General features: G+C 55.8%; 57 protein-coding genes and 1 other RNA gene (2 of these 58 only partly in view). 15 read left to right on the top strand and 43 right to left on the bottom strand.

The annotated features are described in order from the left end of the window. On the top strand, positions 1-18 hold the 3' end of the coding sequence (idi, locus tag BH714_RS21330) for an isopentenyl-diphosphate Delta-isomerase (protein WP_040018866.1). Its footprint begins 525 nt before the window's first position; 18 of the gene's 543 nt are visible here — the last part of the coding sequence; its start codon lies off the left edge, out of view; the stop codon is at positions 16-18. A gap of 39 nt (positions 19-57) precedes the next feature. Here idi and lysS read toward each other — a convergent pair whose 3' ends face one another. The 5 genes from lysS to xerD form a co-directional block, all read right to left on the bottom strand. Next, on the bottom strand, positions 58-1575 hold the full coding sequence (gene lysS, locus BH714_RS21325; protein WP_025203283.1) for a lysine--tRNA ligase: 1518 nt from the start codon (positions 1573-1575) through the stop codon (positions 58-60). Between the two features lie 9 nt (positions 1576-1584). Beyond that, positions 1585-2683 (bottom strand): peptide chain release factor 2 gene (prfB, locus tag BH714_RS21320; RefSeq protein WP_104440355.1). Its coding sequence is split into 2 segments (ribosomal slippage): positions 1585-2607 and positions 2609-2683, totalling 1098 coding nucleotides; the frame shifts between segments, so codons are not numbered across the junction. A 90-nt stretch (positions 2684-2773) separates the two neighbouring features. Then, positions 2774-4507, bottom strand: a complete 1734-nt coding sequence (gene recJ, locus BH714_RS21315) for a single-stranded-DNA-specific exonuclease RecJ (RefSeq protein ID WP_040018865.1) — start codon at positions 4505-4507, stop codon at positions 2774-2776. A 5-nt stretch (positions 4508-4512) separates the two neighbouring features. Next, positions 4513-5226, bottom strand: a complete 714-nt coding sequence (gene dsbC, locus BH714_RS21310) for a bifunctional protein-disulfide isomerase/oxidoreductase DsbC (protein ID WP_020883731.1) — start codon at positions 5224-5226, stop codon at positions 4513-4515. A gap of 23 nt (positions 5227-5249) precedes the next feature. Continuing rightward, entirely contained in the window at positions 5250-6146 is an 897-nt protein-coding gene (gene xerD, locus BH714_RS21305; RefSeq protein ID WP_014171511.1) for a site-specific tyrosine recombinase XerD, read from the bottom strand. A gap of 101 nt (positions 6147-6247) precedes the next feature. Here xerD and fldB point away from each other — a divergent pair, with 101 nt between their 5' ends. Then, positions 6248-6769 (top strand): flavodoxin FldB, encoded by a 522-nt coding sequence (fldB, locus tag BH714_RS21300; RefSeq protein ID WP_014171513.1) that lies wholly within the window; start codon positions 6248-6250, stop codon positions 6767-6769. Positions 6770-6775: 6 nt separating this feature from the next. On the opposite strand, the gene BH714_RS21295 is transcribed toward fldB, so the two are convergent. Both BH714_RS21295 and sdhE read right to left on the bottom strand, forming a co-directional pair. Then, complete coding sequence (locus BH714_RS21295) at positions 6776-7186, bottom strand: protein YgfX (RefSeq protein ID WP_014171514.1); 411 nt, start codon at positions 7184-7186, stop codon at positions 6776-6778. After that, a complete protein-coding gene (gene sdhE / locus BH714_RS21290; RefSeq protein ID WP_003863437.1) occupies positions 7167-7433 on the bottom strand; it encodes an FAD assembly factor SdhE in 267 nt (88 codons plus the stop codon). The genes BH714_RS21295 and sdhE overlap by 20 nt, the downstream gene beginning before the upstream one ends. A 294-nt stretch (positions 7434-7727) precedes the next feature. On the opposite strand from sdhE, the gene ygfZ reads away from it, so the two are divergent. Further along, positions 7728-8708, top strand: coding sequence for a tRNA-modifying protein YgfZ (ygfZ, locus tag BH714_RS21285; RefSeq protein WP_040018864.1), 981 nt, complete (start codon positions 7728-7730; stop codon positions 8706-8708). 110 nt (positions 8709-8818) lie between these two features. On the opposite strand, the gene trhA is transcribed toward ygfZ, so the two are convergent. Then, positions 8819-9478 (bottom strand): PAQR family membrane homeostasis protein TrhA, encoded by a 660-nt coding sequence (gene trhA, locus BH714_RS21280; protein ID WP_014171517.1) that lies wholly within the window; start codon positions 9476-9478, stop codon positions 8819-8821. 266 nt (positions 9479-9744) lie between these two features. Here trhA and BH714_RS21275 point away from each other — a divergent pair, with 266 nt between their 5' ends. Next, on the top strand, positions 9745-10476 hold the full coding sequence (locus BH714_RS21275) for a MurR/RpiR family transcriptional regulator (RefSeq protein WP_040018863.1): 732 nt from the start codon (positions 9745-9747) through the stop codon (positions 10474-10476). A 116-nt stretch (positions 10477-10592) separates the two neighbouring features. Further along, on the top strand, positions 10593-12026 hold the full coding sequence (gene bglA, locus BH714_RS21270) for a 6-phospho-beta-glucosidase BglA (RefSeq protein ID WP_020883728.1): 1434 nt from the start codon (positions 10593-10595) through the stop codon (positions 12024-12026). Between the two features lie 36 nt (positions 12027-12062). Here bglA and BH714_RS21265 read toward each other — a convergent pair whose 3' ends face one another. The 8 genes from BH714_RS21265 to BH714_RS21230 form a co-directional block, all read right to left on the bottom strand. Further along, complete coding sequence (locus BH714_RS21265; RefSeq protein ID WP_025203278.1) at positions 12063-12806, bottom strand: SDR family oxidoreductase; 744 nt, start codon at positions 12804-12806, stop codon at positions 12063-12065. A 74-nt stretch (positions 12807-12880) separates the two neighbouring features. After that, entirely contained in the window at positions 12881-15754 is a 2874-nt protein-coding gene (gene gcvP, locus BH714_RS21260; protein WP_014171521.1) for an aminomethyl-transferring glycine dehydrogenase, read from the bottom strand. A gap of 124 nt (positions 15755-15878) precedes the next feature. Beyond that, entirely contained in the window at positions 15879-16268 is a 390-nt protein-coding gene (gcvH, locus tag BH714_RS21255) for a glycine cleavage system protein GcvH (protein WP_014171522.1), read from the bottom strand. Positions 16269-16291: 23 nt separating this feature from the next. Further along, on the bottom strand, positions 16292-17386 hold the full coding sequence (gene gcvT / locus BH714_RS21250) for a glycine cleavage system aminomethyltransferase GcvT (RefSeq protein WP_040018862.1): 1095 nt from the start codon (positions 17384-17386) through the stop codon (positions 16292-16294). A gap of 430 nt (positions 17387-17816) precedes the next feature. Further along, a complete protein-coding gene (ubiI, locus tag BH714_RS21245) occupies positions 17817-19019 on the bottom strand; it encodes an FAD-dependent 2-octaprenylphenol hydroxylase (RefSeq protein ID WP_040018861.1) in 1203 nt (400 codons plus the stop codon). Between the two features lie 12 nt (positions 19020-19031). Then, a complete protein-coding gene (gene ubiH / locus BH714_RS21240) occupies positions 19032-20210 on the bottom strand; it encodes a 2-octaprenyl-6-methoxyphenyl hydroxylase (protein WP_032680330.1) in 1179 nt (392 codons plus the stop codon). Next, the gene (pepP, locus tag BH714_RS21235; protein WP_088202979.1) at positions 20207-21520 is read right to left on the bottom strand and encodes a Xaa-Pro aminopeptidase; all 1314 of its coding nucleotides are present in this window, start codon (positions 21518-21520) and stop codon (positions 20207-20209) included. Before pepP ends, ubiH begins: the two co-directional genes overlap by 4 nt. A gap of 31 nt (positions 21521-21551) precedes the next feature. Next, positions 21552-22130, bottom strand: a complete 579-nt coding sequence (locus tag BH714_RS21230; RefSeq protein ID WP_025203274.1) for a YecA/YgfB family protein — start codon at positions 22128-22130, stop codon at positions 21552-21554. Between the two features lie 168 nt (positions 22131-22298). Between BH714_RS21230 and zapA the strand changes: the two genes are divergently transcribed. From zapA to BH714_RS21215, 3 genes are all read left to right on the top strand, one after another. Continuing rightward, positions 22299-22628, top strand: a complete 330-nt coding sequence (gene zapA, locus BH714_RS21225) for a cell division protein ZapA (protein ID WP_006811891.1) — start codon at positions 22299-22301, stop codon at positions 22626-22628. A 41-nt stretch (positions 22629-22669) separates the two neighbouring features. Beyond that, a non-coding RNA gene (ssrS, locus tag BH714_RS21220) (6S RNA) lies at positions 22670-22853 on the top strand. A gap of 25 nt (positions 22854-22878) precedes the next feature. Continuing rightward, positions 22879-23475 (top strand): 5-formyltetrahydrofolate cyclo-ligase, encoded by a 597-nt coding sequence (locus BH714_RS21215; RefSeq protein WP_032670177.1) that lies wholly within the window; start codon positions 22879-22881, stop codon positions 23473-23475. A gap of 45 nt (positions 23476-23520) precedes the next feature. On the opposite strand, the gene serA is transcribed toward BH714_RS21215, so the two are convergent. Further along, a complete protein-coding gene (gene serA, locus BH714_RS21210; RefSeq protein WP_014171529.1) occupies positions 23521-24753 on the bottom strand; it encodes a phosphoglycerate dehydrogenase in 1233 nt (410 codons plus the stop codon). A 272-nt stretch (positions 24754-25025) separates the two neighbouring features. Continuing rightward, entirely contained in the window at positions 25026-25685 is a 660-nt protein-coding gene (gene rpiA, locus BH714_RS21205) for a ribose-5-phosphate isomerase RpiA (protein WP_040018859.1), read from the bottom strand. A gap of 127 nt (positions 25686-25812) precedes the next feature. Between rpiA and argP the strand changes: the two genes are divergently transcribed. Next, positions 25813-26706, top strand: a complete 894-nt coding sequence (gene argP / locus BH714_RS21200; protein ID WP_008499727.1) for a DNA-binding transcriptional regulator ArgP — start codon at positions 25813-25815, stop codon at positions 26704-26706. A 47-nt stretch (positions 26707-26753) separates the two neighbouring features. Here argP and BH714_RS21195 read toward each other — a convergent pair whose 3' ends face one another. From BH714_RS21195 to tkt, 7 genes are all read right to left on the bottom strand, one after another. Then, the gene (locus tag BH714_RS21195; RefSeq protein WP_025203272.1) at positions 26754-27494 is read right to left on the bottom strand and encodes an oxidative stress defense protein; all 741 of its coding nucleotides are present in this window, start codon (positions 27492-27494) and stop codon (positions 26754-26756) included. Positions 27495-27585: 91 nt separating this feature from the next. Beyond that, the gene (argO, locus tag BH714_RS21190) at positions 27586-28221 is read right to left on the bottom strand and encodes an arginine exporter ArgO (RefSeq protein ID WP_014171533.1); all 636 of its coding nucleotides are present in this window, start codon (positions 28219-28221) and stop codon (positions 27586-27588) included. A 146-nt stretch (positions 28222-28367) separates the two neighbouring features. Then, positions 28368-29222 carry a small-conductance mechanosensitive channel MscS gene (gene mscS / locus BH714_RS21185; protein WP_014171534.1) on the bottom strand — a complete coding sequence of 285 codons (855 nt, stop codon included), beginning with the start codon at positions 29220-29222 and terminating at the stop codon, positions 28368-28370. Positions 29223-29409: 187 nt separating this feature from the next. Beyond that, the gene (gene fbaA, locus BH714_RS21180) at positions 29410-30489 is read right to left on the bottom strand and encodes a class II fructose-bisphosphate aldolase (RefSeq protein WP_014171535.1); all 1080 of its coding nucleotides are present in this window, start codon (positions 30487-30489) and stop codon (positions 29410-29412) included. Between the two features lie 91 nt (positions 30490-30580). After that, positions 30581-31744 carry a phosphoglycerate kinase gene (gene pgk, locus BH714_RS21175; RefSeq protein ID WP_020883716.1) on the bottom strand — a complete coding sequence of 388 codons (1164 nt, stop codon included), beginning with the start codon at positions 31742-31744 and terminating at the stop codon, positions 30581-30583. Positions 31745-31793: 49 nt separating this feature from the next. Further along, positions 31794-32813: an erythrose-4-phosphate dehydrogenase gene (gene epd / locus BH714_RS21170; RefSeq protein ID WP_014171537.1), complete on the bottom strand. Its 1020-nt coding sequence runs from the start codon at positions 32811-32813 to the stop codon at positions 31794-31796. A gap of 382 nt (positions 32814-33195) precedes the next feature. Next, the gene (tkt, locus tag BH714_RS21165; protein ID WP_020883715.1) at positions 33196-35187 is read right to left on the bottom strand and encodes a transketolase; all 1992 of its coding nucleotides are present in this window, start codon (positions 35185-35187) and stop codon (positions 33196-33198) included. Positions 35188-35459: 272 nt separating this feature from the next. On the opposite strand from tkt, the gene loiP reads away from it, so the two are divergent. Both loiP and BH714_RS21155 read left to right on the top strand, forming a co-directional pair. Beyond that, positions 35460-36218 (top strand): metalloprotease LoiP, encoded by a 759-nt coding sequence (loiP, locus tag BH714_RS21160; protein WP_020883714.1) that lies wholly within the window; start codon positions 35460-35462, stop codon positions 36216-36218. A gap of 220 nt (positions 36219-36438) precedes the next feature. Beyond that, positions 36439-37707, top strand: a complete 1269-nt coding sequence (locus BH714_RS21155) for an OprD family outer membrane porin (RefSeq protein WP_040018858.1) — start codon at positions 36439-36441, stop codon at positions 37705-37707. A 59-nt stretch (positions 37708-37766) separates the two neighbouring features. Here BH714_RS21155 and BH714_RS21150 read toward each other — a convergent pair whose 3' ends face one another. The 14 genes from BH714_RS21150 to BH714_RS21085 all read right to left on the bottom strand — a co-directional run bounded on the left by BH714_RS21150 (position 37767) and on the right by BH714_RS21085 (position 50461). Continuing rightward, positions 37767-39407 (bottom strand): thiamine pyrophosphate-binding protein, encoded by a 1641-nt coding sequence (locus BH714_RS21150; RefSeq protein WP_040018857.1) that lies wholly within the window; start codon positions 39405-39407, stop codon positions 37767-37769. 13 nt (positions 39408-39420) lie between these two features. Next, the gene (locus BH714_RS21145) at positions 39421-40890 is read right to left on the bottom strand and encodes an aldehyde dehydrogenase (protein ID WP_040018856.1); all 1470 of its coding nucleotides are present in this window, start codon (positions 40888-40890) and stop codon (positions 39421-39423) included. Between the two features lie 9 nt (positions 40891-40899). Beyond that, positions 40900-41670, bottom strand: coding sequence for an aspartate dehydrogenase (locus tag BH714_RS21140; RefSeq protein ID WP_020883712.1), 771 nt, complete (start codon positions 41668-41670; stop codon positions 40900-40902). Positions 41671-41679: 9 nt separating this feature from the next. Further along, positions 41680-42474, bottom strand: a complete 795-nt coding sequence (locus BH714_RS21135; RefSeq protein ID WP_014171544.1) for an SDR family oxidoreductase — start codon at positions 42472-42474, stop codon at positions 41680-41682. Further along, positions 42458-43228: an alpha/beta fold hydrolase gene (locus BH714_RS21130; RefSeq protein WP_025203266.1), complete on the bottom strand. Its 771-nt coding sequence runs from the start codon at positions 43226-43228 to the stop codon at positions 42458-42460. The genes BH714_RS21135 and BH714_RS21130 overlap by 17 nt, the downstream gene beginning before the upstream one ends. A 9-nt stretch (positions 43229-43237) precedes the next feature. Next, positions 43238-43768, bottom strand: coding sequence for a cupin domain-containing protein (locus tag BH714_RS21125; protein WP_014171547.1), 531 nt, complete (start codon positions 43766-43768; stop codon positions 43238-43240). Positions 43769-43778: 10 nt separating this feature from the next. Continuing rightward, complete coding sequence (locus tag BH714_RS21120; RefSeq protein WP_040018855.1) at positions 43779-45035, bottom strand: MFS transporter; 1257 nt, start codon at positions 45033-45035, stop codon at positions 43779-43781. Positions 45036-45060: 25 nt separating this feature from the next. Further along, positions 45061-46248 (bottom strand): NAD(P)/FAD-dependent oxidoreductase, encoded by a 1188-nt coding sequence (locus tag BH714_RS21115; protein ID WP_040018854.1) that lies wholly within the window; start codon positions 46246-46248, stop codon positions 45061-45063. Next, positions 46245-47171, bottom strand: a complete 927-nt coding sequence (locus BH714_RS21110; protein ID WP_040018853.1) for a VOC family protein — start codon at positions 47169-47171, stop codon at positions 46245-46247. The genes BH714_RS21115 and BH714_RS21110 overlap by 4 nt, the downstream gene beginning before the upstream one ends. A 78-nt stretch (positions 47172-47249) precedes the next feature. Then, positions 47250-48038 carry an IclR family transcriptional regulator gene (locus BH714_RS21105; RefSeq protein WP_020883705.1) on the bottom strand — a complete coding sequence of 263 codons (789 nt, stop codon included), beginning with the start codon at positions 48036-48038 and terminating at the stop codon, positions 47250-47252. Positions 48039-48050: 12 nt separating this feature from the next. Next, entirely contained in the window at positions 48051-48800 is a 750-nt protein-coding gene (locus tag BH714_RS21100) for an SDR family oxidoreductase (RefSeq protein ID WP_020883704.1), read from the bottom strand. After that, complete coding sequence (locus BH714_RS21095) at positions 48800-49822, bottom strand: aromatic ring-hydroxylating oxygenase subunit alpha (RefSeq protein ID WP_040018852.1); 1023 nt, start codon at positions 49820-49822, stop codon at positions 48800-48802. The genes BH714_RS21100 and BH714_RS21095 overlap by 1 nt, the downstream gene beginning before the upstream one ends. Before the next feature lie 10 nt (positions 49823-49832). Next, positions 49833-50141, bottom strand: coding sequence for a recombinase-like helix-turn-helix domain-containing protein (locus tag BH714_RS21090; RefSeq protein ID WP_014171555.1), 309 nt, complete (start codon positions 50139-50141; stop codon positions 49833-49835). Continuing rightward, positions 50138-50461 (bottom strand): Rieske (2Fe-2S) protein, encoded by a 324-nt coding sequence (locus tag BH714_RS21085; RefSeq protein ID WP_013098654.1) that lies wholly within the window; start codon positions 50459-50461, stop codon positions 50138-50140. The genes BH714_RS21090 and BH714_RS21085 overlap by 4 nt, the downstream gene beginning before the upstream one ends. Positions 50462-50878: 417 nt before the next feature. On the opposite strand from BH714_RS21085, the gene BH714_RS21080 reads away from it, so the two are divergent. Next, positions 50879-52090 carry an MFS transporter gene (locus tag BH714_RS21080; RefSeq protein WP_040018851.1) on the top strand — a complete coding sequence of 404 codons (1212 nt, stop codon included), beginning with the start codon at positions 50879-50881 and terminating at the stop codon, positions 52088-52090. A gap of 3 nt (positions 52091-52093) precedes the next feature. Here BH714_RS21080 and speB read toward each other — a convergent pair whose 3' ends face one another. The 4 genes from speB to BH714_RS24535 form a co-directional block, all read right to left on the bottom strand. Continuing rightward, a complete protein-coding gene (speB, locus tag BH714_RS21075; RefSeq protein WP_014071686.1) occupies positions 52094-53014 on the bottom strand; it encodes an agmatinase in 921 nt (306 codons plus the stop codon). Positions 53015-53222: 208 nt separating this feature from the next. Then, a complete protein-coding gene (speA, locus tag BH714_RS21070; RefSeq protein WP_020883700.1) occupies positions 53223-55199 on the bottom strand; it encodes a biosynthetic arginine decarboxylase in 1977 nt (658 codons plus the stop codon). A gap of 8 nt (positions 55200-55207) precedes the next feature. Next, complete coding sequence (yqgB, locus tag BH714_RS23910; RefSeq protein WP_071605459.1) at positions 55208-55339, bottom strand: acid stress response protein YqgB; 132 nt, start codon at positions 55337-55339, stop codon at positions 55208-55210. A gap of 94 nt (positions 55340-55433) precedes the next feature. After that, positions 55434-55577, bottom strand: a complete 144-nt coding sequence (locus BH714_RS24535) for a hypothetical protein (RefSeq protein ID WP_418251688.1) — start codon at positions 55575-55577, stop codon at positions 55434-55436. 94 nt (positions 55578-55671) lie between these two features. On the opposite strand from BH714_RS24535, the gene BH714_RS24155 reads away from it, so the two are divergent. From BH714_RS24155 to galP, 3 genes are all read left to right on the top strand, one after another. Further along, a complete protein-coding gene (locus tag BH714_RS24155; protein WP_025203262.1) occupies positions 55672-55854 on the top strand; it encodes a hypothetical protein in 183 nt (60 codons plus the stop codon). A 147-nt stretch (positions 55855-56001) separates the two neighbouring features. Then, the gene (gene metK, locus BH714_RS21060; RefSeq protein WP_014171559.1) at positions 56002-57156 is read left to right on the top strand and encodes a methionine adenosyltransferase; all 1155 of its coding nucleotides are present in this window, start codon (positions 56002-56004) and stop codon (positions 57154-57156) included. A gap of 367 nt (positions 57157-57523) precedes the next feature. Continuing rightward, positions 57524-57671, top strand: the 5' end (the start) of a protein-coding gene (gene galP / locus BH714_RS21055) for a galactose/proton symporter (protein ID WP_014171560.1). 1250 nt of this gene lie beyond the right edge of the window; the window shows 148 of its 1398 coding nt (coding positions 1-148); it begins with the start codon at positions 57524-57526; its stop codon lies off the right edge, out of view.

Below are 57671 nucleotides of genomic sequence, written 5' to 3'. Positions count from 1 at the left end.
GCCTTCGCGGCGCAATAAAAAAGCCCCTTTCGGGGCTTTTTTTACTGTCTTAACGGCTTACTTCACCGGGCGCATCGCCGGGAACAGGATCACATCACGGATGGTGTGGCTGTTAGTGAACAGCATAACCATACGGTCGATACCAATCCCCAGACCTGCGGTTGGTGGCAGACCGTGCTCCAGCGCAGTCACATAGTCTTCGTCGAAGAACATCGCTTCGTCATCGCCCGCCGCTTTCGCGTTAACCTGATCCTGGAAGCGCTGAGCCTGATCTTCTGCATCGTTCAGCTCGCTAAAGCCGTTGCCGATTTCGCGGCCACCGATGAAGAACTCAAAGCGGTCAGTGATTTCCGGGTTCACATCATTACGACGTGCCAGCGGAGAAACTTCTGCCGGGTATTCGGTGATAAAGGTCGGCTGAATCAGGTGCGCTTCGGCCACTTCTTCGAAGATCTCGGTCACGATACGGCCCAGACCCCAGCTCTTCTCAACGTTGATACCGATGCTTTCCGCGATCGCTTTCGCAGAGTCGAAGTTATCCAGATCGGCCATGTTGGTTTCTGGACGGTATTTCATGATCGCTTCGCGCATGGTCAGTTTTTCGAACGGCTTGCCGAAGTCGAAGACTTCTTCACCGTAAGGCACTTTAGTGGTGCCCAGAATGTCCTGCGCCAGGGTACGGAACAGTGATTCGGTCAGCTCGATCAGATCTTTATAATCCGCATACGCCATATAGAGTTCCATCATGGTGAACTCTGGGTTATGACGCACGGAGATGCCTTCGTTACGGAAGTTACGGTTGATTTCGAACACGCGGTCAAAACCACCGACGACCAGACGTTTCAGGTACAGTTCCGGCGCGATACGCAGGTACATGTCCAGATCGAGGGCGTTGTGATGGGTGATGAACGGACGTGCAGACGCGCCGCCCGGGATCACCTGCATCATTGGGGTTTCCACTTCCATAAAGTCGCGGTTAACCATGAACTGGCGGATACCGGCCATGATCTGAGAGCGAATCTTGAAGGTCTTACGGGATTCATCGTTGGAGATGAGATCCAGGTAACGCTGACGGTAGCGCGCTTCCTGATCCTGCAGGCCATGGAATTTGTCCGGCAACGGCCGCAGGGCTTTGGTCAGCAGACGCAGTTCGGTGCAGTGGATAGACAGCTCACCGGTCTTGGTTTTGAACAGCTTACCTTTCGCCCCCAGGATATCGCCCAGGTCCCACTTCTTGAACTGCTCGTTGTAGATGCCTTCCGGCAGGTCGTCACGGGAGACGTACAGTTGAATACGGCCGCCAACGTCCTGCAGCGTCACGAAGGAGGCTTTACCCATGATACGACGGGTCATCATGCGGCCAGCAACGGCCACTTCGATGTTCAGCGCTTCCAGCTCTTCGTTCTCTTTACCGTCGAAGTCAGCGTGCAGTTGGTCTGAGGTATGGTCACGACGAAAATCGTTCGGGAACGGCACGCCCTGCTCGCGCAGTGCTGCCAGCTTCTCGCGGCGGGTTTTCAGTTCGTTATTAAGATCGACTACCGCGTCAGCGCCCTGTGCTTGTTGTTCAGACATGTTGGTTCCTCATAACCCTGCTTTCAAACTTGCTTCGATAAATTGGTCCAGGCTGCCATCCAGCACCGCCTGCGTGTTACGGGTTTCAACCCCGGTACGCAGGTCTTTGATGCGGGAGTCATCAAGGACGTAAGAACGGATCTGGCTGCCCCAACCGATGTCAGATTTGTTATCTTCCATCGCCTGTTTCTCAGCATTTTTCTTCTGCATCTCCAGCTCATAAAGCTTCGCTTTCATCTGCTTCATGGCCTGGTCTTTGTTCTTATGCTGGGAACGGTCGTTCTGGCATTGCGTCACCAGCCCGGTTGGAATGTGGGTGATACGCACCGCAGATTCCGTACGGTTAACGTGCTGACCACCCGCGCCGGATGCGCGATAAACGTCGATACGCAGATCCGCCGGGTTGATGTCGATATCGATATCTTCGTCAACTTCCGGATAGACAAACGCGGAGCTGAAGGAGGTGTGACGACGGCCGCCGGAGTCGAACGGGCTCTTACGCACCAGGCGGTGAACCCCCGTCTCGGTACGCAGCCAGCCGTAGGCGTAATCGCCAATAATCTTGATGGTGACAGATTTAATACCGGCCACTTCACCTTCAGACTCTTCGATGATTTCGGTTTTGAAGCCGCGGGCTTCCGCCCAGCGCAGATACATGCGCATCAGCATGCTGGCCCAGTCCTGGGCTTCGGTACCGCCAGAACCTGCCTGAATATCGAGATAGCAGTCAGCGTTATCGTATTCACCGGAGAACATGCGACGGAATTCAAGCTGCGCCAGCTTCTCTTCGAGCACGTCGAGTTCAGCCACGGCTTCGTTAAAGGTTTCTTCGTCGTCAGCTTCGACGGCCAGCTCCAGTAAACCGGAAACATCTTCCAGCCCCTGAGCCATTTGATCCAGCGTATCTACGATAGCTTCGAGAGAGGAACGCTCTTTACCCAGCGCCTGCGCGCGTTCAGGTTCGTTCCAGACGTCCGGCTGTTCCAGCTCGGCGTTTACTTCTTCAAGACGCTCTTTCTTGGCATCGTAGTCAAAGATACCCCCTAAGAACGTCAGAGCGCTCCGTGAGGTCCTGAATACGGTTTTTTACCGGATTAATTTCAAACATGGTCTGTTTTCTTTTATGGACTTGTCAAAATGCGGTGATAAGAGCGGGATTGTACCGAATCCACGCCCTTTTTTATAGAGATTACTGCCGCTAAATTGGCCAGATATTGTCGATGATGATCTGAAGGGTGCGGTTACCGCGGAACTCGTTTATATCCAGTTTGTAAGCCAGCTCAACTTCGCGCACGCCGTTGTCCGGCCAGACAGCGGTATCGACGTTAAAGGCAATACCGTCCAGCAGCGGGCCACCGCCTACAGGCTCGACCATCACTTTAAGATGGCGCTCACCAACAATGCGCTGTTGCAGCAGACGGAAGCGGCCATCGAACAGGGGTTCCGGGAACATCTGCCCCCACGGCCCTGCATCCCGGAGCATCTGTGCCACTTCCATCGTCATCTCAACCGGCGTGAGTTCGCCGTCGGAAACCACTTCGCCCTGCAGCAGGGCCGGGTCAATCCAGTCGGTGACCAGCTCGCCGAACAGACGCTGGAACTCGTCGAACTTCGCCTCTTCCAGCGACAAACCTGCCGCCATGGCATGGCCGCCGAACTTGAGCATCAAACCCGGGTAGAGGGTATCCAGACGCTCCAGCGCATCGCGCATGTGCAGCCCCTGAATCGAACGCCCGGAGCCTTTGAGGGTGCCATCACCAGCCGGTGCAAACGCAATGACCGGGCGGTGGAAACGCTCTTTAATACGCGAAGCCAGAATGCCCACCACGCCCTGATGCCACTCAGGGTGATACATCGCCAGGCCGCCCGGCAGCGTATCGCCGCTGCGTTCCAGTTTTTCGCACAGTGTCAGCGCTTCAACCTGCATTCCCTGTTCAATTTCTTTACGGGTCTGGTTCAGGGCGTCCAGTTCATTAGCCAGCACGCGCGCTTCACCAATGTTGTCGCACAGCAGCAACGCGACGCCAACGGACATGTCGTCCAGTCTGCCGGCCGCGTTCAGGCGAGGCCCCAGAGCGAAGCCCAGATCGCTTGCCGCCAGCTTGAGCGGATCGCGGTTAGCAATCTCAAGCAGCGCTTTGATACCGGGACGGCATTTGCCCGCCCGGATGCGGCTTAAGCCCTGCCAGGTCAGAATACGGTTATTGGTATCGAGCGGCACCACGTCTGCGACGGTCCCCAGTGCGACCAGGTCGAGATACTCGGCCAGGTTCGGCACGGCAATACCGCGGGCGTCGAACCAGCCCTTATCACGCAGCAGCGTGCGTAACGCCAGCATCAGATAAAATGCCACGCCGACGCCTGCGAGTGATTTCGACGGGAAATCGCAGTCGCGCAGGTTCGGGTTGATGATCGCTTCCGCGGCAGGCAGCGTTTCACCCGGCAGGTGGTGATCGGTAACCAGCACCGGGATCCCCAGTTGATGCGCATGATCGACGCCCGCATGGGAAGAGATCCCGTTATCTACGGTCAGGATCAGCTGTGCGCCGCGGGCATGGGCCTGATCGACCACTTCCGGGCTGAGGCCGTAACCATCTTCAAACCGGTTCGGCACCAGATATGTCACGTTGTCGCAGCCCAGCGCGCGCAGGCTCAGCACGCTCAGCGCGGTACTGGTTGCGCCATCAGCATCAAAATCCCCCACCACCACAATACGCGTACCTTCACACAGCGCGTTGTAAAGTATTTCTGTGGCTTTTTCGATGCCGTTTAACTGCTGCCATGGCAACATCCCTCTAACGCTGCGCTCAAGGTCGGCGGCGGTACGCACGCCACGGCTGGCGTATAGCCGCTTTAGCAGCGGCGGGAGGTCGTCAGGCAAATCAGCATGTTCAACCGCCTCGCGGCGGCGCAGTTTTATTGGGGCTTTCACGCGAATTATTTACCACCAAACTGTTTCTGGTGCGCGTCGAGGAACTCTTTCATCTCTTTAGGTCCCTGATAACCCGGAACAACATAGCCATTGCTCAGGACAATCGCTGGCGTACCGTTCACGCCAAACTGCACACCCAGCGCGTAGTGGTTAGCGATATCAATGTCGCAGGATGCAGGCTGCACGCCTTTGCCATTCATCGCGTCATCAAAGGCTTTGTTGCGGTCTTTCGCACACCAGATAGCTTTCATATCCTGCTCTGGCTTGCTCTCAACGCCCGCGCGCGGGAAGGCCAGATAACGCACGGTGATCCCCAGCGCGTTGTAATCTTTCATCTCTTCATGCAGCTTATGGCAGTAGCCACAGGTGATGTCGGTGAAGACGGTAATGACGTGTTTTTCCTGCGCCGCTTTATAAACGATCATCTCTTTTTCGAGCGCATTCAGGTTTTTCATCAGCAGCTGGTTGGTTACGTTGACCGGCTGTGCACCGCTCACGTCGTACATTGGGCCCTGAATAATGTGTTTTCCGTCCTCGGTCACGTACAGCACGCCGCTGTTCGTCAGAACCGTTTTCATGCCGGCAACCGGTGCAGACTGGATATCACTGCTGGTGACGCCAAGCTTCGCCAGAGACTGTTTGATAGCGGCGTCATCCGCATGGGCAAAACCGGTAAATGAGGCTGCCAGCAGGGTGAACAGCGCGAAAGACTTTTTCATATAAGATCCTAATTCGTCGGCACTCACGCTCGTGGGTGGTGCTGTTGGTGTAGCTGCCGCAGCCGTTCCGTCGCGACATGGGTATAAATTTGGGTCGTGGAAAGATCGCTGTGTCCCAGCAGCATCTGCACCACGCGCAGGTCGGCGCCGTGGTTCAGCAGATGCGTCGCAAAGGCATGACGCAAAACGTGTGGCGAAAGCTTTTCACTGTCGATACCCGCCAGTGTGGCGTAATGTTTGATGCGATGCCAGAACGTTTGCCGCGTCATCTGTTGTGCGCGCTGGCTGGGGAACAAGACGTCGATTGAAGCGCCATTAAGCAACCATGGACGACCGTGCTCCAGATACGTTTCCAGCCAGTACACCGCCTCTTCACCCAGCGGCACCAGCCTTTCCTTGTTTCCTTTACCGATTACGCGAACCACGCCCTGACGAAGGCTAATGTCGCTCATCGTCAGGCCGACCAGTTCAGAAACACGCAAACCGGTAGCATACAATAGCTCAAGCATGGCTTTATCGCGTAACTCCAGCGGCAGGTCAACTGCGGGTGACTGTAATAATCTCTCAACTTGTGCTTCGCTGAGATCTTTCGGCAGCCGCTGCGGGAGTTTCGGGGAGGCCAGGAGCGCGCTGGGATCGTCTTCGCGAATTTTTTCACGGTTGAGGTGCTGGAACAGCCGACGCATTGCGCTGAGCAAACGTGCGGAACTGGTGGCCTTGTAGCCCCCTTCCATCCGCTCGCCCAGCAGCGCCTGCAGGTCGTCGCTTTGGGCGTTCGCCAGCGACAGCCCACGGTGCGCCAGCCACTCCACCAGCATGGTGAGATCGCGCCGGTAGGCACTGAGCGTATTCTCGGCCAGGTTCTTCTCCAGCCACAGTGCATCGAGAAACTGTTCGATGAGTGCGAGATCCTTTTCCACATCAGCCCCTTTGATTCTGCAGTCAGGCCATTATGCCTGATTGCGATCGGTTTCTGGTACACTACGCGCAAAGTCAAAGCAAGAATTGAGATAGTCACGCGATGAATATTGGTCTGTTCTATGGTTCCAGCACCTGCTACACCGAAATGGCGGCAGAGAAAATTCGGGACATCATTGGCCCGGAACTGGTGACGTTGCATAACCTGAAAGATGACGCGCTTACGCTGATGGAGCAGTACGACGTGCTGATCCTCGGCATCCCGACCTGGGATTTTGGCGAAATACAGGAAGACTGGGAAGCCATCTGGGACCAGCTTGATACGCTTAACCTCGACGGCAAAATCATTGCCATGTACGGCATGGGAGATCAGCTGGGTTACGGTGAGTGGTTCCTGGACGCACTCGGCATGCTGCACGACAAACTGGCACCGAAGGGCGTCACGTTTATCGGTTACTGGCCAACCGAAGGGTACGAGTTCACCAGTAAGAAACCGATTATTGCCGATGGGCAGCTGTTTGTCGGGCTGGCACTGGATGAAACCAACCAGTACGATCTCAGCGATGAGCGCCTGCAAAGCTGGTGTGAGCAGATTCTGGGCGAAATGGCAGAACAGTTCAGCTAACGCGAATTACTCCTGCGTCAGCTGTTGTAATAACATCCGACGCAGGTCCCGCCACTCAGCGCTATCCATACTGTCCGCGGCCAGCCACAGATGCTGGCGACGCCCGCTGTCCACGCTACGTAGCCGCAGCATCATGCCGGAAGCGATCATCCAGGGCATACCGAGAATTTCCCACTCTTTTCCCTGCCAGCGCAGGCGGGAATCCATCAGTAATTTGATCTCCCCCTGACGGGCATGAATGCGGCGCTGGCTGCGCACGCTGTCAAACACCACAAACGACAGCAACAGCAGCCACAGAGGCGTATAGCTAAGCGGCCACGGCATCAGTAACACAAAGGCCGCGACCAGGCCGTGGAGCAACAACGACATCCACTGCGAGCGCCACGAGACGCGAAGGTCAGATTGCCACAGGACCACGTTCCTGATTCCGTGTTTGAATTAATTGCACCATCCGTTGCAACTCGGTGTCGGCGGGTTTGCCGTGATTCATCAGCCAGTTAAATAAATCAGGATCGTCAGACTCAAGCAGGCGAACAAACAGACGCTTATCATCATCGCTTAAGCTGTCATACTCATATTCGAAGAAAGGCATGATGGAAATATCAAGTTCACGCATGCCGCGACGGCACGCCCAGTGAATACGGGCCTTGTTGTTAATATCCATGTTCTGTTTCCTGCATTACGTTTGGCACAGTCGGCACCCCGTCCAGTGTTCTTGATTTCTCTGCGGGGACACCAGCTAGTGTAACGTGTTTTTGACCGTTTCTTTACTGGAATATTGCGAACCACGAGCGCGCTTCCACAATAAACCCTATAAAGACAGCGGATTACACTATTTTGCGTGGCGCTACGCATAACCGGGTTATGGCACAAATGGCCTGTTGAAAGCGCTTGCAATGCCAGCAGGCTCTTTTACCATTAGGCATTATCAAAGCGTTAAGCAATTAAGGATATCGTTATGGCCTTTACACCATTTTCTCCTCGCCAGCCCGCCGCCTCTGCGCGTCTGCCGCTGACGCTTATTACTCTTGATGACTGGGCGCTGGCGACACTCACCGGTGCAGACAGCGAAAAATACCTGCAGGGCCAGGTAACCGCCGACGTCAGCCAGATGGACGAACATCAGCATCTGCTGGTCGCACACTGCGATCCAAAAGGGAAGATGTGGAGCAACCTGCGCCTGTTCCGTCGTCAGGAGGGTTTTGCCTTCATTGAGCGCCGCAGCCTGCGGGACGCGCAGCTCACCGAGCTGAAAAAATACGCGGTCTTCTCAAAAGTCACTATCGCCGCGGATGATGAACACGTTCTGCTGGGCGTGGCAGGCTTCCAGGCCCGTGCGGCGCTGAAAAATCTGTTCAGTGAACTCCCGGATGCCCAGAAACAGGTCGTCAGCGAAGGCGCAACGTCTATCCTGTGGTTTGAACACCCGGCGGAACGCTTTCTGTTAGTCACGGATACCGCGACCGCCGAACGCGTCACCGAGGCGCTGCGTGGTGAAGCCCAGTTTAATAACAGCCAACAGTGGCTGGCGCTGAACATTGAAGCCGGTCTGCCGGTGATTGACGCCGCAAACAGCGGGCAGTTCATTCCTCAGGCCACCAACCTGCAGGCGCTGGGTGGCATTAGCTTTAAGAAAGGGTGCTATACCGGCCAGGAGATGGTGGCACGCGCCAAATTCCGCGGAGCCAACAAACGCGCACTGTGGACCCTGACGGGCCACGCCAGCCGCGTGCCTGACGCTGGTGAAGATTTAGAGCTGAAGATGGGCGAGAACTGGCGCCGTACCGGCACGGTGTTAGCCGCAGTTCAACTGGATGATGGCCGCCTTCTGGTTCAGGCCGTCATGAACAACGATATGGAAGCCGACAGCGTGTTCCGCGTGCGTGACGATGCCAATACGCTGAGCATTGAGCCACTGCCGTATTCGCTGGAAGAGTAAGGCGTCATTGCCCGGCGACGAGATAAAAAAACGGTAACCTGACGGTTACCGTTTTTTTTTGCTTACTCTCACAAAGAGAGGGCTGAGGCAAGAAGATCAACGTTCTGAAATTAAACCTGCCCCACATAGAGATAAATCGCTAAAAAGTGGCACACGCTACCGCCCAGCACAAACCCATGCCAGATAGCATGATTGTACGGGATACGCTTGCAGACATAGAAAATGACGCCCAGCGAGTAGACGATGCCCCCAACGGCCAGAAGCGTCACGCCCCCTACCGCCAGCTTGATCGCCAGTTGATAAACCACAATCAGCGAAAGCCAGCCCATCGTGAGATAGGTCACCAGCGACAGCACCTTAAACCGGTGCGCAATGGTCAGCTTAAACAGGATCCCCAGCAGCGCCAGGCTCCAGATAACAATCATCAGGCCACGCGACAGCGGCGAGTTAAGACCCACCAGCAGGAAAGGCGTGTAGGTACCTGCAATAAGAAGATAGATAGCGCAGTGGTCGAATTTCTTGAGCCAGATCTTGGCCCGTTGATGCGGGATAGCGTGGTACAGCGTCGACGCCAGGAACAGCAGGATCATACTCCCGCCATACAGACTGTAGCTGGTAATGGCCATTGCGCTGGCATTCGTATCCACCGCCTGCACCAGCAATAACACTAAACCGACAATCCCAAAAACCAGGCCAATACCGTGGCTAATACTGTTGGCTATTTCCTCAGCCAGCGAATATCCCTGTGCAATTAATGGTCTGCTCACCATACAAAACTCCGGGAAAACTAACGATGAATATTCATCACCTGTCTATGCTAACTGAGAATGATTCCAGTGAACACCTGTTAGCTAAAATAATTTCACAAACATAATTTTTATCTATAAATCATGAACATAAACAAATTATTCACCTAACATTTGTTCACATTAAAATTTAATCATTAAGAATCAAGGGCATAAAATTGGATCCTGCCGACTCGCTGCATGTTATGATGGATAAATGATGTCTGAATGAGAGTTTCGCCATTGTGAGTATGTTCACCCACGCCGCCATTGCCAGTCTCAATAATCTGGAAATGATGGTCTACAACTATGTCATTAAAAATCGTGACAAAGTCATGTACATGACCATCCGCGAGCTGGCGGATGCGGCCGGCGTCTCAACGACCACTATCCTGCGCTTTTGCCGCAAACTCAACTGCGAAGGCTACTCTGAATTCCGCGTGCGCTTTAAGCTCTATTTAGAGCAGAACGAACCTCAGCAGGCAAATTTTGGTGCCAGTGAAATTATCAGCTTCTTTAAAGGCGTTAATAACGAAGAGTTCGATGCTTTATTAGATGAGGCGGTCGATATTATTTTATCTTCCGAACGTATTATATTTGTCGGCGCGGGCACGTCTGGCTCGCTGGCAAAATATGGCGCACGCTTCTTTTCGAATATCGGTAAATTCAGCAACCACATCGACGATCCTTATTTCCCGGTCACCAATGATATGGCTAAAAACGCGCTGGCGATTGTGCTGTCGGTATCCGGTGAAACGGAAGAGATCCTGCGCTTTGCCAGCCAGTTTAGCCTGCATCGCTGCAAAGTGCTCTCCATTACCAGCCACGAGCACTCGCGCCTGGCAAAGCTCGCGGACTTTAACCTCTCCTGGCATGTCCCTCAGACACGGATAGGCGGCGTGTACGATATCACCACACAAATACCCGTCATCTATATTCTCGAATCGCTTGGCCGGAAACTGGCGAAGAAACTGACAGAATAAAACACCCTGTTTTTTCGATGTGACAAATTACATTTTCAGCGAATTGTTATATCGTGACATTTAATTCCGCTTTGCTAGACTCGAACGCAATATGTCATTTACTGAGAATAGCAGCGATGAAAAAACTTACCCTACCAAAAGACTTTTTATGGGGCGGCGCAGTGGCCGCTCACCAGGTTGAAGGCGGCTGGAACAAAGGCGGTAAAGGGCCGAGCATCTGCGATGTCTTAACGGGCGGTGCGCACGGCGTGCCGCGCGAAATCACGCAGGAAGTCGTGCCGGGGAAATACTATCCGAACCACGAAGCTATCGACTTCCATGGCCATTACAAAGAAGACATCAAACTGTTTGCTGAGATGGGCTTCAAATGTTTCCGCACCTCTATCGCCTGGACGCGTATCTTCCCGAAAGGGGATGAAACACAGCCGAATGAAGAAGGCCTGAAGTTCTACGACGACATGTTCGATGAGCTGCTGAAATACAATATTGAACCGGTCATCACCCTCTCCCACTTCGAAATGCCGCTGCACCTGGTGCAGGAGTACGGCGGCTGGACCAACCGTAAAGTGGTGGATTTCTTTGTGCGCTTCGCGGAAGTGGTGTTTGAGCGCTACAAAAATAAGGTCAAATACTGGATGACCTTTAACGAGATCAACAACCAGCGTAACTGGCGTGCGCCGCTGTTTGGCTACTGCTGCTCAGGCGTGGTTTATACCGAGCATGACAATCCGGAAGAGACCATGTACCAGGTGCTGCACCACCAGTTCGTTGCCAGCGCGCTGGCGGTGAAAGCGGCGCGTCGCATTAACCCGGAAATGAAAGTCGGCTGTATGCTGGCAATGGTGGCGCTCTATCCGTTCTCCTGTAAACCAGAGGACGTGATGTTTGCACAGGAATCCATGCGTGAACGCTATGTCTTTACCGATGTCCAGCTGCGCGGTTACTACCCATCCTATGTGCTTAATGAATGGGAACGCCGTGGCTTCACCATCCATATGGAAGCGGGTGACGAGGAGATCCTGCGTGAAGGCACCTGTGACTATCTGGGCTTCAGCTATTACATGACCAACGCCGTGAAAGCGGAAGGCGGTACTGGCGATGCTATCTCAGGCTTTGAAGGCAGCGTACCGAACCCGCATGTGAAAGCCTCTGACTGGGGCTGGCAGATTGACCCGGTGGGTCTGCGCTATTCCCTGTGCGAACTGTACGAGCGTTATCAGAAACCGCTGTTTATCGTGGAAAACGGCTTTGGCGCCTATGACAAAGTAGAAGAAGACGGCAGCATCAACGATGACTACCGCATCGACTACCTGCGTGCGCACGTGGAAGAGATGATGAAAGCCGTCACGTATGATGGCGTGGATCTGATGGGTTATACCCCGTGGGGCTGCATCGACTGCGTGTCGTTCACTACCGGCCAGTACAGCAAGCGCTACGGCTTTATTTATGTGAACAAGCACGACGACGGTACCGGCGATATGTCACGCTCGCGGAAAAAGAGCTTTAACTGGTACAAAGACGTGATTGCCAGCAACGGCGAGACGCTTTAACGCTTTTCTCCTCTCCCCGATGGGGAGAGGAGATGTTTATTTCCCACCCGCCAGTTCAATAAAACTTCCCGTCACATACGAGGCTTTCTCGCTCAGCAGCCAGACAATCGCCTGCGCCACCTCTTCCGGCTGACCGCCACGCTGCATAGGCAGCATGGATTTGACCCTATCCACCCGGCCCGGCTCACCGCCAGATGCATGGATCTCGGTGTAAATCAGCCCGGGACGCACGCAGTTTACGCGGATCCCTTGCGCTGCCACTTCCAGCGATAATCCCGTCGTCAACGAATCAACAGCACCTTTGGACGCGGCGTAATCCACATATTCACCCGGAGCACCGAGGCGCGATGCCGCGGATGACACGTTCACGATCGCGCCGCCTTTGCCACCATGTCTGAACGACATGCGTTTTACCGCTTCACGGCAGCAGAGGAAATAACCGGTCACGTTCGTGGCTAACACGCGGTTGATCCGTTCAGCGGAGAGGTGTTCAATCGTGGATTGTTCAAACAGGATCCCGGCGTTGTTCACCAGTGCGGTAAGCGGTCCGGCTTCACGATCGATACTGTCGAACATCGCCAGCACCTGAGCTTCATCACTGATATCTGCACGCACGGCAAACGCGGTGCCCCCCGCGTCGGTAATCATCGTGATCACATCCGTCGCGGCTTTAATGTTGTGGTGATAGTTCACCGCCACGGTGTAGCCTTCGCGCGCCAGCTGCAGCGCGGTGGCTTTACCAATACCGCGGCTGGCGCCGGTGACCAGTGCAATTGCCATCTATGTCTCCTTATAAAAAAAGCCGGGTAGCGTTAACGCTGACCCGGCCTGTACACATTATAACCGCGGAACGATTACTGGTATTCGCTCATTGGCACACAAGAGCAGAACAGATTACGGTCACCGTAAACGTCATCGAGACGTTTCACGGTCGGCCAGTATTTGTTTGCTATGCCAGCCGGGAACACCGCCTGCTCACGGGTATAACCGTGCTCCCACCCGGAGACCAGCTCATTCTGGGTGTGCGGTGCGTTAACCAGCGGGTTATCAGCCAGCGTCCACTCACCGGCTTTCACGCGGTCGATTTCAGCGCGGATAGCCAGCATCGCGTCAATAAAGCGGTCCAGCTCAACTTTGCTTTCAGACTCGGTGGGTTCAACCATCAGCGTACCCGCCACCGGGAACGACATGGTTGGCGCATGGAATCCGTAGTCAATCAGACGCTTAGCAATGTCCAGCTCGCTGATACCTGTCTCTTCTTTCAATGGACGGATATCGAGGATGCACTCGTGCGCCACGCGACCATCACGGCCCGTGTAGAGCACCGGATACGCTTCTTTCAGACGCGTTGCGATGTAGTTAGCATTGAGAATAGCCACCTGGCTTGCCTGCTTCAGCCCTTCCGCGCCCATCATGCGGATGTACATCCAGCTGATGGGCAGGATTGAGGCGCTACCGAACGGTGCCGCAGAGACCGCGCCCTGACGGGTCAACATGCCTTCAATCTGCACTACGCTGTGGCCTGGGACAAACGGCGCCAGGTGTGCTTTCACACCGATTGGGCCCATACCCGGACCACCACCGCCGTGTGGAATACAGAAGGTTTTATGCAGGTTCAGGTGCGACACATCCGCGCCGATAAAGCCCGGAGAGGTAATGCCAACCTGTGCGTTCATGTTCGCACCGTCGAGATAAACCTGACCGCCGAACTGATGGACCACTTCACACACTTCACGGATGGTCTCTTCGTACACACCGTGGGTGGACGGGTAGGTCACCATGATGCAGGAGAGTTTTTCGCCCGCCTGCTCGGCTTTCGCACGCAGATCGGCCAGGTCAATGTTGCCATTCTTGTCGCAAGCCACCACCACCACTTCCATACCCGCCATCTGGGCAGACGCCGGGTTGGTGCCGTGCGCAGAACTTGGGATCAGGCAGATATCGCGATGCCCTTCATTGCGGCTTTCGTGATAGTGACGAATTGCCAGCAGGCCCGCGTATTCCCCCTGCGCCCCGGAGTTTGGCTGCATGCAGAGTGCATCGTAACCGGTCAGCTTCACCAGCCAGTCGGAGAGCTGGTTGATCATCAGATGGTAACCTTCCGCCTGCTCTGGTGGGCAGAACGGGTGCAGCTCGGAAAATTCAGGCCAGGTGATTGGGATCATCTCTGCCGCAGCGTTCAGCTTCATGGTGCAGGAGCCCAGCGGGATCATCGCCTGGTTCAGCGCCAGGTCTTTGCGCTCCAGAGAGTGCATATAGCGCATCATCTCGGTTTCGCTGTGGTAGCGATTGAACACCGGGTGAGTCAGGATCGCATCATCACGCAGCATGCTTTCCTGGATAGAGCGGCTGTCGAGCGCGACATCTTTATCGAGCGTATCAATATCCAGGCCGTGCGCATCGCCCAGCAAGACGTTAAACAGGTTTACGATATCTTCGCGGGTAGTGCTTTCATCCAGGGTAATGCCTACCGCGTTATGGATGTCGCTACGCAGGTTGATCTCTGCCGCGTCAGCACGAGCCAGCACCGCGGCTTTGTCAGCCACTTCAACGCACAGCGTGTCAAAGTAATGGGCGTGGCGCAGTTTCAGGCCTTTCTGCTGCAGACCACAGGCCAGAATATCCGCCAGACGGTGAATACGGCTGGCAATGCGTTTCAGGCCAACCGGACCGTGGAAGACAGCGTACAGGCTGGCGATATTGGCCAGCAGGACCTGCGAGGTACAGATGTTGGAGTTCGCTTTCTCGCGACGAATATGCTGCTCGCGAGTCTGCATTGCCATGCGCAGCGCGGTATTACCGGCAGCATCTTTTGAAACGCCGATGATACGGCCAGGCATGGAGCGTTTGAATTCATCTTTTGCGGCAAAGAACGCCGCATGTGGGCCACCGTAGCCCATCGGGACACCAAAGCGTTGTGCAGAACCGAAAACAATATCCGCGCCCTGTTTACCTGGAGCCGTCAGCAGGACCAGCGCCATAAAATCAGCCGCGACGCTGACAACCACTTTGCGGGCCTTCAGCTCAGCAATCAGTGCGCTGTAGTCGTGAACGTCGCCGGTGGTGCCGACCTGTTGCAGCAGCACGCCAAACACATCCTGATGATCGAGGACTTTGTCGGCGTCGTCGACAATCACGTCAAAACCAAAGGTTTCGGCACGGGTACGAACCACATCAAGCGTTTGCGGATGCACGTCCGCTGCCACGAAGAAGCGGTTGGCATTTTTCAGTTTGCTCACGCGCTTCGCCATTGCCATTGCTTCGGCGGCGGCGGTGGCTTCATCCAGCAGTGAAGCGGACGCGATATCCAGGCCGGTCAAATCCAGCGTAACCTGCTGGAAGTTCAGCAGCGCTTCCAGACGGCCCTGAGAAACTTCTGGCTGATACGGGGTGTAGGCGGTGTACCAGCCCGGGTTTTCCAGCATATTACGCAGAATAACCGGAGGTAACTGCACGTTGGTGTAGCCCATGCCAATGTAAGACTTATAGCGCTTGTTCAGGCCGGCAATCGCCTTCAGCTCCGCCAGAGCGGCGAATTCAGTGGTGGCTTCACCCACCTGAGGCGGCGTGGCAAGCTGGATGTCTTTTGGCACAATTTGGCCGATCAGTGCATTTAATGAATCCGCGCCAACTGTCTTCAGCATCTCCTGCTGTTGCTGAGCATCCGGCCCAATGTGACGTTCAATGAAGGCGCCACGGTTTTCAAGCTGGCTTAAAGTCTGTGTCATGAGCGATGGTTCCTGAAACGTGCAGTGAATGTGTTTTCTCCCTCTCCCGGAGGGAAAGGGCTGGGGTGAGGGTGTCGTCTGTTCCCCTCACCCTACCCTCCCCCAAAGAGGAGAGGGTTAAGGCTTACTCGTTTTCTAACAGCGCTTCGTACGCGGTGGCATCCAGCAGCGCGGCGACCTGCGATTCGTCGCTGGCTTTGATCTTGAAGATCCAGCCGCCTTCATAAGGCTCGCTGTTCACCAGCTCCGGGGAGTCGCTCAGGGCGTCGTTCACGGCAACAATTTCACCGCTTACCGGAGCGTAGATATCAGAAGCCGCTTTTACGGACTCGGCCACGGCGCAGTCATCGCCTGCTTCCACGGATGCGCCGACTTCAGGCAGGTCAACAAACACCATGTCGCCCAGCAGCTCCTGCGCATGCTCGGTGATCCCTACGGTGTAAGTGCCGTCCGCCTCTTTGCGCAGCCACTCGTGTTCTTTGCTGTATTTCAGTTCTGCTGGCACATTGCTCATTGAAGTTCTCCTGATAAAAATGATTAGGCGACCGGCTTACCGGCGCGAACAAAAATCGGTTTGGTCACGTTGACCGGCATTTCACGGTTGCGGATTTGCACCACTGCCGTTTCGCCAATGCCCGCCGGAACACGCGCCAGTGCAATACTGTAGCCCAGCGTCGGGGAGAAGGTACCGCTGGTGATCACGCCCTCACGCGGGTTGCCGTCAGCATCTGTAAAACGCACCGGCAGCTCGCCGCGCAGCACGCCTTTCTCGGTCATCACCAGGCCTACCAGTTGTTCAGTGCCCTTTTCACGCTGCATTTCCAGCGCTTCACGGCCAATAAACTCACGGTCAGCCGGTTCCCAGGCGATGGTCCAGCCCATGTTGGCCGCCAGCGGTGACACGCCTTCATCCATCTCTTGCCCGTAGAGGTTCATACCGGCTTCCAGACGCAGCGTATCGCGCGCGCCCAGACCTGCCGGCTTAACGCCGGCTTCCACCAGCGCACGCCAGAAATCGGCGGCTTTCTCATTCGGCATGGCAATTTCATAGCCCGCTTCACCGGTGTAGCCGGTGGTCGCGATAAACAGATCGCCTGCCTGTACGCCGAAGAACGGCTTCATGCCGTCGGTGGCTTTACGCTGCTCATCGGTGAACAGAGAGGCGGCTTTAGACTGCGCGTTCGGCCCCTGCACGGCGATCAGCGACAGATCATCGCGGACGGTGATGTCGATGGCGTAAGGTTCAGCGTGTTGGGTAATCCAGGAGAGGTCTTTTTCGCGGGTGGCGGAGTTTACAACGAGGCGGAAGAAATCTTCAGAGAAGTAATAGACGATGAGGTCATCAATTACGCCGCCGGAGGCATTCAGCATGCCGGTGTAGAGCGCTTTGCCTGGCGTCTTCAGTTTGGCGACGTCGTTTGCCAGCAGATAACGTAAAAACTCCCGGGTGCGGCTGCCATGCAGGTCGACAATCGTCATGTGTGACACGTCGAACATACCGGCATCGGTGCGCACCGCGTGGTGCTCATCAATCTGCGAGCCGTAGTGCAGCGGCATCATCCAGCCATGGAAGTCCACCATGCGTGCGCCGCATAACACGTGTTGTTCGTACAAAGGAGTCTGTTGAGCCATCTTTTCCTCGTTGAATAAGCAGGGCTGTCTTGCGTTTCGCACACCTGAACAGTGCCACGAAACCCGGCGCCGCGATCGCTTTCTGGACCCCGACGCAAACGTTCTCTTTTACCTGAACTTACCACCGAAACCGGCGATTAACCATAAGGTAAAACGGGTCATCACATTAGCTTATGACCTAAAAACACGAAAAAGCTTACAGAGTTATTCACTGGCAAACTGCGATTAAACCCGCATAAAATTAACATTGCTCTAACAGGATTTAGCAGATGGTGATATTTCATGCGGAAAAACGGGCGGAATTTCCGTAACATAAAAATAGTAAGATTAGATTTTCTAATGCGAAAAATGCGGTGAAATTAGATTATTTCAAACGAGCGAATTTCCCCGGCGCAGAGGCCGGGAAAACAAAGTGTGACGGGGGTCTAGATTAGCGCAGCCAGTCCGGCAGGTCGTTAAGACCCATCGCCTGGCGAAGGAGTTGAGGTTTTACGCCTGGAAGGGTATCGGCAAGTTTAAGGCCGAGGTCGCGCAGCAGTTTTTTCGCTGGATTCGCGCCGGCAAACAGCTCACGGAAACCCTGCATGCCTGCCAGCATCACCGCTGCACTGTGCTTACGGCTGCGTTCGTAGCGACGCAGATAGAGATGCTGGCCGATATCTTTGCCTTCGCGATGCAGGCGACGCAACTCTTCAACCAGCTCTGCCGCGTCCATAAAGCCAAGGTTCACGCCCTGCCCGGCCAGCGGATGGATCGTATGCGCCGCGTCACCCACCAGCGCCAGACGGTGCGCCGCAAACTGACGCGCATAGCGTCCGGTTAACGGGAACACCAGCCGCTCGCTCTCAAGGGTGCATAGCCCAAGACGGTTATCAAACGCGACGCACAGCGCCTGGTTAAACGCCTCGGGAGTCGCCTCCTGCATCTGTTGCGCTTTATCAGGAACCAGAGACCAGACAATCGAACACAGGTGCGGATCGCTCAACGGCAGGAATGCCAGAATGCCGTCATTGTGGAAGATTTGGCGCGCCACCCCACCGTGCGGCTCTTCAGTGCGAATCGTTGCCACCAGAGCATGATGGCGATAGTCCCAGAACGTCAGCGGAATATCCGCCTTGTTACGCAGCCAGGAGTTGGCACCGTCAGCGCCCACAACCAGTCGCGCGGTCAGCATGTCACCGCTTTGCAGGGTGATAAAGGCGTCGTTTTCTCCCCAGGCGACCTGCTGGATTTGCGCCGGTGCCAACAGCGTGATATCGCTGCAGGACTGCGCTTTTTGCCACAGAGCATGGTGGATAACGGCATTTTCGATGATGTGTCCCAGATGGCTGTAGCCCATGCTTTCATCATCAAACGCGATATGACCAAAGCTGTCTTTGTCCCACACTTCCATGCCGTGATAACAGCTGGCACGCTGCGCCACGATCTCTGACCAGACGCCAAGGTGCGTCAGCAACTTTTCACTGGCCGCATTGATTGCCGAGACGCGCAGTTCCGGCGGCGCGTCCTGCGCGACAGGCTGAGGTACGTTTTGCTCCAGTACCGCAACGCGCAGGCCGCTGCCCTGTAAACCACAGGCCAGCGCCAGTCCTACCATTCCGCCGCCAACGATGGCGACATCAACATTTTGCACGGTGATAACTCCTTAACGCGCGACCCAACCAAGAGTCCGCTGCGCCAGCACGTCACGTGCCGGAATGAATAATTCCATCGCCATCAGCCCAAGATTGCGGCCTGCAACCAGGGGTGCCCAGCGATTGGCAAACAGGTGCACCAGACCATCCGTCACACCAATCGTCGCCTCTTTATCTGCCCGGCGTCGCTTCTGGTAATGGCTGAGCACCGACCAGGCACCACAGTCTTTTTGCTCGCTCCACGCCTGCGAAAGCGTTTCTGCCAGGCTCATCACGTCGCGAAGCCCGAGGTTAAACCCCTGCCCGGCGATGGGATGCAATGTCTGCGCGGCATTGCCGACCAGCGCCATGCGATGGGAGATAGACTGCGAGGCGGTGGTCAGCGACAACGGGTATACGCTCCGCTTTCCCGCGTGGGTAATACGTCCCAGCCGCCAGCCAAAGGCTTTTTGCAGCTCGGTACAAAAACGTTCGTCAGACCAGGTCTGTATCTCAGCCGCGTTGTCCTGCGGATGGCACCACACCAGCGAACTGCGATCGTGGGACATGGGCAGCATCGCCAGCGGGCCATGCTGGGTAAAACGCTCAAAAGCGCGGCCGTTGTGAGCGCCCGCTGTCGAAACGTTAGCAATGACGGCCACCTGCCCGTAGGGCTGTTGTCGCCACTCCACGCCGCACTGCGTGCCGAGCGAAGAGCGCGAACCGTTTGCCGCTACCAGAAGCTGACCTTCAAGGACGGTACCGTTATCCAGCACCACGTTGACCGACGCGTCACTGCGGCTAAAGCTGGCCACACGCGCCGGGCAATGCAGGGTCACGCCTGGCGCATCCTTAAGCAGGCGGAACAGGCGTAACCCGACGTCGTGCAGCTCCACGACCCGGCCCAGCGCATCTATACGGTAATCATGCGCATCCAGAGTAACGAAACCGGCATGACCGCGATCGCTGACGTGAACGGTTTTAATCGCCGTCGCGCAGTCGGCTATCGCCTGCCAGATGCCAATGCGTGAGAGTTGCTGACAGGTACCCTGCGCCAGTGCAATGGCGCGGGCATCAAAACCGGGGTGATCAGAGGCCTCTGGCGCAACGGCCTCCACCAGATGCACCGGCAGTTTTCCCTGCGTAAAATGCGAGATGGCCAGTGCCAGCGTGGCTCCGGTCATCCCGCCGCCAACGATAATCACGCTCATACGCGTGCCGCTGCCATCAGCGCCTCGATATCGTCAGCATTTTTCACGACGCTGGCGGTCAGGTTTTCGTTGCCGGTTTCGGTAATGACGATGTCGTCTTCGATACGAATGCCAATCCCACGGTATGCTACCGGCACGTCGGCATCCGGCGCGATATACAGCCCCGGCTCAACGGTTAATACCATGCCTGGCTCCAGCACGCGGGAACGATCGGCACCGTACGCTCCCACGTCATGCACATCCAGCCCCAGCCAGTGGCTCAGGCCGTGCATAAAGTACGGACGATGCGCGTTCTCGGTAATCAGGGTATCCACGTCGCCTTTCAGGATACCGAGCTTCACCAGACCGGTGATCATGATGCGCACCACTTCGCCGGTCACTTCCTGAATGGACGTGCCTGGACGGTACAGCCTGAGCGCCGTCTCGAGCGATTCGAGGACGATGTCATACACCGCGCGCTGTGCGGGGGTGAATTTACCGTTCACCGGGAACGTACGGGTGATATCGCCCGCATACCCCTGGAATTCGCATCCGGCGTCAATCAGCACCAGATCGCCGTCGCGCAGCGCACTTTCGTTTTCGGTGTAGTGCAGAATGCAGCCGTTTTCACCGCCGCCGACAATGGTGTTGTAAGAAGGATAACGCGCGCCGTGGCGGTTAAATTCGTGATGTATTTCCCCTTCCAGCTGGTATTCAAACATTCCCGGGCGGCATTTCTCCATGGCACGGGTGTGTGCCAGCGCACTGATTTCACCCGCGCGGCGCATCACGTCCAGCTCTTCCGGCGATTTGAACAGACGCATCTCATGCACCACCGGACGCCAGTCCGTCAGGGTGGCCGGCGCGGACAGATTCTGCCTCGAACCTTTGCGCAGTTTATCCAGAGCGGTAAAGACAATCTCATCGGCATACGCATACTCGCCCTGCGCGTGGTAAAGCACATCCAGGCCATTGAGCAGTTGATAGAGCTGCTGGTTGATTTCACTGAATGCCAGCGCCCGATCCACCCCCAGCTTCTCTGGCGCAGCCTCTTGCCCTAAGCGGCGGCCAAACCAGATTTCCGCAGTGAGATCGCGTACGCGGTTAAAAATCACGCTGTGGTTGTGGGTGTCATTACTCTTAATCAGCACCAGTACCGCTTCCGGCTCGTTGAAGCCGGTGAAGTACCAGAAATCGCTGCTCTGGCGATAGGGGTATTCGCTGTCGGCGCTGCGCGTCACTTCTGGCGCAGCAAAAATCAGCGCAGCGCTGCCCGGCTGCATATTGGCCAGCAGCGCCTGACGACGGCGCGAATACTCTTGATTTGAGATAACCATGACACCCTCCTGTGCGTTATTTTTCTTAATGTAAGGTTGGCTTGCGGACTTCCGGCGCGGTCGGCTGCGAACGCGTAAAGTGGTCGTGGCACAGCAACGCTGCAACGCGAACGTATTCGATGATCTCTTCGAGAGACATTTCCAGCTCTTCCTGGTCTTCGTCTTCATCGTAGCCCAACTGCGCAATGTTACGCAGATCGTCGATCGCCTCACCCGCTTCGCCGGTCACTTTATCGAGTTTCGGCTGCGTGACGCCCAGCCCCAACAGGTAGTGGTTAACCCAACCTGCGAGCGCATCGGCACGATCGAAGACGCTGACGTCATCGCCTTCAGGCAGATAAAGCTGAAAAAGGAAGCCATCGTCTTCCAGCGAATCGCTGATCGCGGAGTGCATTTTACGCACGGCTTCCGCCAGCTCGTGACCAAACGCCAGCCCTTCGTTCGTCAGGTCGTGGATCAGCGGCTGCCATGAGCTGTCGCTGTTTCCGCCGCACAGCATGCCACTGATCAGACCGTGCATTTCCGCAGAGGTTAAACCGACTCCCTGCTGGTTCAGTAACTGGTTTAAATCCTTGTAACCAGGCATTTCGTTCTGTATAGACATGCGCATTCGTCATCGTTGGGAGGAATATTCATGATATGCTACCACTTTGGACCCTGGTGATACCAGAAAAGGGCTTGTATCTTCACATCAGGGTAGCTATAGTGTCGCCCCTTCGCAGCCCCCGGGGCAGTAAGCGAAGGCAGCGCAGTCAATCAGCAGGAAGGTGGCATGTCTGCACAACCCGTCGATCTCCAGATTTTTGGCCGTTCACTGCGAGTGAATTGTCCGCCTGAACAAAGGGATGCCTTGAATCAGGCTGCGGACGATTTGAATCAGCGGTTGCAAGATCTCAAAGAACGCACTAGAGTCACAAATACTGAGCAGCTGGTTTTCATCGCCGCGTTGAACATCAGTTATGAACTGACTCAGGAAAAAGCGAAGACCCGCGATTACGCGGCAAGCATGGAGCAGCGCATTAAAATGCTCCAGCAGACCATAGAACAGGCATTGCTTGATCAAGGTCGCAATCCCGAAAGACCGGGACCAAAGTTTGAATAACACTTCTCAGTTGACTATGGTAGAGTAACTGTGAAGACAAAATTTCTCTGAGATGTTCGCAAGCGGGCCAGTCCCCTGAGCCGATATTTCATACCACAAGAATGTGGCGCTCCATGGTTGGTGAGCATGCTCGGTTCGTCCGAGAAGCCTTAAAACTATGACGACACATTCACCTTGAACCAAGGGTTCAAGGGTTACAGCCTGCGGCGGCATCTCGGAGATTCCCTCTCTTTTTCTTCTACCGACTACCATGACCCAACTCCCTGAAGTCTCTTCCTCACGCCAGGACATCCGTCAGCTCATGCGTCAACGCCGTCGTGCGTTAACTCCCGAACAGCAAGCACAGTTTGCCCAGCAAGGCGCAGCCCGTATGATGGCCTATCCCCCTGTTGTGATGGCGCGTACCGTCGCCCTGTTCCTCTCGTTTGATGGCGAGCTGGATACTCAACCGCTGATAGAACAGCTGTGGCGCGCCGGGAAAAGAGTTTACCTGCCGGTGCTGCATCCGTTTAGCCAGGGAAATCTGCTGTTTTTACACTACCATCCGCACAGCGAACTGGTGGTGAATCGTCTGAAAATCACCGAACCAAAACTCGACGTCCGCGACGTCCTCCCCCTCTCAGAACTGGATGTGCTGATCACGCCGCTGGTTGCATTTGATGAGCAGGGTCAGCGCTTAGGGATGGGTGGCGGTTTTTATGACAGGACGCTGCAAAACTGGCAGCAGTATCATTTACAGCCTGTGGGGTACGCACATGACTGTCAGGGCGTCGAAGCCTTGCCGGTAGAGAAGTGGGATATTCCGCTGCCGGCGGTAGTGACGCCGGGCAAAACCTGGCGCTGGTAAAATAAAGCCGGGTAGCGACCCGGCTTTATGCTCACAGAAACAGAATCAGTACAGCAGACGGGCGCGAATGGTACCCGGAATGGCCTTCATGCTCTGCAGCGCTTTTTCCGCTACATCTTCGTCCGCTTCAATATCAATCACCACGTAACCCATCTGAGAGTTCGTTTGCAGATACTGCGCGGCAATGTTGACGCTCTGCTCGGCAAAGATCTGGTTGATCGCAGTCAGCACGCCCGGACGGTTTTCATGGATGTGCAGCAGACGACGGCCACCGTGCAACGGCAGAGACACTTCCGGGAAGTTCACGGCAGAGAGCGTAGAACCGTTGTCGGAGTATTTGCTCAGCTTGCCCGCGACTTCCAGACCGATATTTTCCTGCGCTTCCTGCGTCGAGCCGCCGATGTGCGGCGTCAGGATCACGTTGTCGAATTCGCACAGCGGAGAGGTGAACGGATCGCTGTTGGTAGCAGGCTCAGTCGGGAAGACGTCAATTGCCGCTCCCGCCAGATGCTTACGCTTCAGCGCATCGCACAGCGCCGGAATATCGACAACCGTACCGCGCGCGGCGTTGATCAGCAGTGAACCTGGCTTCATCAGCGCCAGTTCCTCAGCACCCATCATGTTTTTCGTCGACGCATTTTCCGGCACGTGCAGGCTGACCACGTCGCTCATGTTCAGCAGGTCAGAGAGGTGTTGAACCTGAGTGGCGTTGCCCAACGGCAGTTTGCTTTCGATATCATAAAAATAGACATGCATCCCCAGGGATTCAGCCAGGATCCCCAGCTGAGTACCGATGTGACCATAGCCGATGATACCGAGTTTTTTACCACGGGCTTCGTATGAACCCGCAGCCAGTTTGTTCCACACGCCGCGGTGCGCTTTGGCGTTAGCTTCCGGAATACCACGCAGCAACAGCAGCAGCTCGCCAATCACTAACTCCGCCACGGAACGGGTGTTGGAGAACGGGGCGTTAAAGACAGGCACACCGCGTTTTGCGGCGGCATTCAGATCAACCTGGTTGGTACCGATGCAGAAACAGCCGATGGCAACCAACTTTTCCGCCGCGGCAATCACGTCTTCAGTCAGTTGGGTACGGGATCGCAGGCCAATGAAATGGGCATCACGGATGGACGCTTTCAGCTCTTCGGTGTCCAGCGCGCCTTTGTGAAATTCGATGTTGGTGTAACCTGCTGCACGAAGGCTATCAAGCGCTTTCTGATGCACGCCCTCAACCAGCAGGAATTTAATCTTGTCTTTCTCCAGTGATACCTTTGCCATTTACCTTACCCGACCCTGTTTTTGTCTGAACTGATGTTGTGCTGGATTTAAATCCGCTGTAGCCAACATATCAAAAAAAACTATTGCAGCAATATGAACGTTTGCGTCGGCACTCTGAAGAAAAGTCATACAGAGCAAAATGACAGAGGAAAATGCTGTAGAAATTTGCGAATGCGGCAGGATCGGCAAACGAGAGGTAAAAAGCGTGACACAAGTCACCGAATTTAGCTTTTCAAAATTTTTTTAGCGGGGGGAGGGCTCCCCCCATCAGATCATTTTACGATGGTTTGCACGCCATCTGCCGTGCCGATCAGCGCGACATCCGCGCCACGGTTGGCGAATAACCCTACAGTCACTACGCCTGGAATACCGTTAATGGCATTTTCCAGCGCAATGGCGTCGAGAATTTCCAGACCGTGAACGTCGAGGATCACGTTGCCGTTGTCAGTGATAACGCCCTGACGATATTCCGGGCGTCCACCCAGTCTCACCAGTTCACGCGCCACAGCGCTACGCGCCATTGGGATCACTTCTACCGGCAGCGGGAATTTACCCAGGATATCAACCTGCTTTGACGCATCGGCGATACAGATGAATTTATCCGCCACGGAGGCGATGATTTTTTCACGCGTCAGCGCCGCACCGCCGCCTTTGATCATCTGCATATGGCCGTTGATTTCATCCGCGCCATCAACGTAGATGCCAAGACGGTCAACTTCATTCAGATCGAAAACGGTGATGCCAAGGCTTTTCAGCTTATCCGTGGAAGCGTCGGAGCTGGAAACTGCGCCCTCGATCTGCCCTTTCATCGTGCCCAGCGCATCGATAAAGTGTGCCGCCGTCGAGCCCGTACCAACACCGACAATGGTACCCGGTTGCACATACTGGAGAGCGGCCCATCCTACTGCTTTTTTCAGTTCATCCTGCGTCATGATCGTTTAGCCTGTGGTGTGAAAACGTAGGCCGCATTATAGAACACGTCGGGTGGATTTCGTCTGCCACGAAGGGAAAATTGTGTCATAGTGCAGATTAAGCAAAATTAAGGAGTCAGCCAGAGCAATGAAACGTCCGGACTACAGAACACTACAGGCACTTGATGCAGTTATTCGTGAACGCGGTTTTGAGCGCGCAGCGCAAAAGCTTTGTATCACTCAGTCCGCCGTATCACAACGCATCAAACAGCTGGAGAACATGTTCGGGCAGCCTCTGCTGGTACGTACCGTTCCACCGCGTCCAACGGAGCAAGGGCAAAAGCTCCTCGCCCTGCTGCGCCAGGTTGAACTGCTCGAAGATGAGTGGCTGGGTGACGAACAGACCGGCTCAACGCCGCTGCTGCTCTCGCTGGCGGTGAACGCCGACAGTCTGGCAACCTGGCTGTTGCCAGCCCTTGCGCCGGTATTAGCAGACTCCCCGATTCGCCTGAATCTGCAGGTTGAAGATGAAACCCGTACGCAGGAGCGCCTGCGTCGCGGTGAAGTGGTTGGGGCGGTCAGTATCCAGCCTCAGGCGCTGCCGAGCTGTCTTGTCGATCAGTTGGGCGCACTGGACTACCTGTTTGTCGGCTCAAAAGCGTTTGCCGAGCGCTACTTCCCGAACGGCGTCACCCGCGCCGCGCTGCTGAAAGCCCCTGCGGTGGCGTTCGACCATCTGGACGATATGCATCAGGCCTTCCTGCAGCAAAACTTCGATCTGCCGCCGGGCAGCGTGCCATGTCATATCGTGAACTCGTCTGAAGCGTTTGTGCAGCTCGCACGTCAGGGCACCACATGCTGTATGATCCCGCACCTGCAGATAGAGAAAGAGTTGAAAAGCGGTGAGCTGATTGACTTAACGCCGGGGCTGTATCAGCGCCGGATGCTCTACTGGCACCGTTTTGCGCCGGAAAGCCGCATGATGCGCAACGTCACCGACGCGCTGCTGGCGTATGGGCATAAGGTGTTGAGACAGGATTAAGGAACAATTCCCCTCTCCTGACGGGAGAGGGGAATTGTGAAGACAGATTACTGCGCTTTTGCCGGCTCAGTCTGCTGACTTTGGGTCGGCTGCAGCTGGAATACCACATCAACCTGATCGTCGAACTGAATCGTCGGCTGCTCATAAGTTTCCTGAGCAGACACCGGCGCCGCGTCGGCCTTCATCATCCGTACCATCGGGCTTGGCTGATAATTTGAGACATGGTAACGCACGCTGTATACCGGACCGAGCTTACTGTTGAACCCGGACGCCAGCTGTTGTGCCTGATGGATTGCATCATCAATGGCGGCTTTACGCGCCTGGTCTTTGTATTTTTCCGGTTGCGCAACACCCAGTGAGACGGAACGAATTTCGTTCAGACCCGCTTTCAGCGCGCCATCCAGCAACGAGTTCAGTTTATCGAGCTGACGCACGGTTACTTCAACGGTGCGCACGGCACGGTAGCCTTTCAGGATGCTTTTACCGTTCTGGTAGTCGTAATCAGGCTGGGTACGCAGGTTGGCAGAGCTGATGTCTTTTTTAGCGACACCGTTCTGCTCCAGGAAAGAGAGATATTGCGCAACACGATCGTCAGCCTGCTTCTTGGCAGAAGCGGCATCTTTCGCGGCCACGTTCACTTCAATTGCCAGCGTTGCAACATCGGGTACCGCATCCACGCTTGCGGTGCCTGAAGTGACGATGTGCGGGCCATCAGGCAATTCACTTGCCTGCACCGACACCGCACCTAAACTCACTAATGCCGCCAGGGCCATCACTTTAAACTTCACTGTCATTCCTCCATGTTGCGAAGAGTGCCCAACAACAGGGCGCATGCCAGCAAGCTTAGCGGCTCTCGCTCAGTTGTCCATAAGACAACGCTTAGTTGAGCAATTCCTGAACATGATGAATCCCCTCTTTTGCCAGCTGAAAGGCAATAAACCACATCACCACGCCCACCAGCGTGTTGATGATCCGCTGGGCTTTAGCGGTACGCAGACGCGGGGCCAGCCATGCCGCCAGAATCGCGAGACCGAAGAACCACAGGAATGAGGCGCTGACGGTACCCAGGGCAAACCAGCGTTTCGGCTCAACGTCGAGCTGCCCGCCCAGGCTGCCCAGCACCACAAAGGTATCCAGATAAACGTGCGGGTTGAGCCAGGTGACCGCCAGCATGGTAACGATAATCTTCCAGCGGCCCTGCTTCATGACCTCGGCACTCGCCAGTTCGAGATTGCTGCTCATTGCCGTTTTCAGCGCCCCAAACCCATACCACAGCAGGAACGCTACCCCACCCCAGGTCACCAGCGCCAGCAGCCAGGGAGACTGCATCAGCAGTGCACTGCCGCCAAAGATTCCGGCGCAGATCAGCAGCAAATCGCTCACCGCGCACAGCAGGGCAATCATAAGATGATACTGACGGCGAATGCCCTGGTTCATCACGAACGCGTTCTGCGGGCCAAGAGGAAGGATCATGGCCGCGCCTAATGCAAGACCTTGAAAATAATAAGATAACATGAATAAATTCTCAGCAAGTTGTCCTGGGAGCTGACTATACTGCGAGAATCTTATTAGAGGAAATTGATAATATTAATTGGTGATTAGTATTGCTAATAAAAAGGGCCGGTGGCGTTGCCGCTCACCGGGCCTGCTGAGGAAGAGGATTACTCGGCTTCTTTCTCGCGTTTAAGGTTCACGTCCATCTGTGGATACGGGAAGCTGATCCCGTTGGCATCAAAATCACGTTTGATACGTTCCAGAACATCCCAGTAAACGTTTTGCAGATCGCTGCTTTTGCTCCAGATGCGCACGACAAAGTTGATGGAAGATGCCCCCAACTCGTTCAGGCGAACGGTCTGCTCTTTATCTTTCAGAATACGATCGTCGGAGGCAATGATATTGGCGATCAGCGATTTCACCTGATCGATATCAGAGTCATACGCCACGCTGATAATCAGCTCGTTACGACGCACCGGCTCGCGGGAGAAGTTAATGATGTTGCCCGCGATGATTTTCCCGTTCGGTACCACCACGATACGGCCATCCACAGTTCGCAGAGTGGTTGAGAAAATCTGCACCTGCAGTACGGTGCCGGCAATACCGCCCAGGTCAACGTACTCGCCAGAGCGGAACGGACGGAAGGTTACCAGCAACACACCCGCAGCCAGGTTCGAGAGCGACCCCTGCAGCGCCAGACCAATGGCCAGACCGGCGGCACCGAGAACAGCAATCACCGAGGCAGTCTGTACGCCAACACGCCCCAGTGCAGCAATCAGCGTAAAGGCAATAATACCGTAGCGCACCAGTGCAGAGAGGAAGTCAGCCACAGTGGCGTCAATGTGACGCGCCAGCATCACGCGGTTTACGGCGTTTGATACGATACGCGCCACGATCATCCCGACAATGATGATGGCAATCGCCGCGACGATGTTAACGGCATAGCTCAACAGCAGCGCCTGGTTGCGCACCAGCCAGTTACCGGCATTATTGATGCTGTCTACAACATCGAGTTGTTCCATTTAGTCTTCCTTTTGTTATCCCAAAAACACAAAATCCATCCCCCATGGAGACAGGCAGGTCAGTAAAGGGTAAACAAAAAGGACCGGTTTTGCCAAACAGATCACATAAACGGACCGGGCAGACCATTGAAAAAGCATAAAAAAAGGCCCGCATTTGCGGGCCTTCTGATGCTATGAGCTGCTTAAATTACAGAACGTCAACCGCGTTCAGTTCTTTGAAAGCCTGCTCCAGACGCGCCACCATGGAAGTCTGCGCAGCACGCAGCCATACACGTGGATCGTAGTATTTCTTGTTCGGCTGGTCTTCGCCTTTCGGGTTGCCCAGCTGGCCCTGCAGGTAAGCTTCGTTCGTTTTGTAGTACTGCAGGATACCGTCCCATGTTGCCCACTGGGTGTCGGTATCGATGTTCATTTTCACTACGCCGTAGCTTACGGAGTCTTTGATTTCCTGTGCAGAAGAACCGGAACCGCCGTGGAAGACGAAGTTCAGGCTGTTGTGCGGCAGGTTGTGTTTCTTAGAAACATATTCCTGAGAATCACGCAGGATAGTTGGGGTCAGAACCACGTTACCTGGTTTGTAAACGCCGTGTACGTTACCGAAGGACGCTGCGATGGTGAAGCGTGGGCTGATTTTGCTCAGCTCGGTGTAAGCGTAATCAACGTCTTCTGGCTGGGTGTACAGTGCAGAAGCGTCCATGTGGCTGTTGTCCACGCCGTCTTCTTCACCACCGGTGCAACCCAGTTCGATTTCCAGGGTCATGTCCATTTTGGCCATGCGCGCCAGGTACTTAGAGCAGATTTCGATGTTTTCGTGCAGGGACTCTTCAGACAGGTCGATCATGTGAGAAGAGAACAGTGGCTTACCGGTCGCTGCAAAGTGTTTTTCACCCGCATCCAGCAGACCGTCGATCCACGGCAGCAGTTTCTTCGCGCAGTGGTCAGTGTGCAGGATAACCGGAACACCGTAGTGTTCAGCCATCTGGTGTACATGGTGCGCACCAGAGATTGCGCCCAGGATTGCCGCGCCCTGAGGAACGTCAGTTTTCACGCCTTTACCAGCGATGAATGCTGCGCCACCGTTAGAGAACTGAACGATAACCGGTGCTTTAACTTTTGCAGCAGCTTCCAGTACGGCGTTAATGGAGTCGGTACCAACGCAGTTAACTGCTGGCAGAGCGAAGTTGTTTTCTTTAGCTACCTGGAACACTTTCTGAACGTCATCACCAGTGATCACGCCAGGTTTTACGAAATCAAAAATTTTAGACATGTTGCTTAGTCCTGTATCTTCGGCCGTTAGAAAAGGTGCGAGCTCTTAAAGCGCGCTGAAAATTGGGCAGGTTTCCCTGCCCTTGAATGGCTTACTTCTTAGCGCGCTCTTCGAGCATTGCTACTGCTGGCAGTACTTTGCCTTCCACGAACTCGAGGAATGCGCCGCCGCCAGTGGAGATGTAGGAGATCTTGTCAGAAATACCGAACAGGTCGATTGCTGCCAGCGTATCACCGCCGCCTGCGATAGAGAACGCTTCGCTGTCTGCGATAGCGTTAGCAACGATTTCAGTACCTTTGCGGAAGTTCGGGAATTCGAACACGCCAACAGGACCATTCCACAGGATAGTTTTTGCGTTTTTCAGGATTTCAGCCAGTTTCTGTGCAGAAACGTCGCCCAGGTCCAGAATCTGCTCATCATCTTTGATGTCGTTAACAGATTTCAGGGTCGCAGCCGCTGTTTCAGAGAACTCAGTCGCGACGCGAACATCCGTTGGAACCGGGATATCGCAGGTGGTCAGCAGACGTTTTGCTTCGTCAACCAGATCCGCTTCGTACAGGGATTTACCGACGTTATGGCCTTGTGCCGCCACGAAGGTGTTCGCGATACCACCGCCAACGATCAGCTGGTCAGCGATTTTAGACAGGGAATCCAGTACGGTCAGTTTGGTAGAAACTTTAGAACCACCAACGATTGCAACCATTGGACGAGCAGGTTCTTTCAGTGCTTTACCCAGTGCGTCCAGCTCAGCAGCCAGCAGAGGACCGGCACACGCGACGTCTGCGAATTTACCGATACCGTGGGTTGAAGCCTGCGCACGGTGAGCAGTACCGAAGGCGTCCATCACGAATACGTCACACAGTGCAGCGTATTTTTTGGACAGCGCTTCGTCGTCTTTCTTTTCGCCTTTGTTGAAGCGAACGTTTTCCAGAACAACCAGTTCACCGGCAGCGATGTCTACGCCGTCCAGGTAATCTTTTACCAGGCGAACCGGGTTGGACAGTTTGTCTTTCAGGTAATTAACAACTGGCAGCAGAGAGAACTCTTCATTGTACTCGCCTTCAGTTGGACGACCCAGGTGGGAGGTCACCATCACTTTAGCGCCCTGCTTCAGAGCCAGTTCGATGGTTGGCAGAGATGCACGGATACGCGCGTCGCTGGTCACTTTGCCATCTTTAACCGGTACGTTCAGATCAGCACGGATGAAAACGCGTTTACCAGCCAGATCCAGATCGGTCATCTTAATTACAGACATGGTGAATCCTCTCGTTGATTCTTAAAGTTTTGCAGACGCACGATGCGTCTTACCTGAAACCTTGAGCGGCCATTGCTAACGTGGTGTCGAGCATTCGGTTAGCAAAGCCCCATTCGTTATCACACCAGACCAGCGTCTTGATAAGGTGTGCGCCACTGACGCGCGTTTGAGTGCCATCGACAATGGCGCTGTGCGGGTCGTGGTTAAAATCTACTGAGACCAACGGTAATTCCGTATAGTCAACTATACCATGAAATGCCCCCTGTGCCGCTTTTTGCAGCAACAGGTTGACTTCACAGGCTTTTACCGGTTTTTTCACCGTCACGCTCAGGTCAATTGCGGTGACGTTAATCGTCGGTACACGTACGGCAATTGCTTCAAAACGATCATTAAACTGCGGGAAAAAACGGGTGATACCTGCCGCCAGTTTTGTGTCCACCGGAATGATTGACTGGCTCGCGGCTCGCGTGCGTCGTAAGTCCGGATGATAGGCGTCAATCACCTGCTGATCGTGCATCGCTGAATGAATCGTGGTTACGGTGCCGGATTCAATGCCATACGCATCGTCTAACAGTTTGATGACCGGAATAATGCAGTTGGTGGTGCAGGAGGCGTTGGAAACAATGCGGTGTTCGGCTTGCAGCTCATGCTGATTCACGCCAAATACGACGGTCGCGTCGAGGTCGTTGCTGCCAGGATGGGAAAACAGGACTTTTTTCGCACCTGCTGTCAGATGCGCTTCGCCATGCTCGCGGTTACCGTATACGCCAGTACAGTCAAGTACGATATCCACACCCAGTTCACGCCACGGTAGCCCGGCAATACTGCTCTCATGCAGCACGCGGATGGCATCGTCGCCGACAAACAGCTGATCTCTTTCCTGGCGAACATCCCAGGCAAAGCGTCCGTGGCTGGTGTCATATTTCAACAAATGCGCCATGCCCGCAGCATCCGCCAGTTCGTTGATAGCCACCACGGTTATTTCCGCCCGACGCCCGGATTCATATAAAGCACGAACCACGTTACGCCCGATGCGACCGAAGCCATTAATCGCTACGCGTACGGTCATAGATCTCCTGCAAAGCTATCCCTGAGTTTGAGGTGGCTGAAAGAGTAATCCAGCTACGCCCGAAGGGGAATCCTTGCTGTCACAAACTGCGATTGATTGGTCAATTGTCGAACATTTAATCGACTGAAACGCTTCAGCTAGAATAAGCGAATCAGTGAATAAAAGGAATGTCTGTCCAGAGCAATAAGCGCGCTATATGACTTGCGTCACATTTTGGATGGAATAATTCACAGGAACGTTACATGTTTGAGGAATAGTGGACATATAAGGCGGATAGCGTGAAAAAAACAAAACGGTAACCCAAAGGTTACCGTTTAGGGTGTTTGCGCCCTCTTCTCAGTGAGAGCACGGACAGGGGCTCGCGCCCCTACCCTACAAACGATTACAGCAGTTCTTTTGCTTTCGCGACAACGTTTTCAACGGTGAAGCCGAACTCTTCGAACAGCAGCTCTGCCGGAGCAGATTCACCGAAGGTGGTCATGCCGACGATGGCGCCGTTCAGGCCCACATATTTGAACCAGTAGTCAGCGATACCTGCTTCTACTGCCACGCGCGCGGTAACGGCTTTAGGCAGTACGGATTCGCGGTAGGCGGCATCCTGCTTGTCGAACGCATCGGTAGACGGCATGGAAACCACGCGCGCTTTAACGCCTTCGGCAGACAGTTTTTCCCATGCGGCAACAGCCAGCTCAACTTCAGAACCGGTCGCGATGAAGATCAGCTCTGGCTGACCCGCGCAATCTTTCAGCACGTAACCACCACGGGCGATGTTCGCCAGCTGCTCTGGAGTACGTTCCTGCTGTGCCAGGTTCTGGCGGGAGAGGATCAGTGCGGTTGGACCGTCCTGACGCTCAACACCGTATTTCCACGCCACGGCGGACTCAACCTGGTCACATGGACGCCATGTGCTCATGTTTGGCGTCACGCGCAGGGAAGCCACCTGCTCTACCGGCTGGTGAGTTGGACCATCTTCGCCCAGACCGATGGAGTCGTGGGTGTAGACCATCACCTGACGCTGTTTCATCAGCGCAGCCATACGCACGGCGTTACGCGCATACTCAACAAACATCAGGAAGGTAGAGGTGTACGGCAGGAAACCACCGTGCAGGGAGATACCGTTCGCAATCGCGGTCATACCGAATTCACGCACACCGTAGTGGATGTAGTTACCGGCAGTGTCTTCGTTGATTGCTTTAGAACCAGACCAGATTGTCAGGTTAGATGGCGCCAGGTCAGCGGAGCCGCCCAGGAATTCTGGCAGCAGCGGACCGAACGCTTCAATCGCATTCTGAGAGGCTTTACGGCTGGCGATTTTGGATGGGTTCGCCTGCAGTTTAGCAATGAACTCGTTCGCTTTGGCGTCGAAGTCAGACGGCATGTCGCCCTTCATACGACGGGTAAATTCAGCCGCTTCCTGTGGGAAGGCTTTCGCATAGGCAGCGAACTTCTCGTTCCATGCGGATTCTTTCGCCTGACCCACTTCTTTAGCATCCCACTGCGCGTAAATTTCAGATGGGATTTCGAAAGCAGGATATTTCCAGCCCAGCGCTTCGCGCGTCAGAGCGATTTCCGCGTCGCCCAGTGGCGCACCGTGGGAATCGTGGGTACCCGCTTTGTTCGGGGAACCGAAACCAATGATGGTTTTGCACATCAGCAGTGACGGCTTGTCCGTCACAGCGCGCGCTTCTTCTACTGCACGTTTAATCGAGTCAGCATCGTGACCGTCAACGCCACGCACAACGTGCCAGCCGTAAGCTTCGAAACGCTTCGCGGTGTCGTCAGTGAACCAGCCTTCAACGTGACCGTCGATGGAGATGCCGTTGTCGTCATAGAACGCAACCAGTTTGCCCAGCTTCAGGGTACCTGCCAGGGAGCACACTTCGTGAGAAATGCCTTCCATCATGCAGCCGTCGCCCATGAATGCGTAGGTGAAGTGGTCAACAATGTCATGACCTGGACGGTTGAACTGCGCGGCCAGGGTTTTCTCGGCAATCGCCATACCCACCGCGTTAGCAATACCCTGACCCAGCGGGCCGGTGGTGGTTTCTACACCTGCGGTGTAACCCACTTCCGGGTGTCCTGGCGTTTTGGAGTGCAGTTGGCGGAAGTTTTTCAGCTCTTCAATTGGCAGATCGTAGCCAGTGAGGTGCAGCAGGCTATAGATCAGCATTGAGCCGTGGCCATTAGACAGCACGAAACGGTCGCGGTCAGCCCAGGAAGGGTTCTGCGGGTTGTGGTTCAGGAAATCGCGCCACAGGACTTCGGCGATATCAGCCATACCCATTGGGGCGCCCGGGTGGCCGGATTTGGCTTTCTGTACTGCGTCCATGCTCAGCGCACGAATAGCATTAGCAAGCTCTTTACGTGAGGACATTTTAACTCCAGATCGGACTGTTAAAGGCCATGCCCTTGACGACAGCGCGTTTTGGGCTACGCCGGAAAAAAGTGCCAACAATGTAACCCAAGCGGCATGTCATGTACATGGAGCATTCTTTTGCAGCTTAAGAAATCTCTGGATCATGCTCGCATGTTGCGCAATCTGCTCGCCCGGCCCCGTAGATATTCCTTATACTTAGCCCGACCCCGGCTTCGTTGCCGGTGCACTTTTCAGATTTTATTCAGATTAACGAGTACGGAAGCGACATCATGAAAATGCGTGCAATAGTGCTGGCCCTGGGTACAACGCTCCTGCTGAGCGGCTGTCAGAATATGGATTCTAACGGCCTGATGTCCTCAGGCGCAGAAGCCTTTCAGGCCTACTCCCTGAGCGACGCACAGGTTAAAGCGCTGAGCGACCAGGCCTGTAAAGATATGGACGGAAAAGCCACGCTTGCCCCGGCCAATAGTACCTACACGCAGCGTCTGAATAAGATAGCCTCCGCGCTGGGTGATAACATTAACGGCCAGCCGGTGAACTATAAGGTGTACATGGCCAAAGATGTAAACGCCTTCGCGATGGCGAACGGCTGCATCCGCGTTTACAGCGGGCTGATGGATATGATGACCGACAACGAAGTTGAAGCGGTTATCGGCCATGAAATGGGCCACGTTGCACTTGGCCACGTGAAGAAAGGCATGCAGGTTGCGTTAGGCACTAACGCCATCCGCGCCGCGGCGGCGTCTACGGGCGGTATCGTCGGCAGCCTGTCACAGTCGCAGCTTGGCGATGTGGGTGAAAAACTGGTTAACTCTCAGTTCTCGCAGCGTCAGGAATCCGAAGCGGATGACTACTCCTACGATCTGTTGCGCAAACGCGGCATTAATCCATCAGGTTTAGCCACCAGCTTCGAAAAACTGGCCAAACTGGAAGCCGGTCGCCAGAGCTCTATGTTTGATGACCACCCGGCGTCAGAAGAGCGCGCACAGCATATTCGCGACCGTATGGCCGCAGACGGAATTAAATAATTCGAAAGGAGGCATATTTGCCTCCTTTTTATTTCGCATGAATTGTTAATTTAACCGCACATATCGGTAATAGCACTTCAGTACCTTTCTAAGCCGCGCAAACACTAGATTATTGCCCTGAAACGTCTCGTCACATAATTATTGCAATCATTTACCATTCGGGTAATTATCGAGCTCGCAGTAATTCAATTTACAATATTAATACAGAGACGTTCCCTCCGTGAAAAAAGAATTATCATTAATTGCGTTAAGTTTATTCGCCGCATTACCCGCCGTTGCAAGCCAGCAATCCGACAGCAAAGGGTTTGTTGATGACAGCCATTTAGATCTGTTTTTACGCAATGCGTATATCAGCCGTGATTATCATCAGGGTCAGCAGGACAAAGCCGAATGGGGTCAGGGCATCGTTGCCACGTTTGAATCCGGCTATACCGAAGGGCTGGTTGGCTTTGGTGTGGACGGCATTGCCCAGTATGGCGTGCGTCTGGACGGCGGTCGTGGAAAGAGCGGCGCGGGCGGCATTGACTTCTTTAAACAGGAAGACGATGGCCGGGCTAAATCCGATCTGGCGAAATTTGGCGCCACAGCAAAAATGCGTATTTCCAATACCGTGCTGAGCTACGGTAACCAGCGTCCGGAATTACCGATTGTGAATGCCGACAATTCCCGTCTGCTGTTTGAAAGCTTTACCGGCACCATGCTGACATCAAAAGAAATCACGGGTCTGGAAGTGAACGCCGGTTACTTCACCGATGAGCAGCGCAAAAGTGACGACCGCCACGACAGCGGCCTGAAGAGCCTCTCCTTCGGCGGTGCGAGCTACCAGTTCAACGACCAGTTCAGCGGTGCGCTGTATGCCTCTCATGTGGAAGAGGTGATGAACAAGCAGTACCTGGGAATGAACTTCAAACAGCCGTTCAGCACCGGGCAACAGCTGGTGCTCGATTTCAACGGCTATAACTCACGCCTGGATCAGCGCTACGCAGACAGCCTTGATACCGGACGCAGCAATAGCATCTGGAGCCTGGCGGCAAGCTACATCTGGGATATTCATACCTTCAAGGTGGCGTATCAGCAGAGCAGCGGCAGCACCGGCTATCACTATGGCAGCTATCGCGATCAGGGTGGCGTAGGTGACGGCGGCAATACCATCTGGCTGGCGAACTCCTACTGGTCTGATTTCAACGGCGAAGACGAGCGCTCATGGCAGGCTTCTTACGCACTGGACTTCGGCGGTCTGGGTTTACCAGGCCTGAGCTGGACAACTGCTTACGTGCGTGGCGACAACATCAAGACCTCTGAAACCAGCAACGGTAAAGAGCATGAGTGGTTTAACCAGATCCAGTATCAGGTGCAGGACGGCCCGGCTAAAGATCTGAAACTGAAACTCCGTTACTCCGTCCTGCGTGTGTCCAGCAACGCCAGCGACTATAACGTGGGCGGGGATGAGATCCGCGCGTACGTGGAATACCCGTTTAACGTGTTCTGATTAAGCCCCTCACCCGCCCTTCTCCCTAAGGGAGAGGGCGCGAGTGAGGGTAAACACGTTTAGTACAACGTCTTCTGCGGCGGCCCGGCAAACTTAAGCGCGCCAATCTGTCCCATCCGCACTTCCACTACCGACGGTCCTGGCATGGCAAGCGCTTCGGTCATCACCGCGTCAAAATCCTCCGCCCGTTCGACGCTCCACGCCTGTAACCCCATCGCATGCGCCAGCTGTGTAAAGTCCGGGGTATGCAGCTCGTTATAATACTGACGCCCGCCGAAATACTTATCCTGAATGCCGCGCATGACGCCGTAACCGCCGTCGTTCATCACCAGCAGCGTCACGTTGGCCTTCTCCTGCGCCAGCGTTGCCATCTCGCCCAGATTCAGGCTTACGCCACCATCGCCCACCAGCCCCACCACTTTGCGTTGCGGGTTGGCAATCGCCGTGCCAATCGCCATCGGTAGCCCCATGCCGATGGCGCCTGCCAGCGAGTGAATGTTCATCAGCGGTCCGTTGGCGCGGAACAAACGGCTGCCCCACAGGCTTCCGGATACGGTGATATCACGGACCAGCAGGCCATCTTGCGGCAGCGCGTTCTCGATGGCGTCGTTGAGCTTCGCATAAGCACCGCACTGCTCACGCAGTCCCGCAACGGCTTTCGCCAGCGCCTGCTGCACCTGTGTATCCCACTGTGCATCGCCCCATTCACGCCCCTGCGCTTTAGCCGCCAGCGCGGTTAACAGCGCCGCGCAGTCGGCCACAAGGGTTGTGTCCATCAGATAGTTGCGGCTCGCCGCCGCGGGGTCGATATCAATCTGGACGCGGGGATGCGGTAATTCAAGCGTCCACGAGCGGGTTTCGTTGCTGCGCAGGCGTGAGCCAGCGACCAGCGTAAAGTCGCACTGGGCGATCAACGCCTCAACTGACGGCGAGTTATGAAACGCCCGCAGGCTGGCGCGATGGCTGTCCGGCAGCACGCCGCGCGCGTGGGTGCTGGAGATAACCGTCACTCCTGCATCCGCCAGTTTTTTTACCGCATCAGCGCTACCAAGTGCTCCGCCCCCCAGCCACAGCAGCGGCTGTCTGGCCTGTTTAAGCTGCGCCCACAGCGTGTCGACCACTGTCGTATCAACTGCGGAAACCGACGTCGGTTTCACCGGAGCGGTGATCAGCGACACGGGGATTTTCGCCCCCTGAATATCAATCGGGATCTCCACGGAAACCGGCCCGCACGGCGGAGTTTGCGCCTCCTGAATGGCCTTGTGAAGGATCGCTATCGCCTGGTTCGCGTTGCTGATGCGGTATGCCCGTTTTGAGCTGGCCTTCAGGAAGGTCAGCTGGTCGCGGGTTTCGTGGATAAAGCCGGTGTCGGCATCCAGCCAGGCTTTTTCCACCTGGCCCGTGATATGCAGCAGCGGCGTGCAGGCATTCATGGCTTCCACCAGCGCGCCGACGGCGTTACCCGCCCCGGCGCCGGTACTGGTCAGCGCCACGCCGAGCCCGGAAAAACGGCCGTGGGCATCGGCCATGGTGACCGACCCCGCTTCGCCACGTGCGGGTACAAAGCGAATATTCCCGCGCTGCCCTACCGCATCGGCGATGGGTAAATTGTGGATGGAGATGACGCCGTAGATGGCCTCAACCTGATACTGCTCCAGCGTTCTGGCGATGGCGTCGCCGACGGTTATCATTTCGCTCATTACTCACCCTTTCTCAGTCGCACCAGTGGTTGACGCTGTTACCCGTCGCCAGATAAATGCTCTTTTGCTGCATCCAGGCTTTCAGCCCCTGAATGCCCTTTTCGCGGCCCAGACCGCTCTCTTTAAAGCCCCCGAACGGGGTCGAAATTGCAAACACTTTGTAGGTGTTTATCCACACCGTGCCCGCTTCAAGCTGCTCGCTCAGGCGCAGGGCGCGCCCGGTATCCCGCGTCCAGATCCCGGCGGCAAGGCCATAAACGGAGTCATTCGCCTCACGGATCAACGCGGCTTCATCGCTAAAGGGCATCGCCACCAGCACCGGGCCGAAGATCTCCTCCTGACAGGCGCGCGCGCTGTTGATCAGGCCTTCGATGATGGTGGGCTGGAAGTAACTGCCGTTTGCCAGCAGTGGATCGGCAGGGATCTCCCCGCCACACAGCACGCGGCCCCCTTCACGCTTTGCCAGTTCAACGTAAGCCTGCACGCTCTTGCGGTGCGCGTCGTTAATCAGCGGTCCCACATGGGTGCCGTCGGTAAAGGGATGCCCGACCCGCAGGCCGCGCGTTAACTCGAGCAGCCTCGCCATCAGTGGGGCGTAAAGGCGCTCATGGATAAAGAGCCGCGAACCGGCAATGCAGGCCTGACCTGCCGAGCTGAAAATGCCGTAGCAGATCCCGCGCGCAGCCAGCTCAACGTCGGCATCTTCCAGTACGATGGTCGGGGATTTACCGCCCAGTTCCAGCGAGGCCGGGATCAATTTTTCCGCCGCCACGTGCGCCAGATGACGGCCCGTGGTGGTGCCACCGGTAAAGGAGATTTTTCGCACTTTCGGGTGACGCGCCAGCGCATCGCCAATCACCGAGCCTTTGCCCGGCAGCACGCTCAGCAGCCCGGCGGGTAAGCCTGCCTGCTCAAAAATACGCGCCAGCTCCAGCGCCATCAGCGGGGTGGCTTCGGCTGGTTTGAGAACCACCGCGTTACCGGCAGCAATGGCCGGCGCCACTTTCTGCATTTCGCTGGCAATGGGGGAATTCCAGGGCGTGATAGCTGCCACCACGCCGAGCGGTTCATATCGGCTGAGGGTAAGCACATCAGGCTGGCGTGGTGTCGGCAGTTCACCTTCCAGCAGCTCGCAGGCGGCGGCAAAATAACGCGCAGTGCCTGCCGCGCTCATCACCAGACCCCGCGCTTCCGCCAGCGGTTTACCGTTGTCGCGACTCTGCATGCGGGCCAGTTCATCGACGCGGGATTCGATCAGATCCGCCACCTTATGCAGGATCTTCGCACGCGCATGCGGCAGGCTGTTACGCCAGGCAGGATCGCGCCACGCGCGCTCTCCGGCGTCGATAGCCTCCTGCAGATCGTCCAGGCTTGCCGCGTGGAGCGTGGCGTTCACCGCACCGTCTGCCGGGAAATGGCTCTGCATCAGGTTACCGCCGCCACGCCGCCAGTTGCCGCCAATGAAAATGTTAAGATCGTCCATCGTCGCTCCTTAGCGCTGCGTCAGTTCACGGCAGGCGCGAACCGCGCTGAGTGCCGCCAGGGTGGAGGTTTTGGGGTTGCTGGCAAGCGGTAGCCCGCTCAGCTCCAGATGGAACTCGCCAAACATCCCTTCGACGTGCAGCGTGTGGGTATTGCGTTGAGTGGCCGGGTCAACCATCAGTTGCACACGGGTATCATCCATCCCCACGCCGCCAAGTGCCACGGTCGCCGCCACGTTGGCGTTGGCCGGAAACAGTCGTGCCGCTTCACGTGCGCTGCCTTCAAAGAAGATCTGCGCCTCGGACACGGCGTTAAGATCGATAAGCTGTTCGGCATAGCTGCCGCGCCAGCTGGCCGGGCTTTTACGCGACTGGTAGGTCACCTTCTCAAGCCCGCCCTCTTTTGCTGCCGCCAGGCCATCAATGCCCGCCACCGCACCGGAGAGCAGCGTCAGCTTTCCGCCTGCGTTAAGCAGACGCTGTTCCAGCGCGCTGTCTGCCAGCGCTCCGGTGGAGATCACCGCCAGATGCCATCCACGGCGTAAAATCGCTTCCCCGTACTGCGCCACCGCCTGCTGGCTGGCACATTCCAGCACCAGATCGGGAGTATCCGTACATAATGCGGGCGAGGTCAGTGCCACCACCGCATCGCCAAACTGCTGGCGAATCGCGGCATGATGCGTCTCGCGCGCCACGATCCAGCCGATGGCAACCTGCTCGGGCAGACGCTCAATGACCGCCTGCGCCATGGCACCGTAGCCGATTAACATGATTTTTTTCATGATGTGTCCTTACAGATGACGGCAGAAGCCGCCGGAAACGTCCAGCGCCGCACCGGTGGTAAACGAAGCCAGCGGCGAAGCGAGGAACAGCAGAGCCTGCGCAGGCTCCTGCGGCTTACCGAGACGCGCCATCGGAATGCCGCGTTTGCGGGCAATATCCGCCGTCCACTGCGGCCAGCTCTGACTTTTATCCGCCCGGTTCTCAAAGCGACGCCGCCACTGGCCGGATTCCACCATGCCAAGCAAAATGGAATTCACGCGGATACCCTTACTCACCAGCTCTTTCGAGAGCGTGAGCGTCATATTGAGCAGCGCGGCACGTGCTGCGGAGGTGGCAATCATGTGTTCCTCTGGCTGCAGCGCCAGCAGCGAGTTCACGCAGGTAATGGAGGCAATGTCCGATTGCTCCAACTGCGGCTGAAAAGCCTGCACGGGGTTAATCACCCCAAATAGTTTCAGTTCGGCTTCATGCAGCCAGGCCTCGCGCGGGGTGTCATTGAAGTGCGCCACATACCCCTGTCCGGCGTTATTAATCAGCAAGTCTGTCCCGCCAAAGCGGGACTTAACGGCCTGGGCAAAGGTCTGAACCTGGTCTGCATCCAGCACGTCGCAGCGGTGAGAGAAAATCTCGCCATCAGGGAATTCGTTTTGCAGCGACGCATGCGCGCTGGCAAGCCGGTCCGGGTCGCGGCCACAGAACGCCACTTTTGCCCCCTCGCCCAGCAGCAAGCGCAGTGTTTCAAAACCAATGCCAGAAGAACCGCCGGTGACTACCGCTACGCGCCCGTCAATTTGTGCATTCATCGCGCACCTCTTCGTTGATACGTAAAAGCTGTTGATTAAAAAACGCGTCGTTATCGAGATAGCTGGCGTGCCCGGCCAGGGGAATCGCGGTAAACGGCATGCCGTAACGTAGCGCCAGCCCCTGAACCAGCTCAGGCTGGGTAATGGCGTCCTGCTCGCCGCACCAGACTTCAAAGTCACCGGCGTAACGCTTCAGCCAGCCGTGAATATCGTCATGTGCCAGCATCCATGCGGCAGCGAGGTAGCCTTCCGGGCGCAGTTTGCGCATGCCCGCCGCAACGGTGGCAATATCGTCCTCACGCGCGCCCGGGCGTAATAATTTAGCGGCCCGGGTTTGCGCTAGGATCTCGCCCCCAAGCGCCATCTGCTGCTCCCGGTTACGCCAGACCTGCTCGCGCTGCGCCGGCTCGGCCTGGCCGTAACCCTGCGCGGCATCGGCCAGCACCAGATGCAGCACGCGTTCGGGATACTTCGCCGCAAAGGCGCTTGCCACCAGCGCCCCAAGCGAATGCCCGACCAGAACGACCTGCCAGACGCCCGCGCGATCCAGCATGGCCGCCAGCGCGTCGGCGTAATCCCCCGCGTTGGCGCGCTCAACCGCCAGCATCGGGCTTTCGCCATAACCGGGCATGTCCCACGCCAGTACGCGAAAACCGTTCAGCGCCATCTGTTTATGCCAGGAGGCAGCGCCGGAGCTGATGCCGTGGAGCAGCATCAACGGGATGCCGCTTCCCTGTTCACGAAAGCCCGTCATCGCGCCCCCTTAGTTCCGCTTCACTTTCGACAGCGGGTGATCGGCCGGATAGGTCGGGATTTCCGGCTTGTTGGTGCCGAGCATCACGCACATCAGCGCCTCTTCTTCGCCATGATTGAACAGACCGCGATAGATGCCCGGCGGAACGGAGATCAGATCGCGTTCGCGCAGCACGGTTTCGGTGTAGTGATCGCCGTCCTGGATCATTAGCGTGATCTGCCCTTTAAGCATGAAGAACACCTCTTCCACGTCGTCATGCAGATGCAATGGTCCCTCGCACTTCGACGGCAGCACCATGGTGGAGAAGGTAAAGTGCTCAGCCGGCACGGTATTGGTATCGCTAGCCACGCCCGTCGCCCCGGTACCGATGTAGCGCATCTGCGCACGGCGGTATTTAGGATCGAAATCGGCCTGGAACTTCAGCGCGTTCCAGTCATATTTACGCCCTTCAAAGCGCGCAATGCGCGACTCGACCCACTCTTCCATGGTCAGATGGTCAGGTTTAATGCCTGGTTTTGCAGTTACGGTTGAATCAGTCATGACACTCTCCTCAGTAACGTCTCAGCAGCGGCAGTAACAGGACGCAGCCCACCGCCGCCATCACCGCCAGAAAAATCAGCCCGGAATCCATGCTGTGGGTGAAGGCGATCAACGCGCCCATCACCGCCGGCGACAGCGCGCCCGCAAAGTTTCCCAGCCCGTTGAAAATACCGCCCGCCGTCGCGCTCACCCGGGGATGGGTAGCCTTCGCCAGCAGTGCGAAAATGTTCGGCGCACCGGTGCCCCACATAAAGGTGCTAAAGCTCATCGCCGCGATAACGGCCAGCGGGGTATCAAGATGCATGACCGCCGTCAGGCCTAACCCCGCGCCAGCCATCGAGATAAAGCAGGCCGCCGCGCGTTTATCGACCCGGTCAGAAAGCCATGCGCCAATCACCTCACCCGCCAGCATGGCAATAAACGGCATCGACGACAGCCAGCCCGCGTGTTCAAGATGAATGCCTTTCCCTTTAATCAGGTAACCCGGCAGCCAGCCATTGATTCCCCACAGGTAGGTGAGAAACGCGATGTTAAAGATGCAGATAATCCAGAAGTGCGGGCTGACAAACAGCTCGCGCCGCGCGGCACGTCGTTCATCCTGTGATTCGCGATCCGCAGCCGGTTTGGCACCCAGACGGATCCCGCGCAGACCGATGCGCACGAACACCAGCACCGGCACGGTGAGCATCGCCATCACAAAGAAGGTGCTCTGCCAGCCGAAGGCATTCAGCAGCCAGATAGAAAGAGGGAAGCCAATCGCCGCGCCTACCGGGGTACCCAGCAGCCACAACATGGTGGCTCGCGCCTGCAGATGCTGCGGGAAGTTATGCCGCACAATGGCAAACGCCAGCGGAAACAGCGGCCCTTCTGCCACGCCCAGCAAAATGCGCAGGACGATCATGACCGTGTAGTTATGGGTAAACCCCATGGCCACCATCAGCACGCACCACACCACCATCATGCCGGTGAGCAGGCGAAGCGGTGCAATCTTGTCCCCCAGTCCGCTTAAAAAGACCGATGAGAAGCCGTAGCTCAGCAGGAAGGCGCTCATCAGAATACCGAGGCGCGTGGTGTCAAAATCAATGCCCATCGCCTGCTGGAAATGGCTGTCGGAAAAGAGCGCCGCAATGCTGATTTTGTCGAAAAATGCCAGCAGTACGCAGGCCAGCAATGACAGCGGAATGGCCCAGCGCACCGCTTTTTCGGGCGTGCGGGTGCCCTCACCGCTTGCCTCAACCGGCGCGGTGTTAGTCTCAAATGTGGTCATGTCTCCCCCTACGGGTGCGGGTTAGCTATCGCAATGACATCAGTGAAAAAGTCGGGTCAGCCAGCGGCACATCGGACAGATCCCTTCCGGCAGCCATCCAGCGCTTCGCCAGCTTGACGGTACGCGCATCGTTGAACGCCACCAGCTGGGTCAGCCGTCCGTTTTCATCCAGTGAGAAAAACAGCGCATTATCCCGGGCAAGGGTTGTGCAGCCGGCCTGCGGAATACCGAGGATCTGAATGTTGTGCTGGTATTGATCCGACCACAGCCACGGCGCGTCGTCATAGCCGGGGGCATCGGGATTGAGCATCGCCTTTGCCGTGGCAACCGCCTGATTCTGGGCAAAGGCCCACGACTGAATACACAGCCCATAGTGATGGTGCTGGGCCACATCACCGGCAGCAAAAATAAACGGATCCGACGTTCGCCCCTGAGCGTCCACCACGATCCCGCGCTCAGTCTGCAGACCCGCATCACGTGCCAGCTCGAGATTGAGATCAACACCGATCCCGACGACCACGGCATCAAAGGTTTCACGCTTGCCGTCACAGTAAATGACCGGCAGACCATTGTTATCTTCCAGCTCCAGCGCTCCGCAGCCGGTGCGGATATCCACGCCCTGTTCGCGGTGAAGTGTTTCCAGCTGCTGCGATACCTCGGCGCTCACCGAACGCATGCACAGCGCGGGCTGCTGCTCAAACAGCGTCACGGCGACGCCACATTTACGCGCGGAGGCCGCAATCTCCAGGCCAATCCAGCCTCCGCCGATAATCGCCAGGTTTTGACTCTCTGCCAGGCGCGCCTTCAGCCGCTGTGCGTCCTGCCAGTGGCGCAGGGTATAGACCTGCGGGTGGGCCGCCCATGCGTCGCCCGGCAGACGCGCCCGACCACCGGTAGCGATTAATAGAATGTTGTAACTAAGATATTCACCGTTGCTTAAGCGCACCGTTTTCGCGTGACGATCGAGAGATTCCGCGCGCACCGGCCGGCACCATATCAGGTTCAATGCCTGTTGCGCCGCTTCAGGAAAGAGACGCGGTAGCGGCGCGTCCGGCTCCAGTAACGCAGCCTTGGACAGCGGCGGGCGTTCGTAGAAATCCCACGCCTCTTCCGCCACGACGCAAATCTCGCCGTCGAAGCCTTCGTCACGCAGGGTTTTCGCCGCCCAGCCACCTGCCTGACCGCCGCCAATAATGACAATGCGCGAGGTCATACCGCCTCCGGCTTTTTCTGCTGACGGCGAGTGTCGTGGTCAATCCCACCCTCTACCGCCCACTCGGTGAACGACACCAGCGAATGTTCCAGCTCGCGCGGCTGCCAGTTTTCGGTGAGGTAATCATCGTTGGTGTAGTATTCAAACGCCCCGCCGGTTGGGCTGTTGACGTACCAGAAATAGGCCGAGGAGACCGGATGACGCCCCGGGCCAATAAAGGTGCTCCAGGCGTTTTTGTTCATCGCTATCCCACCGCCGATCACCTCGTGAATGTCGCGTACGGTAAAGGCCACGTGGTTCAGCCCCCGCTTACGGTTAGGCAGTTGAAGAAGGAACAGGTTGTGATGCCCGCCGCGCACGCCACAGCGCAGGAACACCGCACGGTTGATGTAGCGGTCAGACACCTGGAACCCAAGCACCTCACGGTAGAACGTCTCCACCGCCGCCAGCTCCTCCACGAAGAACACCACGTGGCCCACGTTAATAGGCTGGGCGCGATCGTAGACCGGGCTTGGCGTGTCGATACGGCGGGCATCGCCCCACTGGTTAATCGGCTCGACGTTCAGCTCCACCGGCACCTGATGGCTGACCTGTACGCGCAGGGTCATGCCGTTCGGATCGCGGCACTCCAGCGCGTCGCCCACCTCACGAAAACCGGGCTGCTTCTCAAGCTTCGGGCGCAGCGCCTCCAGATCGTCCCGGGTGGCGACTGCCCAGGTCATCCGGCGCAACGTATTTCCTGCTTCAAACGCTGGCGGCAGGTCAGGGCTGTCGACAGGATTAAGCTCCACACGCGCGCCGCTCAGGGTAGTAAAACGCTGGCCGCTGGCATCGCCCGTCAGGCCAAAATCACGCATAAATTTGGCGCAGTGCGTCAGGTTTTCGACGCCAAATTCCAGCTTTTCAATTCCGGTTATACACATCGTTCGTTGCCTCGTCTGGCCCAGATTGGGCGTAAAACATGCCCGACGCAATGAAGCGCCTGGCGTTAACCTGATGATTTAACTGGCCTGTGACAAATACCCTAAGAAGCCAGAAATTTTATCCGCCGCCATGCGGACATCGTTTTGCAGGCGCTCGCGATCGGTCTGCGGGATCTCCTCCGAAGGCACCAGAATGCTCACCACGGCTGCCACCCTTCCGCTGCGGTCATACACCGGATAAACGATGGAGGAGATGCCATGACGGAAGAAGGATTCGCCGATCACATAGCCGCGTGCTTTGTCCTGCTGCACCATCTGCCACAACGCTTCACGGTCGTGGATCTGGCCCGGCGTGTTGCCCGGCAGACGTTCGTGCGGGAACAGCTGTTCGAAATCGGCTCGCGAAATATCAGTCAGCAGCATGCGTCCCAGCGACGTACAGTGCACCGGCAAACGGGTACCAATGCTCACCTGATTGATGCGAGAACCGGCGGCACTGACGCGGGCGATATAGATGATGTCGCGCCCGTCGCGGATCGCCAGATGACTGCTGCACTGGCTGACGTCACGCAGCTGCTCGATGACCGGCTGACCGACCTGCGCCACATCCAGTGAGGCGATGTATTCAAAGCCCAGACGCAGGACGTTCATGCCAAGTGAGAAGGTATTGGTTCGCGTGTTGCGCTCCAGAAAACCCATGTATTCCAGCGTTTGTACCACGCGGTAGGCGGTGGCTTTCGGCATATCGACCAGCCTGTGCAGCTCGGCAAAGGTCAGTTCACGGTGCTGCTCGCCAAAGGCCAGCAGCAGCTGTAAGCCTCGCTCCAGCCCGGGCACCAGGTACTTCACTTCGTGATCGCTTGCCATATTTGCTTTACCTCAGTTAAAGACAAAACCGCCGTTGACCGGAATCAGCTGTCCGGTGATAAACCGCGACAGATCGCTTAACAGCCAGACCACGCTGCCGGTGACGTCTTCCGGCTGCTGCGCCCCGGTGAGCGCCCGGCCGTTTTCGTAAAGCTGATGCCGCTCTGCAGGGACATATTCCGTCGCTTCGACGCGGGTTAAGCCCGGGGCGATGGCGTTAATACGAATGCGTTTTTCACCCAGCTCACGTGCCATTGAACGGGTCATGGCAATCACGGCGCCCTTGCTGGCTACGTAGGCCATCAGGCGCGGCGCGCCCCACAGCGCGGTATCGGAAGCCACATTGACAATGGCTGCCCCTTCGCGCAGCAGCGGTACCGCATCCCGGGTAACCAGCCAGGTGCCTTTGACGTTAACGCTCATCACCCGGTCCCACAGATCCGGATCGTAATCAAGCATGTCCTTGCCGCCGACCCCGGTCGCCATCGCCGCGTTATTGACCAGACCGTCGATCGGTCCCTGTTCGCCAATGGCGCTGAACACCCGCGAAATGGAGAGCGGATCGGCCAGATCGATAACGTGTGATTCAATCGCATAGCCCTTCTCACTTAAGCCATGCGCGCTTTCAGCCAGTTCGCCCTGAAGGATGTCGCACATCACCACCGCCGCGCCCTGCTCTGCGCAGGCTTTCGCGAAATGAAAGCCCAGCCCACGCGCGGCACCGGTCACCACGATGCGTTTCCCGTTCAGCAGCCCATTCATCAGGCGGCTCCCTGCTGAGCTTCACGCGCCGCCAGCTGCTCTTTCGCCGCTTTTTGCATCATGCGGCGCAGGCGCGAGAGGCCCACATCATGCTGGTAAAGGTATTCGTGTTCCCGTGCATCTGGCGCCATGCTCTCCAGCACCACGCGGTCCTGCTCAAGGACTTCCCAGTGCAGTTTTTCCAGACGGTTACGGTACATGAAACGCCACATATCGCGCTGCCAGCCCTGCACGCGGCGGATACGCCAGAAGAAGACGCGGCAGTTATCGTTATCTTCCGGCACCACCATGCCAACAATGAAGAAGTGACCGCCCGGCCCGAAACACTTCTTATAAGGAATGGACAAACGCATCCAGTAGGTGCCGCTGTTGCCCAGCTCAACCCAGTCGAAGTTGACGCCGCTCTGGCCTTTTTTCTCGAAGATAAACCCGGTTTTCGTTGGCTGCAGAACCATATCCGCTTTGCGATCCCCTTCAGCCATGGAGTGCGACGAAGAGTGCAGATAGGTGCCGTGCATCGGGTCCATCACGTTTTCCAGTGCGTACTGGTAATTGCATTTCCACGCGGCGGTGCAGAGAAAATTGCTGTAGGCGTCAGTGTCAGCCAGTTCGTCCGGGAAGCTCAGTTCGTCGGGTTGCTGATCGGCGGTAACGCCAAACCAGAGGAAGATGGCCCCGTGCACTTCCTGCACGTTGTAACTGCGCACACACTGCTGGCCGACCAGCGGACATTTGTCCACTGCAGGCACATCCTTCACTTCGCCGTTGCCCGCCACTTCCACGCCGTGATACCAGCAGGCGATACGATCGCCCAGATTCCAGCCCATCGACAGACGCGCGCCACGGTGCGGACAGCGATCTTCCAGCGCCTGCACCTGGCCATCTTTGTTGCGCCAGACCACAATCTGTTCGCCCAGACGGGTGATCCCCACGGGCGCAGACTGAACTTCCCAGCTCGCCAGCACCGGGTACCAGAGGCCGCGCAGACCTTTATCAAGATAGTTTTGTACGGTAGTCGTCATCGCATTGCCCTCAGTAGCCGTTAACCTGTAAGAAAGCCTGGAAGCTGGCATCGCTCCATGGCTCGCCCTGCTGATCGTGCATACGTACCGCGTTCAGCCCGTTGACCAGTTCCGGCACGGTTTCCGCGCCCTGTTCGAAAAGGTCTTCCAGCGTGGAGATAAGCGTGATTTCCCAGTTTTCCGGTACGCGGCTGCGGGTCTGCCAGATCAGGTTCTGGTAATCACCGGGCTTATGGATGGCGCCGTTACCGCCCTCAGCCGGAGGGGTAAACTGACGGCTTTCCGGCAGCGCCGGGTTGAAGTTCAGACTTTCGCTCATGCCACTGTCTCCTCGACGAAGGTAATCTGGATCTGGTTTTCAAATACCCGAACCGGGTAACGATTGAGGTTACGTCCGCCGGGGCCGTGCAGGCACTGGCCGGTTTTGACATCGAAAACCGCCTCATGCAGCGGACATTCCACTTTACCGTCCTCGACAAAACCCTGACTCAGCAGCGCGTAAGCGTGCGGGCATACGTCTTCCAGCGCGTAATATTCGCCATCAATCAAATAAACGCCGATCTCTTTGCCCTCGACGTTACCGCTAAAAGGGAAATCTTCCTGTACTTGTTCTGCGTCACATACGCCTATCCAGCTCATCACGATCCTCCAGGCTTTTGTTTCATATATGAAACTCTGTTTCTTATTTAATACGGTCAATATAAAAGCGAAGAATGTTTCGTCAAGCGCGAATGTGACGAATTTGTTAATCAGTAGAGGTTTAATTAGCTAAGTGTGCAAGCGATCACGAAAAAATGCAGCGATATGAAATTTTCATTATTCAGGCGTGAATGAATACATTTTTTTGATGATCTTTTATTTTTTAAAATAGAGATTGACTTCTTTTATTTTTATTCCTTAAAAATTATATGCGCGCATACCTCTGGTGTTTCACCTGTGAAACTTTAATTTAATTTATCTCATTAAAACAATGAGTTTCACAGGTTAATCATTTTAGTTACGTGACAATAACGTTCATAAAAAATATAAACAGACAGCACGATTAAGGCGGATTAAATGACGGCAAGATGGCAAGGCACGTTGGCACTTCTGGTGCTCATTATTATTTCCTACGTTGACCGCGTAAATATCTCGGTGATGATTTTAAACCCTGGATTTGCCGAACATTTTCAGCTAAATGAAAACAGAATGTTACAAGGAATGCTCATGACCTGCTTTTTGCTGGGTTATGGTTTTTCCGCTTTACTATTGACCCCAGTTATCGAAAGCAAATTACATTATCGACAGGGATTGTTAATCAGCATTGCGATATGGGCCGTGGTCTGCGCCATCTCGCCACTGCTGGGGTCGCTGATGGGCATGCTTATCGCCCGCCTGATTTTAGGCATTGCCGAAGGCCCACTCTTTTCACTGAAAACACGCTTTATCAGCGATAACTTTAGCGCCGGGGAGATTGGCAAGCCCAACGCCGTTACCGCGCTGGGCGTTTCACTGGGGCTGGCGGTAGGCTTTCCGCTGATCACCTGGCTGATGGCACACCTTGGCTGGGCGGGCTCATTTTATGCCCTCGCGGCGATCAATCTGGCGCTGGGTGGGGGGTTAATCTGGCGTTTCCTGCCGGCCCCTCAACATTCGGAAAAGCGCCGAACGTCCGGGTTTGTGCAGACCTTTACGCTTGCCTGGCAGACGCCGCTTCTGGGCTGGATCCTGCTGGTTGAAATCGCCACGCTGAGTTATCTCTGGGGCAGCAGCGCCTGGCTTCCGGCCTGGCTGCGCGATGAACACCACTTCTCCCTGCACGCGACCGGCTTTCTCGCGGCTATCCCCTTCCTGCTGAGTCTTGGCTCAAAGTTTCTGGGCGGTGTGCTGCTCGACAAAATGCGCCCGGACCAGGCACCGCTGCTGTTTGTGGTGGGCGGGATCTTAACGGCGAGTTCCGTCGTCATGCTGATGCTGAGCCACCAGCCCGGTTGGCTGGCGCTGTTTATGCTCTCGGCCAATATTTTCTGGGGACTTCAGGGGGCAGCCATTCCGGCGGTTATCCAGCATCATGCGGCGCGGGAAGCCGTTGGCAGTGCCTACGGGATCATCAACGGGATTGGGAATATTTGCGCGGCGTTTATTCCGCTGCTGATGGGGATGGTGATGAAATCGGTGGGTTCAGTCAGCTCCGGTTTTTCGGTGCTGGTCGTCTCGCAGGTTATCACCCTGCTGGCAGGAGGCATGTTGCTGCTGCGCATGCGTCGCGCAGCAGCAATCCGGGCGTAAGGCTTATTCGCCTTTTTTCGCGGCCTGGATGTAGAGCATTTCCAGCGCGAGGGTGGCCGCTGCCAGAGCAGTGATCTCTGACTGGTCGTAAGCCGGAGCCACTTCCACCACGTCCATACCCACGATGTTCAGATCCTTCAGGCCGCGCACCAGTTTGATGGCGCGGTCAGAGGTCAGGCCGCCGATCACCGGCGTGCCGGTGCCCGGGGCAAACGCCGGATCCAGACAGTCGATATCGAAGGTCAGGTAAACCGGCATATCGCCGACAATCTGTTTTACCTGAGCGATGATGTCATCCACGCCGCGATCGTTCACCTGGCCGGCATCCAGCACGGTGAAGCCATTGTCTTTATCAAACTCGGTACGGATACCGATCTGCACAGAGTGGTTTGGATCGATCAGACCTTCGTTTGGCGCGGTGAAGAACATGGTGCCATGGTCGAATTCACAGCCGTTCGCGTAGGTGTCGGTATGGGCATCAAAATGCACCAGCGCCATCTTACCGAAATGCTTCGCGTGAGCACGCAGCAGCGGCAGCGTGACGAAGTGGTCACCCCCGAAAGAGAGCATGCGTTTACCGGCAGCCAGCAGTTTTTCGGCATGGGCCTGCAGTTTTTCACTCATCTCGCGCGCGTCGCCAAAGGCGTACACCAGGTCACCGCAGTCAACCACGTTCAGGCGCTCGCGCATGTCGAAGTTCCACGGGAAGCGGTTGTGCTCCCAGGCCAGGTTAGTGGAGACCTGACGAATAGCTGCCGGACCATGACGGCCACCAGCACGGCCTGACGTGGCCATATCAAACGGCACGCCGGTGATCACCCAGTCAGCGTCACTGTCGTACGGCTGGAAGTTCATCGGGAGACGTAAAAAACCAAACGCGTTAGATACCAGAGAGTTATCGTACTGATGGCCTAAAGTGCTCATGTCCTGACCTCTTTAAAGTCGATACATTAAAAACAGATGAAAAAAATCCCCTCCGCGTCGTTAAACCCGACGAGGAAGGGATTGATTTGTAAATCGCTTATTGGGGCGAATTATCGCCGCTAATTCATACGGGTTCAAGTGAGTATAGGCGAGGGTATTGCCCCTTGCCCTCACGACGCCCCTCTCCAACAGAGAGAGGCAGGTTTACTTACTCGTCTTCCAGATAGGTGTATCCGTAAAGACCCGCTTCAAACTCTTCCAGGAACTGCTGCTGCAGCGCGTCGTCCAGACCGGTATTCTTCACCTGGTCACGGAACTGGGTCAGCAGCTTTTTCGGATCCAGCTGAACGTATTCGAGCATATCCGCCACGGTGTCCCCTTCGTCGGACAGCTCAACTTCCACGCTGCCGTCAGGGAAGACAAACACGTCAACCGCTTCGGTGTCACCGAACAGGTTATGCATGTTGCCGAGGATCTCCTGATAGGCACCAACCATGAAGAAGCCCAGCATCGGCGGGTTCTCCGGATCGTACTCTGGCATAGGCATCGTGGTCGCAATACCGTCGCCGTCGACGTAGTGATCGATAGCACCGTCGGAGTCGCAGGTGATGTCCAGCAGCACCGCACGACGTTCCGGGGCGTGGTTCAGCCCTTCCAGCGGCAGAACCGGGAACAGCTGATCGATACCCCAGGCATCCGGCATCGACTGGAACAGCGAGAAGTTGACGTACATTTTGTCCGCCATGCGCTCCTGCAGTTCGTCAATAATCGGACGGTGAGCACGGTTGCTCGGGTCCAGCTGCTGCTGTACGTCGTGGCACATGTTCAGATAAAGCTGCTCTGCCCATGCGCGTTCCTGCAGGCTGAACGTGCCCGATGAATACCCCACATGAATATCATGCAGGTCCATCTGGCTGTCGTGCAGCCACTCGCGCAGCGAACGGCGGGTACCCGGCTCGTGCATCTCCTGCCAGGTCTCCCACATGCTTTGCAGCGCACGAGGCGCGTCCTCAGCCGGTGGGGTTACCTCGGAAATTTCACTGCGTTCAACGCCGATAATGTTCGATACCAGCACGGTGTGGTGTGCAGTAACCGCGCGACCAGACTCGGTGATCACCGTTGGGTGCGGCAGGCCGTGCTCTTCACAGGCATCGCCAATCGCCCAGATGATGTTATTGGCATATTCGTTCAGGCCGTAGTTCACGGAGCAGTCGGACTGCGAGCGGGTACCTTCATAATCCACGCCCAGACCACCGCCCACGTCGAAGCACTGAATGTTTACGCCAAGCTTGTGCAGCTCAACGTAAAAACGTGCTGATTCGCGTACGCCGGTGGCGATGTCGCGAATGTTGGCCATCTGCGAGCCGAGGTGGAAGTGCAACAGCTGAATGCTGTCCAGACGACCACGCTCACGCAGAATCTCAACCAGCTGCAGAACCTGGGTCGCCGCGAGACCAAATTTGGATTTTTCGCCGCCTGAGGACTGCCACTTACCGGAACCCTGCGACGCCAGACGCGCACGCACGCCCAGACGCGGGATAACGTTCAGACGCTCTGCCTCTTCCAGCACGATAGCGATCTCTGTCATCTTCTCGATTACCAGATAGACCTTGTGGCCCATCTTTTCGCCAATCAGCGCCAGACGAATGTATTCACGGTCTTTATAACCGTTACAGACAATCACCGAACGGGTCATGCCAGCATGTGCCAGCACGGCCATCAGCTCCGCTTTGGAACCCGCTTCCAGGCCCAGCGGTTCACCGGAGTGGATCAATGATTCAATCACGCGGCGGTGCTGGTTCACCTTGATAGGGTAAACCAGGAAGTAATCGCCTTTATAGCCGTAAGATTCACGCGCGCGTTTAAACGCGGCGTTAATGGAACGCAGACGATGTTGCAGGATCTGCGGGAAGCAGAACAGTGCAGGCAAACGCTGGCCCTGCGCCTCGCGTGCTTTCACCAGTTTGGCGAGATCCACGCGCGCTTCAGGAACGTCAGGATCCGGGCAAACGCTGATATGGCCCAGTTCGTTGACGTCGTAGTAGTTATTGCCCCACCAGGCAATATTGTAAGTGCGCAGCATCTTGCTGGCTTCCTGGGAGCTCATCGCAACCTCCTGCATGGAACGTAGTACACCCTGTTCGCCCGCTGACGAAGGCGAAAGCGAAGACATGTCGTCAGACATAGCGAACCTCAACTCTTTGTATTAAGTGTAAAACAGTTGACTACTATCGCAGCGTTATACGGCGATAACAACCCATAAACGGATCCATTTCCCAGCAGACTATGCTGAAAACCAGACCGTGCGACCGGTTTCATATTCATATCATTGTAAACACGTGTCCGAACTTAATTATGACAACGTTCGGCGAAACCACGAGAAAACTCTTGTCTTAACAAGAGCGCCCTTGTTCAGTTTTCACAAAGCGTGACCGGCCCTGGAATCCTGAGAAGCCCCGAGATGGGTATAACATCGGCAGGTTTGCAGATTAGTAATGCGGGTTGCGGGAATCAAATACGCGCCAGAACGGCTGCGCTGAATTAGCGGAAAACACTGGTTCATTATCTCGTATCACCTCCACGGCCGCTCCTGCTGAAACGGACCACAAGCCAAAGCTAAAAGTTCACTGCTTAACCCGGCTGGAAGTGGCGACACGATGAGTTCATCGAGCGCTTATTGGTATGAGCCGCGCGCCGCGTTTTATACCGAGAACAGGGGTAAATTGCAAAAGATAAATGCGCGGGTTGCCAGCGCCGTCAGGAAAAATTTCCAGCAGCGAATTCAACTCAGTGAGAGGTTAGTCAAAAAAAACTGGAAATCGGGCGAAGAACTGACCTAAAATAGCCATCCAGATGTTAATCCATCCATACTGATTAACACTCAGACTGCCAGTGTCATTAACCTGCAGGCCTTGGTAGAATTATCTCCTTTGGCTATTCCACACAGCAGCTTGAGCTAAACAAATTCCTTTTAGGTGAAATAAAACATGGCAAAACACCTGTTTACGTCCGAGTCCGTATCAGAAGGACATCCAGATAAAATTGCTGACCAAATCTCCGATGCGGTGCTTGATGCGATCCTGACGCAGGATCCAAAAGCGCGCGTCGCGTGTGAAACCTACGTCAAAACCGGCATGGTTCTGGTTGGCGGTGAGATCACCACCAGCGCATGGGTGGATATCGAAGAGATCACCCGTAACACGGTTCGTGAGATCGGTTATGTCCATTCTGATATGGGCTTTGATGCCAACTCTTGCGCGGTACTGAGCGCAATTGGCAAACAGTCTCCGGACATCAACCAGGGCGTTGACCGTGCCGATCCGCTGGAACAGGGCGCGGGCGACCAGGGCCTGATGTTTGGTTATGCAACCAACGAAACTGACGTGCTGATGCCAGCGCCAGTGACCTACGCACACCGTCTGGTGCAGCGTCAGGCTGAAGTGCGCAAGAATGGCACCCTGCCGTGGCTGCGTCCTGATGCGAAAAGCCAGGTGACCTTCCAGTACGACGACGGCAAAATCGTCGGTATTGACGCGGTCGTTCTGTCTACTCAGCATTCCGAAGAGATCGACCAGAAATCCCTGCAGGAAGCAGTGATGGAAGAGATCATCAAGCCGGTTCTGCCAACTGAATGGCTGAGCTCCGCAACCAAATACTTCATCAACCCAACCGGACGCTTTGTTATCGGCGGCCCAATGGGTGACTGCGGTCTGACCGGCCGTAAAATCATCGTTGATACCTACGGCGGCATGGCGCGTCACGGTGGCGGTGCCTTCTCCGGTAAAGACCCGTCTAAAGTTGACCGTTCTGCTGCGTACGCTGCGCGTTATGTTGCGAAAAACATCGTTGCTGCTGGCCTGGCTGACCGCTGTGAGATTCAGGTTTCCTACGCTATCGGCGTGGCTGAACCGACCTCCATCATGGTTGAAACCTTTGGTACCGAGAAAGTGCCATCCGAGCAACTGACGCTGCTGGTGCGCGAGTTCTTCGACCTGCGCCCATACGGTCTGATTCAGATGCTGGATCTGCTGCACCCAATCTACAAAGAAACCGCTGCATACGGTCACTTTGGTCGTGAACATTTCCCATGGGAAAAAACCGACAAAGCCGCTCTGCTGCGTGAAGCTGCCGGTCTGAAATAATCGACTGACAGCAAATGTTAAAAAAGGCCAGCCCCGTGCTGGCCTTTTGCTTTTGTCAGCCAGAGAGCCTGACATTGCGCTTTGCGTGAAACCGATTACACCCCACCCGATATACCTCGCTTTCAGAATAATCTCTTTGCATGATCGCATGTCTTATGCTGTTACATTTCCTTTCAGTTAAGTCTGAAATTCATTCAAACGCGATGCGCATCAACTAATTTACCTCTATATTTTCAAAGCTTTAATTTTATTTACGGTTGCACACCAGTGTAACCGATTACACCAATGTGATTTATCTCACATATTTATACGGGTTGCTCACTTACCCTTAACATCGATAAAACTGATAACCCAACTGGAGGGCATAATGCCTGACAATAAAAAACAGGGGCGTACGTCCAATAAGGCGATGACATTTTTCGTCTGCTTCCTCGCCGCCCTGGCAGGATTACTTTTTGGCCTGGACATTGGCGTGATTGCCGGTGCGTTACCCTTTATCACTGAAGAGTTCCAGA

The sequence above is a fragment of the Enterobacter ludwigii genome (assembly GCF_001750725.1).
Classification (GTDB): Bacteria; Pseudomonadota; Gammaproteobacteria; order Enterobacterales; family Enterobacteriaceae; genus Enterobacter; species Enterobacter ludwigii.
This window is presented reverse-complemented; position numbering and strand designations above follow the sequence as displayed.

What these genes read in the sequence shown, in the direction of transcription:
- BH714_RS21085 (WP_013098654.1), bottom strand. Translation starts at nt 50,461, where the DNA reads ATGAGCTGGATAGGCGTATGTGACGCAGAACAAGTACAGGAAGATTTC.
- epd (WP_014171537.1), bottom strand. Translation starts at nt 32,813, where the DNA reads ATGACCGTACGCGTAGCGATTAATGGCTTCGGTCGCATCGGGCGTAAC.
- tkt (WP_020883715.1), bottom strand. Translation starts at nt 35,187, where the DNA reads ATGTCCTCACGTAAAGAGCTTGCTAATGCTATTCGTGCGCTGAGCATG.
- BH714_RS21090 (WP_014171555.1), bottom strand. Translation starts at nt 50,141, where the DNA reads ATGAGCGAAAGTCTGAACTTCAACCCGGCGCTGCCGGAAAGCCGTCAG.
- gcvH (WP_014171522.1), bottom strand. Translation starts at nt 16,268, where the DNA reads ATGAGCAATGTGCCAGCAGAACTGAAATACAGCAAAGAACACGAGTGG.
- gcvP (WP_014171521.1), bottom strand. Translation starts at nt 15,754, where the DNA reads ATGACACAGACTTTAAGCCAGCTTGAAAACCGTGGCGCCTTCATTGAA.
- dsbC (WP_020883731.1), bottom strand. Translation starts at nt 5,226, where the DNA reads ATGAAAAAGTCTTTCGCGCTGTTCACCCTGCTGGCAGCCTCATTTACC.
- gcvT (WP_040018862.1), bottom strand. Translation starts at nt 17,386, where the DNA reads ATGGCTCAACAGACTCCTTTGTACGAACAACACGTGTTATGCGGCGCA.
- zapA (WP_006811891.1), top strand. Translation starts at nt 22,299, where the DNA reads ATGTCTGCACAACCCGTCGATCTCCAGATTTTTGGCCGTTCACTGCGA.
- BH714_RS21115 (WP_040018854.1), bottom strand. Translation starts at nt 46,248, where the DNA reads ATGACCTCGCGCATTGTCATTATTGGCGGCGGTCAGGCAGGTGGCTGG.
- BH714_RS21265 (WP_025203278.1), bottom strand. Translation starts at nt 12,806, where the DNA reads ATGGCAATTGCACTGGTCACCGGCGCCAGCCGCGGTATTGGTAAAGCC.
- trhA (WP_014171517.1), bottom strand. Translation starts at nt 9,478, where the DNA reads ATGGTGAGCAGACCATTAATTGCACAGGGATATTCGCTGGCTGAGGAA.
- loiP (WP_020883714.1), top strand. Translation starts at nt 35,460, where the DNA reads ATGAAAATGCGTGCAATAGTGCTGGCCCTGGGTACAACGCTCCTGCTG.
- rpiA (WP_040018859.1), bottom strand. Translation starts at nt 25,685, where the DNA reads ATGACGCAGGATGAACTGAAAAAAGCAGTAGGATGGGCCGCTCTCCAG.
- argO (WP_014171533.1), bottom strand. Translation starts at nt 28,221, where the DNA reads ATGTTATCTTATTATTTTCAAGGTCTTGCATTAGGCGCGGCCATGATC.
- BH714_RS21275 (WP_040018863.1), top strand. Translation starts at nt 9,745, where the DNA reads ATGTTCACCCACGCCGCCATTGCCAGTCTCAATAATCTGGAAATGATG.
- metK (WP_014171559.1), top strand. Translation starts at nt 56,002, where the DNA reads ATGGCAAAACACCTGTTTACGTCCGAGTCCGTATCAGAAGGACATCCA.
- BH714_RS21080 (WP_040018851.1), top strand. Translation starts at nt 50,879, where the DNA reads ATGACGGCAAGATGGCAAGGCACGTTGGCACTTCTGGTGCTCATTATT.
- BH714_RS21145 (WP_040018856.1), bottom strand. Translation starts at nt 40,890, where the DNA reads ATGGACGATCTTAACATTTTCATTGGCGGCAACTGGCGGCGTGGCGGC.
- serA (WP_014171529.1), bottom strand. Translation starts at nt 24,753, where the DNA reads ATGGCAAAGGTATCACTGGAGAAAGACAAGATTAAATTCCTGCTGGTT.
- sdhE (WP_003863437.1), bottom strand. Translation starts at nt 7,433, where the DNA reads ATGGATATTAACAACAAGGCCCGTATTCACTGGGCGTGCCGTCGCGGC.
- BH714_RS21140 (WP_020883712.1), bottom strand. Translation starts at nt 41,670, where the DNA reads ATGAAAAAAATCATGTTAATCGGCTACGGTGCCATGGCGCAGGCGGTC.
- yqgB (WP_071605459.1), bottom strand. Translation starts at nt 55,339, where the DNA reads ATGAATATGAAACCGGTCGCACGGTCTGGTTTTCAGCATAGTCTGCTG.
- BH714_RS21150 (WP_040018857.1), bottom strand. Translation starts at nt 39,407, where the DNA reads ATGAGCGAAATGATAACCGTCGGCGACGCCATCGCCAGAACGCTGGAG.
- BH714_RS21105 (WP_020883705.1), bottom strand. Translation starts at nt 48,038, where the DNA reads ATGGCAAGCGATCACGAAGTGAAGTACCTGGTGCCCGGGCTGGAGCGA.
- BH714_RS21215 (WP_032670177.1), top strand. Translation starts at nt 22,879, where the DNA reads ATGACCCAACTCCCTGAAGTCTCTTCCTCACGCCAGGACATCCGTCAG.
- BH714_RS21095 (WP_040018852.1), bottom strand. Translation starts at nt 49,822, where the DNA reads ATGACGACTACCGTACAAAACTATCTTGATAAAGGTCTGCGCGGCCTC.
- BH714_RS21100 (WP_020883704.1), bottom strand. Translation starts at nt 48,800, where the DNA reads ATGAATGGGCTGCTGAACGGGAAACGCATCGTGGTGACCGGTGCCGCG.
- BH714_RS21110 (WP_040018853.1), bottom strand. Translation starts at nt 47,171, where the DNA reads ATGTGTATAACCGGAATTGAAAAGCTGGAATTTGGCGTCGAAAACCTG.
- BH714_RS21130 (WP_025203266.1), bottom strand. Translation starts at nt 43,228, where the DNA reads ATGACGGGCTTTCGTGAACAGGGAAGCGGCATCCCGTTGATGCTGCTC.
- ygfZ (WP_040018864.1), top strand. Translation starts at nt 7,728, where the DNA reads ATGGCCTTTACACCATTTTCTCCTCGCCAGCCCGCCGCCTCTGCGCGT.
- pgk (WP_020883716.1), bottom strand. Translation starts at nt 31,744, where the DNA reads ATGTCTGTAATTAAGATGACCGATCTGGATCTGGCTGGTAAACGCGTT.
- argP (WP_008499727.1), top strand. Translation starts at nt 25,813, where the DNA reads ATGAAACGTCCGGACTACAGAACACTACAGGCACTTGATGCAGTTATT.
- fldB (WP_014171513.1), top strand. Translation starts at nt 6,248, where the DNA reads ATGAATATTGGTCTGTTCTATGGTTCCAGCACCTGCTACACCGAAATG.
- ubiH (WP_032680330.1), bottom strand. Translation starts at nt 20,210, where the DNA reads ATGAGCGTGATTATCGTTGGCGGCGGGATGACCGGAGCCACGCTGGCA.
- lysS (WP_025203283.1), bottom strand. Translation starts at nt 1,575, where the DNA reads ATGTCTGAACAACAAGCACAGGGCGCTGACGCGGTAGTCGATCTTAAT.
- BH714_RS21135 (WP_014171544.1), bottom strand. Translation starts at nt 42,474, where the DNA reads ATGAATGCACAAATTGACGGGCGCGTAGCGGTAGTCACCGGCGGTTCT.
- BH714_RS21230 (WP_025203274.1), bottom strand. Translation starts at nt 22,130, where the DNA reads ATGTCTATACAGAACGAAATGCCTGGTTACAAGGATTTAAACCAGTTA.
- mscS (WP_014171534.1), bottom strand. Translation starts at nt 29,222, where the DNA reads ATGGAACAACTCGATGTTGTAGACAGCATCAATAATGCCGGTAACTGG.
- bglA (WP_020883728.1), top strand. Translation starts at nt 10,593, where the DNA reads ATGAAAAAACTTACCCTACCAAAAGACTTTTTATGGGGCGGCGCAGTG.
- speB (WP_014071686.1), bottom strand. Translation starts at nt 53,014, where the DNA reads ATGAGCACTTTAGGCCATCAGTACGATAACTCTCTGGTATCTAACGCG.
- BH714_RS21125 (WP_014171547.1), bottom strand. Translation starts at nt 43,768, where the DNA reads ATGACTGATTCAACCGTAACTGCAAAACCAGGCATTAAACCTGACCAT.
- speA (WP_020883700.1), bottom strand. Translation starts at nt 55,199, where the DNA reads ATGTCTGACGACATGTCTTCGCTTTCGCCTTCGTCAGCGGGCGAACAG.
- BH714_RS24155 (WP_025203262.1), top strand. Translation starts at nt 55,672, where the DNA reads ATGAGTTCATCGAGCGCTTATTGGTATGAGCCGCGCGCCGCGTTTTAT.
- BH714_RS24535 (WP_418251688.1), bottom strand. Translation starts at nt 55,577, where the DNA reads ATGAACCAGTGTTTTCCGCTAATTCAGCGCAGCCGTTCTGGCGCGTAT.
- BH714_RS21120 (WP_040018855.1), bottom strand. Translation starts at nt 45,035, where the DNA reads ATGACCACATTTGAGACTAACACCGCGCCGGTTGAGGCAAGCGGTGAG.
- fbaA (WP_014171535.1), bottom strand. Translation starts at nt 30,489, where the DNA reads ATGTCTAAAATTTTTGATTTCGTAAAACCTGGCGTGATCACTGGTGAT.